Annotated in this window: 42 protein-coding genes (1 of these 42 running past the window's edge); 19 read left to right on the top strand and 23 right to left on the bottom strand. The window is 68.0% G+C overall.

The features are described from left to right. Positions 1–247: the start of a hypothetical protein gene (locus IPG50_23180; protein ID MBK6695086.1), read on the bottom strand. The gene continues 1,535 nt to the left of window position 1, outside the view; the window shows 247 of its 1,782 coding nt (coding positions 1–247); its start codon is at positions 245–247; its stop codon lies off the left edge, out of view. Between the two features lie 67 nt (positions 248–314). Between IPG50_23180 and IPG50_23175 the strand changes: the two genes are divergently transcribed. The 3 genes from IPG50_23175 to IPG50_23165 all read left to right on the top strand — a co-directional run bounded on the left by IPG50_23175 (position 315) and on the right by IPG50_23165 (position 4,303). After that, positions 315–1,505, top strand: coding sequence for a serine/threonine-protein phosphatase (locus IPG50_23175; protein ID MBK6695085.1), 1,191 nt, complete (start codon positions 315–317; stop codon positions 1,503–1,505). A 183-nt stretch (positions 1,506–1,688) separates the two neighbouring features. Then, a complete protein-coding gene (locus IPG50_23170; protein MBK6695084.1) occupies positions 1,689–2,831 on the top strand; it encodes a hypothetical protein in 1,143 nt (380 codons plus the stop codon). Beyond that, a complete protein-coding gene (locus tag IPG50_23165; protein ID MBK6695083.1) occupies positions 2,819–4,303 on the top strand; it encodes a serine/threonine protein kinase in 1,485 nt (494 codons plus the stop codon). The genes IPG50_23170 and IPG50_23165 overlap by 13 nt, the downstream gene beginning before the upstream one ends. Positions 4,304–4,358: 55 nt before the next feature. On the opposite strand, the gene IPG50_23160 is transcribed toward IPG50_23165, so the two are convergent. Then, entirely contained in the window at positions 4,359–5,570 is a 1,212-nt protein-coding gene (locus IPG50_23160; protein ID MBK6695082.1) for a hypothetical protein, read from the bottom strand. Between the two features lie 194 nt (positions 5,571–5,764). Between IPG50_23160 and IPG50_23155 the strand changes: the two genes are divergently transcribed. Continuing rightward, a complete protein-coding gene (locus tag IPG50_23155; GenBank protein MBK6695081.1) occupies positions 5,765–6,736 on the top strand; it encodes a hypothetical protein in 972 nt (323 codons plus the stop codon). 4 nt (positions 6,737–6,740) lie between these two features. Here IPG50_23155 and IPG50_23150 read toward each other — a convergent pair whose 3' ends face one another. The 3 genes from IPG50_23150 to IPG50_23140 form a co-directional block, all read right to left on the bottom strand. Continuing rightward, on the bottom strand, positions 6,741–8,162 hold the full coding sequence (locus tag IPG50_23150) for a hypothetical protein (GenBank protein MBK6695080.1): 1,422 nt from the start codon (positions 8,160–8,162) through the stop codon (positions 6,741–6,743). 85 nt (positions 8,163–8,247) lie between these two features. Continuing rightward, complete coding sequence (locus IPG50_23145; GenBank protein MBK6695079.1) at positions 8,248–10,050, bottom strand: fibronectin type III domain-containing protein; 1,803 nt, start codon at positions 10,048–10,050, stop codon at positions 8,248–8,250. Positions 10,051–10,092: 42 nt separating this feature from the next. Further along, the gene (locus tag IPG50_23140; GenBank protein ID MBK6695078.1) at positions 10,093–15,708 is read right to left on the bottom strand and encodes a fibronectin type III domain-containing protein; all 5,616 of its coding nucleotides are present in this window, start codon (positions 15,706–15,708) and stop codon (positions 10,093–10,095) included. Positions 15,709–16,025: 317 nt separating this feature from the next. Here IPG50_23140 and IPG50_23135 point away from each other — a divergent pair, with 317 nt between their 5' ends. After that, positions 16,026–16,298 carry a TMEM165/GDT1 family protein gene (locus tag IPG50_23135; protein MBK6695077.1) on the top strand — a complete coding sequence of 91 codons (273 nt, stop codon included), beginning with the start codon at positions 16,026–16,028 and terminating at the stop codon, positions 16,296–16,298. Positions 16,299–16,339: 41 nt separating this feature from the next. On the opposite strand, the gene IPG50_23130 is transcribed toward IPG50_23135, so the two are convergent. The 3 genes from IPG50_23130 to IPG50_23120 are packed head-to-tail and all read right to left on the bottom strand — an operon-like array spanning position 16,340 to position 20,336. Beyond that, entirely contained in the window at positions 16,340–17,071 is a 732-nt protein-coding gene (locus tag IPG50_23130) for a nitroreductase family protein (GenBank protein ID MBK6695076.1), read from the bottom strand. Continuing rightward, positions 17,068–18,666 carry a thiamine pyrophosphate-binding protein gene (locus IPG50_23125; protein MBK6695075.1) on the bottom strand — a complete coding sequence of 533 codons (1,599 nt, stop codon included), beginning with the start codon at positions 18,664–18,666 and terminating at the stop codon, positions 17,068–17,070. Before IPG50_23125 ends, IPG50_23130 begins: the two co-directional genes overlap by 4 nt. A gap of 8 nt (positions 18,667–18,674) precedes the next feature. Then, a complete protein-coding gene (locus IPG50_23120) occupies positions 18,675–20,336 on the bottom strand; it encodes a hypothetical protein (protein MBK6695074.1) in 1,662 nt (553 codons plus the stop codon). Positions 20,337–20,627: 291 nt separating this feature from the next. Here IPG50_23120 and IPG50_23115 point away from each other — a divergent pair, with 291 nt between their 5' ends. The 5 genes from IPG50_23115 to IPG50_23095 all read left to right on the top strand — a co-directional run bounded on the left by IPG50_23115 (position 20,628) and on the right by IPG50_23095 (position 25,253). Beyond that, positions 20,628–22,370 (top strand): hypothetical protein, encoded by a 1,743-nt coding sequence (locus IPG50_23115; GenBank protein MBK6695073.1) that lies wholly within the window; start codon positions 20,628–20,630, stop codon positions 22,368–22,370. 26 nt (positions 22,371–22,396) lie between these two features. Then, entirely contained in the window at positions 22,397–22,915 is a 519-nt protein-coding gene (locus tag IPG50_23110) for a hypothetical protein (GenBank protein ID MBK6695072.1), read from the top strand. A gap of 141 nt (positions 22,916–23,056) precedes the next feature. Continuing rightward, positions 23,057–24,010: a hypothetical protein gene (locus IPG50_23105; protein ID MBK6695071.1), complete on the top strand. Its 954-nt coding sequence runs from the start codon at positions 23,057–23,059 to the stop codon at positions 24,008–24,010. 36 nt (positions 24,011–24,046) lie between these two features. Continuing rightward, positions 24,047–24,406 (top strand): hypothetical protein, encoded by a 360-nt coding sequence (locus IPG50_23100; protein ID MBK6695070.1) that lies wholly within the window; start codon positions 24,047–24,049, stop codon positions 24,404–24,406. A gap of 4 nt (positions 24,407–24,410) precedes the next feature. Beyond that, positions 24,411–25,253: an HAD family hydrolase gene (locus IPG50_23095; GenBank protein ID MBK6695069.1), complete on the top strand. Its 843-nt coding sequence runs from the start codon at positions 24,411–24,413 to the stop codon at positions 25,251–25,253. Positions 25,254–25,292: 39 nt separating this feature from the next. Here the strand turns inward: IPG50_23095 and IPG50_23090 are convergent, their stop codons facing one another. Genes IPG50_23090 through IPG50_23080 form a run of 3 tightly spaced genes read right to left on the bottom strand, consistent with a single transcriptional unit; the run spans position 25,293 to position 27,807 of the window. Beyond that, a complete protein-coding gene (locus tag IPG50_23090; GenBank protein MBK6695068.1) occupies positions 25,293–26,309 on the bottom strand; it encodes a Gfo/Idh/MocA family oxidoreductase in 1,017 nt (338 codons plus the stop codon). Positions 26,310–26,344: 35 nt separating this feature from the next. Continuing rightward, positions 26,345–26,929: a TIGR00730 family Rossman fold protein gene (locus tag IPG50_23085; protein MBK6695067.1), complete on the bottom strand. Its 585-nt coding sequence runs from the start codon at positions 26,927–26,929 to the stop codon at positions 26,345–26,347. Next, the gene (locus IPG50_23080; GenBank protein MBK6695066.1) at positions 26,926–27,807 is read right to left on the bottom strand and encodes a MaoC family dehydratase N-terminal domain-containing protein; all 882 of its coding nucleotides are present in this window, start codon (positions 27,805–27,807) and stop codon (positions 26,926–26,928) included. The genes IPG50_23085 and IPG50_23080 overlap by 4 nt, the downstream gene beginning before the upstream one ends. Before the next feature lie 114 nt (positions 27,808–27,921). Between IPG50_23080 and IPG50_23075 the strand changes: the two genes are divergently transcribed. From IPG50_23075 to IPG50_23065, 3 genes are all read left to right on the top strand, one after another. Beyond that, positions 27,922–29,211: a M18 family aminopeptidase gene (locus tag IPG50_23075; GenBank protein MBK6695065.1), complete on the top strand. Its 1,290-nt coding sequence runs from the start codon at positions 27,922–27,924 to the stop codon at positions 29,209–29,211. A gap of 96 nt (positions 29,212–29,307) precedes the next feature. After that, complete coding sequence (locus tag IPG50_23070; protein ID MBK6695064.1) at positions 29,308–29,742, top strand: hypothetical protein; 435 nt, start codon at positions 29,308–29,310, stop codon at positions 29,740–29,742. 75 nt (positions 29,743–29,817) lie between these two features. Next, a complete protein-coding gene (locus IPG50_23065; GenBank protein ID MBK6695063.1) occupies positions 29,818–30,411 on the top strand; it encodes an AAA family ATPase in 594 nt (197 codons plus the stop codon). A 3-nt stretch (positions 30,412–30,414) separates the two neighbouring features. Here IPG50_23065 and IPG50_23060 read toward each other — a convergent pair whose 3' ends face one another. The 7 genes from IPG50_23060 to IPG50_23030 all read right to left on the bottom strand — a co-directional run bounded on the left by IPG50_23060 (position 30,415) and on the right by IPG50_23030 (position 39,318). After that, positions 30,415–32,424 carry a hypothetical protein gene (locus IPG50_23060; protein ID MBK6695062.1) on the bottom strand — a complete coding sequence of 670 codons (2,010 nt, stop codon included), beginning with the start codon at positions 32,422–32,424 and terminating at the stop codon, positions 30,415–30,417. Then, entirely contained in the window at positions 32,421–33,665 is a 1,245-nt protein-coding gene (gene argH / locus IPG50_23055) for an argininosuccinate lyase (protein ID MBK6695061.1), read from the bottom strand. Before argH ends, IPG50_23060 begins: the two co-directional genes overlap by 4 nt. Positions 33,666–33,733: 68 nt before the next feature. Further along, on the bottom strand, positions 33,734–34,696 hold the full coding sequence (locus tag IPG50_23050; protein ID MBK6695060.1) for an N-acetyl-gamma-glutamyl-phosphate reductase: 963 nt from the start codon (positions 34,694–34,696) through the stop codon (positions 33,734–33,736). Continuing rightward, the gene (locus IPG50_23045; GenBank protein ID MBK6695059.1) at positions 34,693–36,033 is read right to left on the bottom strand and encodes an acetylglutamate kinase; all 1,341 of its coding nucleotides are present in this window, start codon (positions 36,031–36,033) and stop codon (positions 34,693–34,695) included. The genes IPG50_23050 and IPG50_23045 overlap by 4 nt, the downstream gene beginning before the upstream one ends. Continuing rightward, positions 36,030–37,082, bottom strand: a complete 1,053-nt coding sequence (locus IPG50_23040; GenBank protein ID MBK6695058.1) for a M20/M25/M40 family metallo-hydrolase — start codon at positions 37,080–37,082, stop codon at positions 36,030–36,032. Before IPG50_23040 ends, IPG50_23045 begins: the two co-directional genes overlap by 4 nt. Further along, complete coding sequence (locus IPG50_23035; GenBank protein MBK6695057.1) at positions 37,079–38,296, bottom strand: argininosuccinate synthase; 1,218 nt, start codon at positions 38,294–38,296, stop codon at positions 37,079–37,081. The genes IPG50_23040 and IPG50_23035 overlap by 4 nt, the downstream gene beginning before the upstream one ends. Beyond that, the gene (locus IPG50_23030) at positions 38,293–39,318 is read right to left on the bottom strand and encodes an N-acetylornithine carbamoyltransferase (protein ID MBK6695056.1); all 1,026 of its coding nucleotides are present in this window, start codon (positions 39,316–39,318) and stop codon (positions 38,293–38,295) included. The genes IPG50_23035 and IPG50_23030 overlap by 4 nt, the downstream gene beginning before the upstream one ends. 341 nt (positions 39,319–39,659) lie before the next feature. Here IPG50_23030 and IPG50_23025 point away from each other — a divergent pair, with 341 nt between their 5' ends. Both IPG50_23025 and IPG50_23020 read left to right on the top strand, forming a co-directional pair. After that, the gene (locus tag IPG50_23025; GenBank protein MBK6695055.1) at positions 39,660–41,813 is read left to right on the top strand and encodes a hypothetical protein; all 2,154 of its coding nucleotides are present in this window, start codon (positions 39,660–39,662) and stop codon (positions 41,811–41,813) included. A gap of 63 nt (positions 41,814–41,876) precedes the next feature. Next, positions 41,877–43,361: a hypothetical protein gene (locus IPG50_23020; GenBank protein MBK6695054.1), complete on the top strand. Its 1,485-nt coding sequence runs from the start codon at positions 41,877–41,879 to the stop codon at positions 43,359–43,361. A gap of 39 nt (positions 43,362–43,400) precedes the next feature. Here the strand turns inward: IPG50_23020 and IPG50_23015 are convergent, their stop codons facing one another. Beyond that, positions 43,401–46,985, bottom strand: a complete 3,585-nt coding sequence (locus IPG50_23015; protein ID MBK6695053.1) for a hypothetical protein — start codon at positions 46,983–46,985, stop codon at positions 43,401–43,403. After that, positions 46,895–50,038 (bottom strand): hypothetical protein, encoded by a 3,144-nt coding sequence (locus IPG50_23010; protein MBK6695052.1) that lies wholly within the window; start codon positions 50,036–50,038, stop codon positions 46,895–46,897. Before IPG50_23010 ends, IPG50_23015 begins: the two co-directional genes overlap by 91 nt. A 412-nt stretch (positions 50,039–50,450) precedes the next feature. On the opposite strand from IPG50_23010, the gene IPG50_23005 reads away from it, so the two are divergent. After that, positions 50,451–51,266 (top strand): hypothetical protein, encoded by an 816-nt coding sequence (locus IPG50_23005; GenBank protein MBK6695051.1) that lies wholly within the window; start codon positions 50,451–50,453, stop codon positions 51,264–51,266. Positions 51,267–51,363: 97 nt separating this feature from the next. Here IPG50_23005 and IPG50_23000 read toward each other — a convergent pair whose 3' ends face one another. Then, complete coding sequence (locus IPG50_23000) at positions 51,364–52,251, bottom strand: enoyl-[acyl-carrier-protein] reductase (GenBank protein ID MBK6695050.1); 888 nt, start codon at positions 52,249–52,251, stop codon at positions 51,364–51,366. 9 nt (positions 52,252–52,260) lie between these two features. Further along, entirely contained in the window at positions 52,261–53,124 is an 864-nt protein-coding gene (locus IPG50_22995) for a Crp/Fnr family transcriptional regulator (GenBank protein MBK6695049.1), read from the bottom strand. Positions 53,125–53,307: 183 nt separating this feature from the next. On the opposite strand from IPG50_22995, the gene IPG50_22990 reads away from it, so the two are divergent. After that, positions 53,308–53,997, top strand: coding sequence for a suppressor of fused domain protein (locus IPG50_22990; GenBank protein MBK6695048.1), 690 nt, complete (start codon positions 53,308–53,310; stop codon positions 53,995–53,997). A 1-nt stretch (position 53,998) separates the two neighbouring features. Here the strand turns inward: IPG50_22990 and IPG50_22985 are convergent, their stop codons facing one another. Then, positions 53,999–54,646: a hypothetical protein gene (locus IPG50_22985; protein MBK6695047.1), complete on the bottom strand. Its 648-nt coding sequence runs from the start codon at positions 54,644–54,646 to the stop codon at positions 53,999–54,001. A gap of 198 nt (positions 54,647–54,844) precedes the next feature. Here IPG50_22985 and IPG50_22980 point away from each other — a divergent pair, with 198 nt between their 5' ends. Then, positions 54,845–55,723 carry a hypothetical protein gene (locus tag IPG50_22980; GenBank protein ID MBK6695046.1) on the top strand — a complete coding sequence of 293 codons (879 nt, stop codon included), beginning with the start codon at positions 54,845–54,847 and terminating at the stop codon, positions 55,721–55,723. Between the two features lie 77 nt (positions 55,724–55,800). Continuing rightward, positions 55,801–57,671 (top strand): serine/threonine protein kinase (locus IPG50_22975; GenBank protein ID MBK6695045.1); only part of this gene is annotated, 1,871 nt, incomplete at its 3' end.

Here is a 57,671-nt window from a genome sequence, read left to right as displayed (position 1 = left end):
AGTAGTCGCCCTGCGTGAAGGTCTTGAGGAGGCCAGGCAAAAAGTCGCGCGGAGCGACGCCGTCGTTGTCCCAGCTGTCGCTCGACGGAAGCCCCCAGCCGAGGCCCACGCCGTGGAGCAACGCCACGACCACGAGTACAAGCCGCTCCTCGCGCGTCAGGCCCGCGAACAAGCTGCGTAAGTGTTGGAAGGTCGCCCGAAGCAAGTTCTGCCTGCGAAAGTCGTCGTCGAGAGTGCGAATTGCCAAAGTAGCGGAGGGGCGAGCCCGGGTCGATTCCGGCACGAGGCCGGGACGTGTAGGCTTACCGATCTCGATGGTCGACGAGGCGTCCGCGAATCCGTTCTTCGACTTTCGCGTGACCTCGGGCGCCGTCTCGCACCGCGGCCTCGTGCGCGACGACAACGAAGACGCCTTCCACGCAGACTCGGCGGCGGGTCTCTTCATCGTGGCCGATGGCATGGGAGGTCACGCCGCCGGCGAGCTCGCCTCCCGACTGACCGTCGACACAATTCGCGCGACCCTCTCCGAGCAACAGGACGAGCTCTTGGCCTATGTGGCCGAGCCTTCCATCGACACGCGCAGCGCCGTCTTCGATGCCATGCAGCGCGCCATCGACGCTGCGCATCAAAAGGTCCGCGCCGAGGGCGATCGACACCCCGAGTGGCGCGGCATGGGCGCCACCGTCGACGTGCTCTTGTTCGCGCGCGAGCGCGCCTTCTTGCTGCACGTCGGCGACTCGCGCGTGTACCTCGTCCGGCCATCGGCCACGATTCAGGTGACCGACGACCACGATGTCCGAATGAGCCTCGGCGTGAAGGGCTCGATCCCGCCCCGCGCCAAGACCAGCGTCCCCAACCGCCTGCTCAACGCCGTGGGCGTCGGCGCTACGGTCGCGTCGGATCGCGTCTCGTTCGCCGTCGCCAGCGGCGATCGCCTCGTCCTTTGCACCGACGGCGTTCATCAGATGGTTCAGAGCGAGCCAAAGATGGGCCCGCGCGGAGGAACGGCCGCCCACGCTGCGCAGCGACTCATCGACGCCGCCATCACCGCAGGCGGCCGCGACAACGCCACCGCGGTGGTCGTCGACATTGGTCCGCCCATCGGCCCCCGCGACGACGGCGAAGCGGCGGCGCGAGACTTGGACGTCGCGCTTTCGGCGCCACTCCTCGCCATGCTCAGCCGTCCCCACGCCCTTCGCATCCTGTCGGCGGTCGTCGAGGTCGAGCTCTCGGAGCGGCGGATCCCGCGCATCGTCGCCCAAGATCGCGTCGCCTACATCGTGCTCGACGGTGAGGTCTCCAGGTCCGACGGCGTAGCACTTGGGGCCGGCGCCGTGCTCTACCCTGAGTCGCTCGTGGAGGCGCGGCGCCCCGCGACCTACGCCGCCCAGGGAAAGGTGCGCGCGTTTCGGCTCCGTTCCGACGATTTTCGCGAGGTGTGTGATGCCGACGCACGTCTGGCGGCGGCCGCCTATCGGGCCCTCGCCCGGTGCCTTGCCAGCTAGCCTCACCAGCTAGCCTCACCAGCCAGCCTCACCAGCCAGCCTCACCAGCCAGCCTCACCGGCCAGGCGGGGGGCGCCCCCGTTGTCGGTGCATCGCCGGTCCTGTCCACCTCAAGAAAGGCAGTGAAAACCTTCGCCGCTCATTGTCGTCCGAGAGACGCGCTGTGATAGGCTTTTTGCCCGTATGCGCGCACTTCTTGGTCGGGCCCCTCGCCCCTTCGCCGCTTCGTTTTCACACCGCTTCGCACCGCTCGCCCTGGGAGCCGCAGCCGCCTTGTCGTGTTTCGCGCAGACGCGCGCCGTGCATGCGCAGGCGCCAGCCCCAACGTCCGCCGCGCCGGCGCCGGCAGCGGAGATCAGCGAAGAGGCCAAGGCGCGCTTTGCCGCTGGCGTGAACCTCCTCAAGGACCCCGGCGGCGCTCGTTACGAAGAGGCGTACCGCGAGTTCAAGGCTGCCTACGCCGCATCGCCCGTTTACAAGATCCTGAACAACCTCGGCCTCTGCGCCATGAAGCTCGAGCGCGACGAGGAGGCCATCTCCGCGTATGAGAAGTACCTGGCCGACGGCAAGGACCTCATCGATGCGGCCGTCGCGCAACAAGTGAAGACCGACTTGCAGACGCTGAAGGCGGGCCTCGTCTGGATCACCGTCAGCTCGAACCAACCGCGCTTCACCATCGTCGATGCTCGCGTGCCGGTGCGCGGCGAGCGCATCACCAACGCCTACGGTCCCTTCGACAAGCCGACCCGCGTGGGCATCCACTCGGGGGCCCACGTGCTCACAGCACGCAGCGAAGGGTTCCCCGATGTGACGTGGGAGTTCGACACCACGGGTCAGAAGGAGATGCCGGCCCACGCCTTCGAGTTCAAGCAAGCGCCGGTGGCCCAAGGCCCCTCGGGCGACACGGGTCCAAAGACGGTGCGCGTCCAGGAGCGACCGATCCCGACGTCGGTCATCGTCGGCGGCGTGGCCACGGGCCTCTTCGCCATCGGCACCGTCGTCACCGGCGTGGTGGGCCTCTCGAAGCAGAGCGACTACAAATCAGCCAACGACGGCCGGTCCCCCGACAAGGCTCAGTCGCTCAAGGAGTCCGGCGAGACGATGAACCTCGTCTCCGATGTCCTGCTGGCGGGAACGGTGGTCGGCGCGGCCGTCACGGCGGTCTTCTACTTGAGTCGGCCCACGGTTGAAGTGGAGCGCCTCGCCAGCGGCGAGACGCGCCGTGTGCGCGCCGCGAGCGCGCCGCTTCGCCTCGCACCGATGATCTCTCGTGACGGTACCGTTGGTGGAGTCCTGATGGGGGGAGCGCTTCCATGGCAGATGTAACGATTGGTCAGCTCCTCGACAAAAAGTACCGCATCGTGCGGCTGCTCGGCGAAGGCGGCATGGGCGCCGTCTACGAGGGCGAGAACGTTCGCATCCACCACCGCGTGGCCATCAAGCTCCTCCACGCGGGCATCGCCGACAACGCGTCCGTCGTCGAGCGTTTCGAGCGAGAAGCGCAGGCCGCCGGAAAGATCGGCTCCGATCACATCGTCGAAGTCTACGACCTCGGCGAGTTGCCCTCGGGCTCTCGCTACATGGTCATGGAGTACCTCGACGGCGAGAACCTGACGGCGCGCGTCACCAAGGCCGGGCGCCTCACGCCCCAGGTCGCCGCGCCGCTCATGGTCCAGCTCCTCGAAGGCCTCGAGGCGGCGCACAAGGCCGGCATCGTTCACCGCGATCTCAAGCCCGACAACATCTTCCTCACCAAGGACAAGCGCGGCGAAGACTTTGTGAAGATCGTCGACTTCGGCGTCTCCAAGTTCAACCAACTCTCCGGCGATTCGGGCATGAGCATGACGCGCACCGGCGCGGTCATCGGCACGCCGTATTACATGTCGCCGGAGCAGGCCAAAGGGTCCAAGCAATCGGACCATCGGTCGGACATCTATTCGGCGGGCGTCGTGCTCTTCGAGTGCATCACCGGGCAGGTGCCGTACCTCGCCGACACCTTCAACGAACTGATGTTCAAGATCGTGCTCGAGCCGCCGCCGGCGCCCGAGTCGCTCGTGCCGGGCCTCGACCCGAACTTCGCCGCGATCATCAAGAAGGGCATGGCCCGCGAGCCCAGCGATCGCTTCCAGACCTCGACTGAATTCGCGGAGGCCATCTCGCAGTGGATGGCCGGTACGCCCCAGGCGTTCCGCCCCCCGATGCAGTCGTCACCCATGTCTTCGCCATCCCCGATGGCGAGCACCGGCGCTGGCGGGCCCGTGATGGCGGACATCATGCAGCCGGCCGTCGGCCAGACGAACCCGGGTCAATTGCCGCTCGCCGGAACGACAGGCGCCGGAAGCATGACGTCGTCGGTGAAAGACACCGGCGCCAAGAAGTCGAGCGCCGTGGTCGCCATCGCAGCGGTGGCGGCGGTCCTGTTGTTGGGGGGCATCGGTGCCGTGGTTCTGTTGAAGGGTGGCGGCGACAAGACCGCCGCCGGGCCGGCACCAACGACGACGGCCACCACGGTGACCGCGCCCACGACCCCGGCCGTCACGACGCCAACGGCGACGCCGACCGCGCAAGCCGCACCGACCGCGCAGACGGAGCCAGCCGTCGTCGACGCCGGCGCCGGCGCCGTCACCACCGTGGCCCAACCTGCCGACACGGGCCGTAGCGGCCGCTCCGGCTCACGTACCACGCGAACCACGGCGCCAACGGCAGGCGAGAAGCCGCCGACGGCAGCGACGCCCGCGCCGGTCACCACGGGCAAGTCGACTCAGGTTCAAGGCCGCGCCATCGAAGACAAGCTCTAAGAGCTCCGCCGACTCTTCGGCGCGATGCGCCAACGTCGAGGCGCTGAGCGTCCCGCTACTTCGGGTCGATGCGAACGACGCGGCTGCCGATCTTGTCGACGAAGTAGATCTTGCCCTCGGGCCCAAAGGAGAACCCAGAGAGCGAGCCCGGTGGGAGGCCCGTGGCGAGGCTCCTCACCTTCTTCCCGTCCTTCTGGAAGACATGGAACGTGCTCGTGGCGGCGTCGGTCACGTAGAGCGCGCCGCCTCGCAGCTCGAGGCCGCTGGGCTTGTCGAGCTGGCCCCGCGGGATCACCTCCTCGACGTCGGCGTCCGTCATGACACCGCTCTTGGCGAGCGGCTCCAACCGCCGGGGCAGATTGCCCTTGCGACGCCCGCGCGCCGTGTCGAGGCGCACGATGCGCTGGTTCCCAGTGTCGGCGACGTAGAGGAATCCGTCGGTGTCGAAGACCATGTGGCTCGAGGTCTCGTCGCTTGCGGGCTTCACTTGGCCCACGGCGTATTGAAAAATTTCGCCGTCGGAGTGGTCGTCGTTGCCGGGCCCGTGGTCCTTCGCGAAGTCGATGCGGTCGAGCGAGAGGTCGTAGCCATTGAAAACCCAATACACGTTGGCTTCGACGTGGGCGATGCCTCGGCACAGAGGTGAGTGATGCAACATATCGAGGTGCGAGCCGAGGTCGGTCGCGGGCTTCGGAAAAATCGTGAGGTCCGACGAGAACAGCGCCGGTCCCATGAAGAGCTCCCCCTGCCCATCGGAGCCGGCGACATTCTGCGAATTGTCGTTGTTGCCACAGGTGCCCCAGGTGTCGCCGGGGCCCATGGCGAGCGCCGGGGGCCGATGCATGAAGTGGCCCGCCGCAAGGTCGTAGTAGCGCGTCCACGCCGGTTCGCCCGTGATGCCCGTCCCCACCTGCACCGAGTCGTCTCCGTAGCCTACGACCCAAAGCTCGGCGTCTCGCGTCGGATGAAACGCCAAGTCTACCGGCTTCATGTTCTTGCTGAACTTCCCGACCTCGGTGAAGTCGACGGAGCTCGCCGTGCCGTCGCCACTGCCGAGCTCGTAGCCGACCGGCGGCGCGACGCAGGCTCCCTTGGCAACATCGCACCGGGTCGTGCCGGCCTTGGCTGCGCAGTCCGCGTCGACCTTGCACTGGGGGGCCGCTGCGGCCGGGCCTTCGCTCGGCGCGGAGCTACACGAAACGGGCAGGAGGGCGAGGAGCAGGGCGGCGCCGAGACGATGAGGAAGACGGTGAACGAAAGACTTCATGGTGCGATGTCCGAGGTGAATGGCGAGGCGATGGCGACGCCGAGCAGGGAGCGCCGCGAACGTTAGCGCATCGACTTCGGCCTGACCGCCGTTTCAGGCGCGGCAAGCGGCACGGTTGAGTCTCAACGCGTCGCAAGAGTTCTCTCGAGAGCTCTTCCCTAGCGCCCGCGAGCGCCCTACGCACCTGGGCTAACATGGCGTCCGTGGTCGATCTCGTCGTTCTTCACGAACATCCCGAGTGGCAAAAGCCGCTCTTTTCCGCCCTCGACCGAAGGGGCATCTCCTTCGCACCGTTGGACCTCAAGCGTGCCGCCTTCGACGTCGATCAGGTCCCATCGGCGAAGCTCTACTTCAACCAGGCGAGCCCGAGCGCGTACGTGCGCAGCAACACGCGCGCCGTACCGCTGGCGCTGGCGCTGATGCGCAGCCTCGAGCTCGCGGGCGCGCGCGTGCTCAACGGCTCCGGCGCCTTTGCGCTTGAGCTGAGCAAGAGCGCGCAAGGATCGCTCATGAAGAAGCTCGGCATCGCTCATCCGCGCTCGCTGGCCTTCAACGACGTCGACGCCGCCTGCGACGCTTGGTCCGAATGGCCCGCGCTTCTCAAGCCGGAGCAAGGCGGCAGCGGCGCCAGGATGTACCTCCTCCAATCCAAGCATGAGCTGCGGCGGCTCCTCCGGGACCAGCCCGAGCTGTGGACGCCCGACAACCTCCTGCTCCTGCAAGAGCACTTCGACGTCGACGCCGAGCGCGGCATCGTGCGCATGGAATTTCTGGGCGACGAGCTGCTCTACGCGATGCGCGTCGTGTCCCATGGCGCCTTCAACCTGTGCCCGTCCGAGATGTGCAACCCGGAAGGCGGCGGCGACTCCCACTGCGAGGTGCCCGAGAGGAAGCCAACCAAGCCCGTCGAGTTCTTTCCGTACAAAGAGGTACCGCCCGAAGCCGTGGCTTCTGGCCTCAGCATCGTCCGCGCCGGTGGCCTTGACGTCGCCGGCATCGAATACCTTGAAGCAAAAGACGGCCGCCTCGTCTTCTACGACGTCAACGCGAACTCGAACCTGCGGCCTGCCGTCGCCCAGGCCTTCGGGTTCGACCCCTTCGAGCGCGTCGTCGACTACTTGGTGAGCGAACTCAACCGCGGCGCGGCGCGCGGGTCGTCAACCTGACGAGCTACTTCGGGCACTTGGCCGGCGGAAATGAGAGGCTCTGCCGCGTAGCCACCTGATAGGCCTTGAGATCACTGGGCATCTTGAACGCCGGCCGCGCCGTCTGCGAGAAGCCGTTTCCCGAGGCCGCAATGGTGAAGGCCGACACGCTGCCGCTGCTCTCGACGAGTAGCGCGCTCGTGTACGGCTCGAAGGTCACCGTCCCCGACGCGACGATCTGCAGCGGCGTCCCTCCTGCCTTCAGCGGGACCGCGATGATGGAGTTGCCGATCCGCTCGGCGACGAACGCCGCCTCCAAACACGTGGAGACCGCAAGACTGCGAAACTGCCCAGGCGTTGCCGACGTAGTCGTAAAGGGAACCGAGCTCAGGGCAAAGGTGTCGACGGCCGAGTAGGACGTGAGCAGGGCGCCCGCGTCGGTGGCCGAGCCGGGGACCGCGAACAACTCGGTGGGCGACGTGTAGGCCGCCGCACCAATGGCCTGATTCGGCGTCGTGCCCGAGTTGTAAGGCTTGCCCACGGGCACAGGCCCTCCCGCCCGCGGCGCGATGCTCAGCGAAGCGTGCGGCAGCTTCATGGGAAAGAGCTCGAACTGACAGTTCGTGCCGACACACTTGTTCTGCACCAACGTGACGTTGTCGCTGTTGCCATTGAGGCGCGAGCCGGTGATGCCAAGGGGCGCCACGCTCAGCAGCTCGCTCGCGAGCCATGAGCTCGCGTCTACCGACGCGTCACCGAAAGCGCCGGCGTCGGTTGTGTCGAGCACCACGAGGGAGGCCGGCGTGGCCGCATCGGGCGCGAAGGCCAGGTACGCGAGGCGGTTGTCCAAGGCGGCGGCTTGCGCTGCGAAGTTGCCGCCCGTCGTGGTTGGCACGGGAACGCGCACGCGCGACAGCTCCGTCCATTTGCCGTCGGAGGCGAGCTTCCGGAGACGCACGAAGACCGAGTCGCCGGCGTAAGGATCGGGTGAAGGTCCGCTGGAGCCAGGTGCGTCGGTGACCTTGGCCTCGAAGAGATACCAAAGGTCGGCCCCCTCGTCGTAGATGCTCCCCATGATCGGGAGCACTTCACGAGAAAGCTCCTTCCCGTCGGCGGCGTTGAGCACCGACGTGACGTAGCGAGCGGGCACGCTCGCGTCGCCGACAATGCCGGCCGCCTGGAACGCCGCAACGACAACGAGGCCCTCGGGCCCGGCGTCGACGCCCGTGTCCACCACCGGCGCATCCGTCGACACGTTGCCGTCGCCGCTGGCGTCGCCACCGCCAGCCTCGGTGTCGCCGCCGTCGCCGCCCGACGTCGACGCGTCGCCCACGGCGGGCTTCACGTCGTCGAAGGCGTTGATGAGCGAGCACGCCTGCACCGCGATGGGCGGCATGAGCACGAGTCCGAGGCGGAAGAAGAGCGAAGACGAAGCGGCGCGAGTCATGGGCGCCGATGGTACCGCAACGGCCCCAGCCGATGAACCTTTCGGAAGAGCCGCGGGCTCGAATTTCCAGCGGTTTGCCGGGGCGTCAGTTGCTGAGCGCGCCCTGGTCGATCCAGCTCTTGATCGTATTCCGCTCGTTGGCCGTCAGGACATCGTTGGCGACGGCCGGCGGCATCAGTTCGCCCACAGGCGGCGCCGGCGGCGCGGGCGGCGGGCCGTTCAGCTTCTTGAACAAGTAGCTGTTCGCGGAGTCCCCTGCGAGGACACGCTTCGACGCGGGCACCTCTCCGGAGTTGAGCAGCAGGTTGCCGTAGGCGATGGAACGAGGCGTCAGGACGAGGCCAAAGGGCGGGTTGCCAGCCACGTGACACCCGGCGGTGGCGCAGTGTTGCGAAAGAATGGGGAAGACGTTGAGCTGAAAGCTGACCTTCGTGGTCCCGGTCTTTTCGACGGTGTTTTGGTCGCGGTTGCCGGCCTTGTCGCGCGCACGGACGACCCAGTAGTACTGCTTGGCGGGCGTCAGGTCGGGGATGGTGACGCTCGTCGCCCCGGGCAGCGAACTGAGCGTCGGTGTCGGCCCGAAGGTCTCGCCGCCGGCGGCCTCCGCTTGGTAGACGTCGTAGACGATGTCGCCAGCGATGGTCTGGTCGTCGGTCGCCGCGGCCCAGTTGAGGTCGACCGTGGTGGAGGTCACGTTGCTCACGGTGGTGATCCCGAGGAACGTGGGCGGCGTGCCGTCGGAGAGCGTCGTCGCGGTGCGCTCGAGCTTGTTCGTGTCCGCGTTGCCGCTCAAGTCGCGCGCGCGACAGACGAGGAAATACTGACTCGAGGGCAAGAGACCGCCGACGTCGCCGAGGGTCCCGGATGAGAACGTCGCCGTCGGCGTCGTGAAGTCCTGCACGCCGGCGGTCTTGGAGGCAAAGACGTCGTAGACGATGGCCCCTGCGGGCGTCGTGTCGTCGGTCGCGGCCTTCCAACTGACGGTGATGGTGCTGGCGTCCTTGACCGTGGCGGAGGTGCACCCGGCAAAGACCGGCGCCTTCGTGTCCTTTCCGTTCTTCGCCGAGACCTCCACCTTGTTCGTGTCGAGGTTGCCTGCTGCGTCCCGGGCGCGAACGATCGCGTAGTAGGTGCCCTCGGCGACAGGGAGGTTCTTGATGACGATGCTCGACGCGCCGACATCGCTCACGTAGCTCGGGCCGCTCAGGTCTTCGCCGCCGGCGGAGGTCGCCAGGTAGACGAGGTACGTCATGCCAGCCGCTGCCGTGCGATCATCGGTCGCGGGGGTCCACGAGATCTTGAGTGAGCCGTCCGCGGCGGGCTCGGCGAGCGTGGCTCCAGCGAAGGCTGGCACGACGGAGTCCGCCTCGGTCTTGCCGCTCTTCTCCGCGGTGTTCTTGTCTTCAACCTTGGCTTCGTTGACGGCGCGAACCACCACGAAGTAGGTCGTGTTGTTGGTGAACGTGCTCAGCACGACCGACGTGGCGCCGGGCGGCGTGGTGAACGTTGGCGCGGAGAAGTTCTGCGCGCCGGCGCTCGTGGCGACGTAGACGTTGTAGACGAGCTTCTCCGCGGGGGTCGTGGTGTCCTTGGCGGCGTCCCATGTAATCTGCAGGCTTGTCGTGGTGGCGGGAGCGACGGAGGTGACGCCGGTGAATTGCGGCGCCGCGGCGCCCGCGGTCGTTGCGTCCGTGGCTGACGCAGGGCCCCCGTCGGGCAGCGTGCCGCCGGGGCCCGCGCCATCGGAGAGGCATACGGTTCCCTCGAGACGCGTGCCGGTGCCACACGTAACGTTGTTGCCCGCAGGCGTTTCATCGCTCCCGCAAGCGCCGGCCAAGAGACCGAGCAACGGAAGCGCGAAGGGACCGACGATTCTGCGAGTTTTCATAGCAAGAGCTCCGACATCATTCGTGAATAGCGGGTCGCCAGTTCAGTTTTCGTAGCGACCCTGAGAGAGCCAACGCGAGAGCAAGGTTGAGAAGGAGAACGAGCCGACCGTCGGGTTGGGCATGGCGGCGCCGCAGATGCCCTGCGAGCCAGCGACCTTGCGATAGAGGAGAGAATTCCCCCAGCTCCCGCCGGCCACCGTGTAGTTCGGGTAGGCGGCGCAAGCCGCCGCGGTGTTGTCGGTGAACGCGAAGTAGTCGTGCGTCCACGGGCCGTATCCGTTGTTGCCGTGGCAGCCCGCGTAGTTGCAGCTCCCCGTGAACGTCGGCAAGACGTTCTGCGTGTAGGAAATCGGCGTGGTGCACACCGTTGCGCTCGAAACGTCCACGTTGCCGTTGGCGTCACGAACGCGGCCCACGACGTAGTAGTCCGTGTTCGGAAGGAGTGCCGTTCCGTTGGTCGTGTTGCCCTTCCCCGCCGGAGGGTTCCAAGGCGCTGGCGCACCGATGTACGTGTTGCCAACGTTGAGGTAGCCCTCGTCGACGAACGAGAACGAGCAGCCGAGCGCGCTCGTGGAGGCGCAGTAGTCGTACCCGGCGATAGCGAAGCTGCCCGGCGTCGCCGCGCTGATGCCGACGAACAGGTAGCTGGGGTACAGCGTGTTGGCTTGACACGTCACCGCGCCATTCCACGTGGGCGGGATCGGGGCCGTCAGCGCAGAGACCTGGTTCGAGTAAGTTGTGCCCGTTGAGTTCACGGCCTTGACGCGCATGTAGTAGGTCGTGTTGGCGGTAAGCCCCGCGAAGTTGTGCGTCGTGGTCGTCGCCGCCGCGGTGCCGCCCACGAAGTTGTCGCAACCTCCGTTCGCCGCGGAGATGCAGACCGTGTAGGTGATCGCACTGACCGGCGTCGACGACGCGACCCACGAGATCGGGATCGTGGTCTGGCCCACGCTGCCCACGGTCGGCTGGCTCGTGAAGCCTGGAAGCGTCGGACGAGTGGTCGCGCAGAAGCCCACCGTGTTGGTGTCGCGGTTTCCTGCGAGGTCGCGGGCGCGCGCCACGAAGCAATACTGCGTGCCGGGGCTGAGTCCCGTCACCGTGTAGGTGTTCGCTCCAGCAATGCCCGGCACCGAGACGAGCGGCGCCGCCGCGTACGTCGGCGCCGAGAGCGGAAGCGACGCTCCCGTGTAGATGTCGTAGACGAGGCTCGTCACCGGCGTGTACGTGTCGGAGCCGGCGTTCCACGCGAGTTGCAGGCCGCTCGCACCGGGGCTTCCCGCCGGAACGGTCACGCCCGTAAGGCCCGCGAACGTTGGTGGCGTCGTCTCTTGGTTGGTCGTCGCCGTCACCTGCACGTTCTCGTTCGTCGTATTCACGTTCCCCGCTTGGTCCTCGGCACGGACGACCCAGTAGTATTGGGTGTTCGGCGTGAGGCTCGAGAACGTGTAGTTGGTGACGTTCGTCACCGTCTGCGCCGTGACGAAGGCGCCGGCATTGCAGCCCCCCGCCACCTGCGTGATGCAGAGGCGGTACTTCATGTTGGCCGCCACCGTGTAGTCATCGGTCGCGACAGCCCAGTTCACTCGCGCCGAGCTGAACGTGACGCTATCGACGGTGGTCGCCCCGGCGAAGACGGGCTTCGTCGTGTCGTTGAGCGTCGTCTGCCCGATCGTGTTCGTGTTCGTGTCGACATTCCCGTACGCGTCGACGGCTCTCACGACGAAGTAGTACGTGTGAGCGGCCCCGACGTTGTTCGGGATCAGGCCCGTGGCCGTGTAGGATGTCGCGTTGGCCGCCGTCGTGGCCAGCGCCACGAAGGTGTCATCGCAACCGCCCACAGCCGCCGGCGCGATCGTGCTCCAACAGACCTGGTACGTGATCAGGTTCGAGGGCGTCGTGTCATCCGTGGCCAAAAGCCAGGTGGCCTGAAGCGATGTGCTGCTGGTCTGATTGACTGCGTTTACGCCAGCGAAGGTCGGCTTGACCACATCCTTATCCGTCTTGGCGTTGAGCTGAACGGCGTTGGTGCTGCGGAGGCCGGCTTGGTCACGGGCGCGTACATGAAAGTAGTACGTGGTATCGGGCGTGAGTCCGGTGGCCGAGAAGCTCGTGGCTCCGGCGCCCGACGTGTATTGCGGTGCCGCGATCACCGGAGCCGAGAGCGGAAACACGAACGGCACCGTAGAGCGATAGATGTCGTAAACGAGCTGCCCGGGCGTCGAGACGTCATCGGTTCCCGCGGCCCATTGGACCAAGACGGCCGTGCTGCTTTGGACCGTGAGACCGGATACGCCCACGAAGGTCGGCGGCGTCGTGTCGTTGGCGGGCACGCCGGAGATCTGAGTGTTGTTGGCCTCGATGTTGTTCACCGGGTCACGCGGCCGCACCACGTAGTAGTAGGTCTGCCCGTTCACGAGCCCGGCGAACGTGTGAGACAGCTCGTTGGCCGCCGAGCTGTAGGTCGCGGTGAAGCCAGCGCCCTGGCATGCGGCGGCCGTGGTCCCCTGGCAGACCAAGTAGTTCAGCGCGGCAGCGGCGTGGAAGTTGTCCGTCGCCGCCGGCCAAGACACGGTAAGCGACGTCGAGGTGGAGCCGCTGATCTGGGGCGGTCCGCCAGACACCGGCGCCGTCGTGTCCGCGAGCGTCTTCTTGGCAAGGCTTACAACGTTGGTGTCGCGATTGTTGTACTGATCACGAGCGCGAACCACGACGTTGTAGGTCGTGTTGAGAAGCAGCCCCGCAATGTTGTAGCTCGTGGCGCCGGCCACCGAGGTGGCGCTCGGCGTGAAGCTCGCCGTACACGCAGCCCCCGTGGACCAGCAGATGTCGTAGAGGATGCTGGCCTGCGGCGTCACGTTGTCTGTTGCCGCGTTCCACAGTACCTGGAGCCCCGTGAAGCCGGCCGGGGCGGCGAGATTGTTCACGGCGGTGACGCCCGCGAAGGTCGGTGCAATGGAGTCGGCGATCACCGTCGCGGACTTCTCCTGCCCCGGGGTGACGTGCGTGTTGTTGCTGTCGTTGCCGTTCTGATCACGAGCGCGAACGACGAAGAAACGCTGTTGCCCCGGAAGCAGCCCCGTCACCTTGAAGGTCGTCGCGCCGGCAGCGGTCGAGTGTGTGGGGCTGGCGTAGTTCTCCGCGCCAGAGGCCGACGCTTGGTAGATGTCGTAGATAATCTGCCCAGCCGGCGTGACGTCGTCGGTGGCGGCGGCCCACGCGAGATCGATGGTCGTCGCCGAGTTCGACACGGCGCTCGTGAGACCGGCAAAGACCGGCTCAACAAGGTCATCGATGGTGCTGCCGCTTACCTGAACGTCGTTGGCGGCGGGCGTCGTGTTGTTGTAGGCGTCACGGGCGCGAACCACGAAGAAGTACTGCGTGCTTGGGACGAGGCCTGTGAAATTGAAGTTGAGTCCGCCATTCGGCACCGTGGCCGTGGTCGTGAAGTTGTTGCCGGTGCAGCCCCCGTTGGTGGTCGTGCGACAAACCAGGTAGGTGAGGTTGGCCTGCGGCGTCACGTTGTCGGTCGCGGCGAGCCAAGTGACGCGTAGTGACTGGTCGGTCGCCGAGCCAACCGATTGAGCGCCCGCGAACGTGGGCGGCGTCGTGTCCTTCTGCGTCGAAACGGTGAGCTCGGTCACGTTCGCATCCACCCGGCCAACAGCGTCGCGCGCACGAACGACGACGAAGTAGGGCGTGTCTTGCGTGAGACCGGACGTGAGCGTCGCGCTCGTGGCTCCCGCCGCGGTGGTGAACGTCGGCGCGCCCAGGAAGTTCTCGCCGCCCGCCGAGGTGGCCAAATACACGAGGTAGACGATCTGATTCTGCGGCGTGACGTTGTCGGTGGCCGGCGCCCAGCCGACCGTCAGGCTGGTCGGCGCGGTGGAGACGAAGGTGTTGGCGCCGGCGAAGGTCGGCGGCGTCACGTCGGCGTCGGTCTTCGCGTTCTTCTCGATGGAGTTTGCGTCTTCCGTCCCTGCTTCGTCGACGGCCCTGACGACGAAGTAGTACGTCGTGTTCTGCGAAAGCCCCGTGACGTCCACGGACGTTTGCCCAGCAGGAACATTGACGGTGGGAGTTCCAAAGGTCTGGCCGCCCGGGGTTGTCGAGCGATACACGCGATACTTGATGGCGTTGGATGGACTGATGTCGTCCGTCGCCGCCGGCCAGTTGAGCTGGATAGACATCAGTCCCGTCACAGCCGCCGTGGCGAGCCCCGCGAAGGTGGACGGCACCGTGTCGGGGAACGTCTTGGCTTGCTTCTCGATGGTGTTGACGTTCTGGTTGCCGGCCTGGTCGCGGGCTCGCACGACGAAGTAGTAGTCGGTGATCGGCGTGAGGCCCGTGACCGTGAAGCTGGTGGCGCCGGCCGCGCTCGTAAAGGAAGGCGATGCGTAGCTCTCGCCACCCGACACGTTGGCGAGAAAGATGTCGTAGACGAGCTGCGAGGGCGGCGAAAAGTCGTCCGTGGCGGCGCTCCAGGCCAGGTCGATGGTCTGATCGGTCGTGGGGGTGGCGGTCACGAGGCCCGCAAAAGTCGGCGGCGTCACATCGGGCGAAGCGGCCGTGGTGGCACTCTTCTCGATGACGTTGGCGTCGACGTTTCCCGACGTGTCACTGGCACGAACGACGAAGTAGTACTTGGTCGAGACGTTGAGGTTCGTCGCGGAGAACGTCGTAACGCCCGGTAGCGTCGTGCCGAGCGGGGTCGTGAAGACTTGCCCACCGGCGGCGTTGGCGCTGAAGACCTGGTAGGTCAACGCTGAGGCGTCGTCGACGTTGTCGGTGGCCGGGGCCCAAGTGAGCCCAATCGTCGTCCCCGACGCCACGGCCGTAGCCACGCCCGCGAAGGTGGGCGGCGTCTTGTCGAGCGTAACCCCCACGCCCTCCTTCTTGTTGATGTCTTTGTTGCCGAACGCATCCACGGCGCGCACGACCACGAACACGGGCTTTGCTTCGGCGAGGCCTGAGAGCGTCGCTTCCGTCGCGCCCGGCGCGGTCGTCAAGGTCGGCGTCGTGAAGTTCTCTCCGCCTTGCGTAGCCGACGCATAGACCTCGTACTTGATCGCGCTCGCGTCGGAGCCGTTGTCGGTCGCCGCGGCCCAGATGACCTTGGCCTCCGTCGCGCTCAGCGCCTCAACATCTTTCACGCCGGCAAACTCCGGCGCTTCCGTGTCGGTCGTCGTCGCGGTCTTCTCGACCGTGTTGGCGTCTTCGTTGCCAGCGCCATCGACGGCGCGCACGACGATGAAGTACGGCGTCCCTGCCTTGAGTGATGGGATCGTCGCGCCGGTTGCGCCAGCGGGTGCCGTGAGGATGGGCGCCGCGAAGCTCTCGCCGCCGGCCGACCCGCCGATGTAGACCCGGTACGCGATGGTGCCCTGCTGCGTGACGTCGTCGGTCGCCGGCTTCCAGGTGACCGCGATCTGACTTTGGTCGATGGCCGTGACCGACTCGACGCCGGCAAACTGCGGCGCGACCTTGTCGACGGGGCCGCCGGTGCCCGTTCCTGACTCGTCGCCGAGACCACCATCGGAGCCGGTTCCGGCTTCCGTCAGCGCGATGCCGCCGCCGCCGGTGTCGTCGCCGCCGGAGCTCTTGCAGCTCGCGCCAGAGACGAGGAGAACGAACGCACTCAACCAAAGCGCACGACGCATGGCAAGACCCCGTCGGCCGGAGGAACAGCAAACTCGCGCGCACGAAAATGCTGCGCGAAAAGACCGACCGTACTTATTGGCGTATCGGGAAGAGGCCTCGCTGTAAACGGCCCGCTGGCGAAAAGCTCGGGGAGAACATGTATGTGGGAGGCGCCTTCAGGGCGCCCAGCGGCCACCGGCCGGTCCGGACGACGCGGACTTAGGCGCTTTCGCGCGAGCTCATCGTCGCCTCAGATTCTGGGAGCGCGGCGCCGGCTCGGACCGGGCCGGCTCGGAGCCGGATCGACTGACTTTCGTGAGGGGGTACGCTAACCGGCATGGACTGGAAGCTGTTTCTCTCGACCTTCGGAACGATCTTTCTCGCGGAGCTCGGAGACAAGACGCAACTCGCCGGCCTGTCGCTCGCGTCGGGCGCCTCGTCGAAGTGGACGGTCTTCGCGGGGTCCGCGCTGGCGCTCGTGGCCACGAGCGCCATCGCCGTGGGTGCCGGTGAAGCGGTGAGCCGCGTGATCCCGCCGCAATGGATCAGGCGCATCGCCGGCGCCGCGTTCATCGCGATGGGCGTGCTGTTCTTGGTGCGGAAGGAGTGAGGGCGCGCTGACCACGCAGCTACCGCCCGGCTACTTTGCGCCTACTTGAACGACACGTCGACAGGTCGACGGGCCGCTCGTTCCGCAGCCCGGAGCAACGCGGCGCTCGACCCGTCGGATTCTCCCACGATCACGGCGCTCGCAAGGGTCCTTCCGGCGGGAAGCTCAAGTTCGGCCGCCAAGGAATCGCGCCATACGAGCCAGTGGTGCTGGATGCAGCTTCCCAAGCCGCGCGCGTGCGCCGCGAGCGTCAGCGCGTAGGCAAATCCCGCGATCGACGCTGCAACGACGCCCGCATGCACGGGCCCGCACATGGCGGTGAGCTCCTCGTGGCTCGGAAGCTCAGCGGCCGGAACGCGCGAGGCGAGTGCTCGATGAAAGGTCCGAAGGCGCGCCGCCTCGTCTTCGACCCGCGACGGCCCATGCACGAAAAGAAGCCACGGGGCTCCGGTGGAGCGTGCTTCCGACACGAGCTTGGCGAGGACGCGTTCGACAAGAACGTCGGCCGGTTGACCCGCGCCGAGCTGCCGCTCAACAACGCTCGCCATCTTTGGCGCGAGCGCGTGCCAGGCCCGCGCCTCGTACCGCTCGCGAAGCTCACGGGCCTTGGGCGGCGCAACGGCAACGACGCCCCACGGCTGGTCATCGCCGCCCGACGGCGCCCACGCCGCGTCCGCAATGACGTCGGCGATGAGCTCCCGCGCCACGTGGTTGGCCGTGTAGTGCCTTACCGATCGACGCGCACGAAGCGCACGGGAAACAGGAGCGCTCAAGGTGAGCCTACTTCTCGATGAATCCGGCCAGCGACTTGGCGCGCTCCCCGAGGGGCGGACACACCGAACCGTCGACGAGGACTTCGATGAGCGCTGGCTGGCGTCGGCGCAACGCCTCTTCGACAAAGGCCGTTCATCGTGAAGCAACCATCGCCGACGATGGCGATGACAGGCCGCGCCGGACACGCAAGCGCGGCGCCGATGGGCGCCACGGTCCCGTGCCCCATCGATCCAAACCCCATGTTGAGCACGAATTTCTGTCCCGCTCCGATCACGAGGTTGTGAATGTTGAAGAGCATGTGCCCACCAATGTCGGAGAAGATGACGGCGTCGGCGGGCAGGACTTTCTGAAGCTCCACACGCCACCGCTCTGGCGTGATGGGGACCGCCAACGAGCGTCGCGAATCGGGCGCGTCATAGCGCGCGTCGCCACGCACGGGCGGCGGTGCATCGTTCCAGGTCGACGAAGGGAACGAGCCCTCTCGGATGCGCCGATGAATGTGGTAGACGAGTTCGACGAGGATGCTCTGGGCATCGCCTACCAACGGAATATCGACCGGGTAGTTGCGCCCCACGCGGTCGGCCTCGATGTCGAGCTGAATGAGCGTTTCGGCAGGCTGAAGCAGCGGCGTCCAATTGAAGGTGCTCGTCTCGCCGAGCGATGCCCCAACGGTAAATAGGACGTCAACGGCGCTACCGAGAATGGTCTCCCGGGCCTCGCGATGCCCGGCCGAGCCCAACACGCCGAGCGACTGAGCCGCATCTTCGGGGTAGACCCCCTTCGCCTTCGGCGTCGTCGCCACCCGCGCCGGCAAGAGATCCGCGAGCGCGCGGAGGTGTTGCTCGGCGCCCGACAGCCCGACGCCGCTTCCGGCCAGAATGACGGGTCGCCTCGCGGCGAGGAGGGCATCGCCCGCGCGCTGAACGGCAAGGCGATCGAAGGCGTGCGTCTCGGGCCGGTAAGTCTTCGGGTCGAACCAGTCTTCCGCCGCGGCCTTTTCCCAAATGTCGACGGGGACGTTCAAGTGAACGGGGCCCTGACGCCCCGTCAACGCCATGCGAAGGGCGCGACGAAGGTGCTGCGCGAGCGACGATGCGGAGGTCACCATGGCGGAGTACTTCGTCACCGGGCGGAACATGTCGACGATGTCGATACCCTCGCGTGGTGTCTCCTGAGCGGCCCCCTTTCCGAGCGCATGCGACGCCGCCTGTCCGGTGACCACGAGCATCGGAATGCCGTCGGCAAAGGCGCAGGCGACTCCCGTGAGGAGGTTGGTAGCCCCCGGGCCTGATGTGCCGGCGCAAACGGCGATGCGGCGACTCACACGCGCGTAGCCGTCGGCCATGAACGCCGCGCCTTCCTCGTGGCGACTCGTCACGAGGCAGATCTCCGCGTCGGCCTCGACGGCCGCGAAGAACGGGTAGAGAAGCCCCCCAACGATGCCGAAGACGTGGTCGACACCTTCCGCCTTCAGATAGCGCAGGAACACGTCAACGGCGCGGGTTGGCCGCGCCTGGATCACCCCAGAGGGATGTTGCCCCTCTTCGGGGGCGGTGACGGCTGGCGGGGGCGCGGACTGAAGCGACTTCGGCATCCAGGAATTCAAGCGGTCCTCCGTACTCGAACGATCTCACTCAGCGCCACGACCTCACCGGACGTCACGCCGGGCTCCCCGGCTTCGGTCTCAGCTCCCACCGGGAGGTACACCCAGAACGTGCTGCCCTTGCCGACCTTGCTCATCACCTCGATGCGACCACCGAGGCGGGCGAGGAGGCCCACGACAACCGAGAGCCCGAGGCCAAAGCTCTTAGGGGCGCGTTCGCTCTCGCTGGAGCCACCGGGAGAGAAAGCGCGTCCTAGCTCATCGTCGGACATGCCGCGGCCCGTATCGCTGATCTTGAGCACGAGGAAGCCCGGATGTCCGTCGATCTCGATGAGTATGCTACCGCGATCGGTGTACTTCGCAGCGTTCGTGAGCAAGTTGTCAACGATGCGGTCGAGCACGACAAGGTCGATGTGGATCGCGTCGGGAGCTTCGCGCGTCGAAAAGACGCTCGTCCGGATATCCCGCCCGTGCACGAGCGCACGGACACGCCGGAGCAGGCGCTCGCCCAGCGGGCCAACGTCGAGGCGCTTTGGGGCAAACGCCATGAACTCGCGCCGTGAGGTCACGACGCGCATGAGTTGATCGAGCAGGCTGCACATGCGGGCGTAGACGTCCTCGAGGTCGTCGACCGTCGACTTCGTCTCGGCCGCCGACGGCGGGGGCCCTTCGCGCAACGCGTCGATGGTCCCGCGCAGCAGCTGGAGCGGGTTTCGAAGATCGTGGCTGAAGCCACGCACTGTCGCTGCGCGTTCCGCCTGAAGACGCTTGAGATCGTTGGACATCGCCTCGATGGTTTCCGCGCGCTGGGCCGCCTCCCCTTCGATGAGCTGGCTCCACTCCCGTTGGCGCTCGTGCAGAGCCAAGAGCTCACGCCGCACCTCGGCTGCGTCGTCGACCATCAAACGCAACGCTTCCGTGCTCTCCGCTTGCGTTGCGCGGTTCGCCCGCTCGGTGCGCGCCAGTTCGCGCGCTTGCGCCACGACGGCCCCGAGGAGAGGCAGGGACACCGCGGCGACGGCTGAGCCCATTCCTGCTCGCGTCGCTGCCCAACTGCCAAGGGCGCCCATGGCGAAGCCGAGCATCGCGGGGAGCCAACGCGGTCGAGAGAACCAATGAAACTCGTACTCACAGCACTCATCGCCATGGGCCATGCACTTGCGCTCTCGGACCGACGCGCGCGGCATCCCCCAAAGGGTCGGGCCCATCGCGGACTGAGCCTGGCGACTCAGGCAAACGAGGCGACTCTCCGGCCGTTCGCTGCTGTATCGAAGGCGAACGAAGTTCGGCCCGCTGTTCACGATGGAGAAGGTGCCGACGGACGTGAAGAAGCGATTGCCTCGCTCGATCGCCTTGAAGAGGAGGAGCGGCGTGGTGGCCCAGAAGAAGAATCGGAGCGGACCGTAGCTCACCGCCATGTGGTGCGCGCAGACCTCGGTGAATTCTTCGTCGCTGGCCACGCGCGCACGAGCCGCGACATGAAACGCTTCGAACTGCGAGAAGCTAACCCATCGGATCGACGACTCGAAGTCAGCGGGCGCGATGCGTGCCGCCCTGCAAATCGCCTCAAGGTCGTCGAGCCGGCCCGCTTCCTTGAAGAAGCGTGCGAGCGGCGCCAAAATCTTCAGGTTGTAGTCGGCAGCGGTCTCAACAATCCCCACCGTGGGGCGGGCGATTGAAGGTCGGTCACTCGGCATATCCCTCCCGTCCCCAACCCAATCGCTTTACCGAGCCGACCGGCCGGAAAGGCAGCGGCAAGCCAACAGAAGCGCGACTTTTAGCCTAGCACCGCTTTTCGTATTGCTGAGTGCCGCGCGCTTCGGCGGAAGAAATATCCGAGAGCACCGTAGGAGGATGCGACCCATCTCGGGTCAGAGGCTCCAACGTGGGTCGGGGTGAATCTTTGTCCCCTTTCCTTCGTCGATGCTCGCGCTAGTTGAGGCACGCCCTTCATGCAATTCACGCCATCCAAGCTCCGCCGCGCGACTTTGTCCCTCTTGTTCCTCGGCGCCGTGGCCTACGCGGCCCCCGCCTGCTCCTCCACGCCCCATTCCTTCGGCCTCTTGGACGGCGGTCTCGAAGGCGAGGACCCGCGCACGTCGATCGTCACCGACGCCGCCACCGGCGACGCAAAGGCGAAAGACGCGGGCAAGGACGCGGGAAAGAAAGACGGCGGCACCGCGAAAGACGGCGGCAAAGCCGACAGCGGGCCCCAGTTCGAGCCCGAAGGTAGCCCGTGCAACACGAACAAGTTGCAGCCAGCGCCCTGCGGCAAGTGCGGGACGCAGACGCGCGCGTGCCTCGACGACGAGAACGGAACCGGAAAGGTGTGGGGCGCCTGGGGCGCGTGCCTCGGCGAATTGACGGCCGTCGACGCCTGCGATCCGAGCGCCACCTACCCCGACGAAGACTGCGGCAACTGCGGCAAGCGCGCGCGCATCTGCAAGCTCGACTGTCATTACGTCGCGGGCCTCTCGTGCGTCGAGCCCACGCCCGGCGGAGAGCCGGCGTGCGCGCCCGGCAGCAAAGAGTTCTTGCTCGGCGCCTCGTGCGGCGGCCAGAACGAAGGTCGGTACCGCACCTGCGACAGCCAATGCGGCTGGACCACGCCCGGCAACTGCGAGGTCTTCCAGGTCTCCGGCTCGGCGTCACTCACGGCCGTTGCTTCGAGCCATTCATGCAGCCTCACCCCGAGCGGCACCATCAAGTGTTGGGGCGAGAACGGCTACGGGCAACTCGGCAACGGCGGCACCACCGACTCGAGCACACCGGCCCTAGTCACGGGCATCTCGTCAGCGCTCGCGCTCGACGCCGGCGGCAGCTTCACGTGCGCCATCGTCGCCGGCGGCACGGTCCAGTGTTGGGGCTACAACTACTACGGCGGCATGGGCAACGGCTCGAGCACCTCCACGGCCAAGACGCCCGTCGCCGTAAGCGGCCTCACCGGCGCGCAGGCCATCGCCGTCGGCTCGAGTCACGCCTGCGCGATCGTCGCCGGCGGCGCGGTCAAGTGCTGGGGGTACAACTCCTACGGTCAGCTCGGAAACAACTCGTCCACGACGGCCTACGCGCCCGTCGACGTCCAGGGGCTTACGGGCGCGATGGCCATCGCGGCCGGCGGGAGCCATACGTGCGCCATCGTCGCCGGCGGGTCCGTAAAATGTTGGGGCTCAAACAGCTACGGGGCCCTGGGCACCGGTGGCACGACGCCTTCGAGCGTCCCCGTCGCCGTGCAGGGCCTGACGGGAGCCCAGGCCATCAGCGCGGGTGCGAACCATACCTGCGCGATCGTCGCCGGCGGCGCGGTCAAGTGCTGGGGCTACAACTCCTACGGACAGCTCGGCAACAACTCCACGACGACGGCCTATGCACCCGTCGACGTGCAAGGCCTCTCGGGCGCGACGTCGATCTCGGCGAGCGACTATCACAGCTGCGCCGTCGTCGGCGGCGCCGCCAAATGTTGGGGCTACAACTACTACGGCCAGCTCGGCAACGGCCTCACGACGTCGTCGAACGTTCCGGTGGCCGTCGGCTCCGTTTCGTCGGTGCTTCAGGTCTCTGCCGGGAGCAACCACACCTGCGTCCGGACGACGGGAGCGGGCGCGAAGTGTTGGGGCTACGGACTCTCCGGGCAGCTAGGCGCAGGGACCCTGACGAGCTCGTCGTCGCCCGTTACGGTCACCGCGCTTCCCTGAAACGCAGAAGACGCTAACCTCTCGGGATGCTTCCGCGGCTCGTTCGAATCGGTTGCGTCGGTGTCGTGATCTACGCCGGCGGGGCGGCAGCCGGCGCTTGCGGCGGCACTACGGCCAACGACGTGTTCGGCACGAGCGGCGCGAGCGCAGACGCAGCGACGGGGTCCGATGCAGCCACGAGCGGCGACGCCACCGGCGCCCGGGACGGCGCGACGGGTCAAAGAGACGCGGCGCTCGACGCCCGCATCGACGCGCCGGGCACGAGCTGCGAGGTCCTCCTGGCGCAAGTGGAGGCCACGAGACCTCAAGCCATCGAGTGCATCGCGAGCAGCGTCGAACAGTGCGACCAGCTCGTGGACGACGTGTGCTGCAAGGCGACGTTGAGCAAGGTTCAGAAAGGCACGCCGGCGGTGAAGGCCTTTCAGAGCGCTGTCGCCGCCTTCAAGAGCGCCAAGTGCGCGGCCAACTGCCCAGCAGCGCCCTGCTCCACGGAGCCATCGTTCTCGTGCGTGGAAGACGGCATCGGCGCATCCTGCGAGCAGTAGGGGCGCGTCTGCGGGGCGGTTACCGGGCGTGGGCGCGAACGCGCGACGGTTTGTGACTCCGCCATGAGACACGGGGCGCCGGCGCGTGAGACGTTCGAAAGGCGTCGACGCCACCGCAAAAGCTTCTACCCCAACGGGGCCATGCGCCCCTCGCACCTCGGTCACGTCCTCGGTCACGTCCTCGCCCACGCCCGCAGCCGCGGTCTCGCGCCGTACGGCGCTCTCCTCTTCGTCGCGTCCGGACTCTTGGCGTGCGGCGCCGGCGGCGGTCCCACGACGTCCGCCGACGGAGGCTCCGCCGCGAGCGGCGGCAACGGGAGCAGCGCGAACGGCCCCGGCTCACCCACCGGCGGAAACGGCTCCGGCGGCGCGAAGGTCATCGGCCACGTGACGCTGCTTCAGTCGACCTCGAGCGCGAACGGCTCGCCGACCTACAAGGGCCAAGTCTCCGCTGGCTTCGGCGAGGGCTTCGCTTCCGAGCCGGGTTCGGACTGCTCGACCCAGACGCAAGGCACCTGCGAGGTGAAGGTCTGCAACAAGGTCGCCGGCGACGTCGCGCCGACGGGAACACCAAAGAGCGCTGGCACCATCTCCGTCCTGGCAAAAGGGCAATCGGGACAGCCGGTCACCTTGAGCCCCAACGCGGAGAAGCGCTACATCACCGCCGAAGCCAGCTCGACGGCCGGTCCGCTGATGCCACCGGGCGCGGCGTTCACCATCAAGGCATCGGGCGGCGACGTCCCCGCGTTCGAAGGCACCGTAGACGTGGGCCAAGCCATCCAGATCGTCGCCCCGCAGTTCAGCGCGCTGATGATGACGACGTTGCCCAAGGGCCCGCTTGAGATCAAGTGGACCGGCACCACCGACCACGTCTGGGCCTACCTCTCGGCGGAGAGCGGACAGAAGATCGTCGCAGTCACGTGCACCTTCGATGGTGGCACCTCGGGCACGGTCCCGGCCGCGGTCATGAACCTTATGGGAAATACGGGCGCGATCACGCTCGCGACGGAGGGCGCCGCGCAGGCGAAGGCCGGCGCCGACATCGTGGACCTCAAGGCCTTGGTGGTGGTGCAAGCGGGCGTCTTCACCAAGTAGCTCCGAGAGCGGAGGAAACCGCTAAGCTGGTGCTCTGTGTCTTCGCCGTCGTCGGAACTCATCCCCACGATCCTCTTCGTCGCGATGGATCGAGCGTTTCTCGACGCCTTCCGCAAAGACTTCCCTGGCGTCTTGGCTCTCTCCGTGGCCCACGCGGCGGCGGCCCGTGAACGCATCGCGGTGACGAAGCCGTTCGTCGTCGTCGCGGCCAGCGTCATCCCCAAGGAAGACCTTGCGGACCTCGTGGAGGTGTCCGCTGGCGTCGGCGCCGACGTCATCCGCATGGCCGGTGAGAGCACGAGCCCCATCGCCTACTTCCGCATCAAGAAGGCCCTCATCGAACGCCTCGAGCGGCGCCGCGCTGCGGAGCGCGCACAAGGCACGGAGAACCAGTAAGACCATGCCCGCTGTGCGCTGCGTCGTCGTTGACTTCGACGGAACCTTCACCGACATCGAAACCGAGGCTCGCCCCTTCGAACCGGCCTTCATCGACAGCGTGTCGGACTTGCTCGGCCGCGACGTGTCCACCGAGTGGTCAGTCGCGAGGCGCCTCATCGAGGAGTCTCCAGAGAAATTCGGCTGGGTCTACGACGGCAAGATCGTGGCCCCGGCAACGGCCGATCCGTACCTCGTCTGCACGGCGACCGTGCAAGCTGTGCTCGACCACGCGGGCATCCTCAAGAGCCCCGCGCACCGGACCGAGATCACGCAAGCGCTCTACGGCCTCGCTTACACCAAGACGCAGACGGCCTTCAAACACGACGCGCGGACGGTGCTCGCTTCGCTGCTCGAGGGCGGGGTCCCCACCTTCGTGGTCACCAACTCGAAGACCGACGCCGTCGCCAAGAAGCTCGACGGCCTCGCCCTGCCACACCGCGAGCGGCTCGGAACCCGTGGTGAGGCGAAGAAATTCTGGGTCGTAGCGCCGGAGCCCAGTGACGCGCGCTTTGACGCGTTGCCGGAGACGCTCTCCGTCGCGAGCCTGCCGCGGGCCATCTACGTACGACGCGGCAAGTACTACGAGGCGCTGCGGCGCATCTGGCAAGAGTCGGAGACGACCCCTGAGTCGACGCTCGTCGTGGGTGACATCTTCGAGCTCGACCTCGCGCTGCCGGCCGCGCTGGGCGCCAAGGTGGTGCTCGTGGAGCGACCGAACACGCTCGCCTACGAGCGCGCCGCCACCCTCGCCGCGGGCGGCCACATCGTCCGAGAGCTCTCGGAGGTCCTGCCCTTGCTCGACTGATCGCCGTCGGAGGAGCGCCTACGCGTCCCCGGCGGGGCCTCAGGTTGACGGAGTGCGGTGTTCGTCCGCCGCGTAGGCCTCGAACATCACTCGATGTGCGAGCTGTGCTGACGACAGTGTCGGCGCCTCGAGGCTCGCCGACGGCTTTAGAATGGCCGCATAGAGCGGAACGAGCAGGGGCGCGCTTCGCCCGCCGGGTGCGACGCGCTCGAGCTCGGCGAGCTTTTGCGCCAAGGCGGCGTCGGTGGACTCGATGCTTAGATCGGCGCCGGTCGGGTCCTGCTCGCTGCCCGCCAAGGTGAGTGTCACGCCGCCACCGGCGAAGGCGAAGCGGACCTCGTCGCGCGCCGCCTCTACCGTGAAGCGAAGCGACACGATGGCTCCTCGGTCGGTCTCCACCGCGAGAGCCACTGCGCGCTCGAGGTGCGAGCCCGGCCGCCGCGCCATGGTCGCCACAACCCGGCGTGCCGCCACGGCGCCGAGCGCGTGGAGCGCGGCGTCAACAGCATGAATGCCGATCGACAAGAGCGGTCCTGCGCCCCAGCGCGAGAGTGAGTCACGCCCCTCCTTGGCGAAGTAGAGCGCATCCCGCTGGAGCGCACAGTCGACGGCGACGGAGGGCACGGGCCCCAGGAGCCCCGCGGCGACGGCGCGGCGAACGGCGACGAGGCCGCGGCCGACGCGCCACTGCAGGACGGCGAAGGCGTTCGGGAGTACGGCGAGGCCGTCGAGCTCCGCGACGGTCGTCGCGATAGGCTTCTCGACGACGAGAATGCGATCCGGCCGCGACAGCTCGGCGCACTGGGCCGCATGCACACGCGGCGGGCTTCCGATCACGACGATCGACGCGACCTCGGCGTCCTTCGCCGTGGGCGCATCGACAGCCATGCCGCCGACCAGCCCGGCGAGCGACCGGGCCTTGTCGCCGTCGGGGTCGAAGATCACCGCGATGCGCACGCCGTGCGCCTTGAGCGTGAGGGCGTGGAGAAGTCCAGCCGTCCCGGCTCCCACGATGAGCGCAGCGCGCGATTCTCGTGCGTTCGGGCCGACCGTCACGGGATCCATGGTAGCGCCTAGACCGCCTGCGAGACCTACACCTCCGACGGCTTCATCCAGCGCGCCTGCGGCTCCGACCAAGTCGCGAGGCGCTCCAAGAGCGTCTTCGCGTCGCTGGAGACCACGGCGATGTCGCGGTGGGCCGGCTGAATGAAGCCCTCGGTGACGGCGTGGTTCACGGCCGCGAGGAGCGGACCGTAGAAGCCGTCGACGTCGAGGAGGCCCACCGGCTTCGCCTGCGCGCCGAGCAGCGTCCACGTCCAGACCTCGAAGAGCTCTTCGAGCGTCCCCACGCCGCCGGGCAACGCGACGAACGCATCCGAGAGCTCGGCCATCTTCGCCTTCCGCTCGTGCATCGTGGAGACGACGTGCAGCTCCGTCAGGCCCTGATGATCCACCTCGCGCTGCTTAAGGAAGTCGGGGATGACGCCGATGGCTTCGCCGCCCGCCGCCATCGCGCCGTCGGCCACGGCGCCCATGAGGCCAACGCGACCGCCGCCGTACACGAGTCCGATGCCGCGCTCGCCCAAGAGGGCGCCGAAGGCGCGCGCCGCCTCTCGATAGGCAGGCCGCACGCCGGGGCTCGAGCCGCAATACACGCACACACGACGAAGCATCATTCTTCGAACCTCACATCACCGTGGGACAAGACGACCCGATTTCGCTCCTTGGCGCGTACGCGAAAGGCCACGCGTCGGTCTTCGATGCGCGCGATCTGCGTGACGAGGGTTTCACCGGGAAACACGACGTCCGCAAAGCGCACCGCGGCGCTCGCCAGGCGCGCCCCCGCGGACACCGCATCGGCCACGTGACGGAGCGCGAAGCCGAGCGTGCACATCCCGTGCAAGATCGGGCGCGGCAATCCGAAGGCGCGCACGGCGGCGCGATCGATGTGGATCGGATTGGCATCGCCGAGGAGGCGAAAGAGAGCCGCCTGATTCTTGTGGGTCGCTTGCTCGACGATCACCTCGGGTTCGCGATCCTCCGGGAACGGGTCGAGGAGCTCGTCGCCGCGCGGGCCCCCAAAACCGCCACCGCCGCGCACGAGCGAAGCGATCTCGTGCCGTGCCACGAGCACGCCTCGTTCGTCGCGCGACTCGACCGTCATCACGACGATGGCGTGACGCCCCTTGTCGAAGATCGCCGACACGGAGCCGCCGTGCGAGAGCACGCCGCGGGGAGCGACCGGGGCGAGGTGCTCGGTGCGCTGCTCGGCGTGGAGGACGCGCGCGAGCGGATAGTCGAGCCCGGGGGCGCTTCCCTCGCGGACGAGGCGGTCGAGGAGAGCGTTGAGGGCGTGAACAGCCACAAATCCTGGGAGCACCTCTTGGCCGTGCTCGTGCGCCTCGTAGACGCGACGAAGGGCGCCTTCCTCCGACGGATCTTCGGCGGCGCCCGTCGCCAGGGCGTAGAGCGCGACGTCTCGCTCCGAATAGGGCACGGCGACGGGAAGAAAGCGGTGCCCCAAGGCGCGGTCGGGGTCGATGAGCTTGGCCATGGGTCCGGGCCGCGTGCGCGGCGGAGACAGTATAGCGAGCGCTCGCGCGCCCCATCGCGTTATGCGCCAAGACGCGCTGTCCGCACGCGGGCGAGATCGGTAGACTCGGGGCCCATGACCGACGCCGTCCTCTCGGACCTCCTCGCGTTTCTGGGCGAGTCACCGACGCCCTACCACGCCACCTTCGCGGTCGCGAAGCGCCTCCTGGCGGCGGGCTTTCAGCCGCTCCACGAAGCCGACGATTGGGGCGCGTTGCCGGCGGGTCGCTACCACGTGGTCCACGGCGGCAGCACGATCCTGGCGTTTGTGGTGCCCGCGACGCGCAAGCTCGCGGCCTTTCGAATGGTGGGCGCCCACACCGACAGCCCGAACCTTCGTCTGAAGCCGAAGCCCGAATACACGAAGGAAGGTTACGCGCAGCTCGGTGTCGAAGTTTACGGCGGCGTCCTGCTCTCGACTTGGCTCGACCGCGACCTCTCGCTCGCCGGCCGTGTCTTCCTCAAGAGCGGCGACGCCGATCGCGTCGAGCCCCGCCTCTTCCGCATCGACCGACCGCTGCTCCGCGTTCCACAGCTCGCCATCCACCTCGATCGCGACGTCAACGACAAGGGCCTCGCGCTCAACCGTCAAGAACACTTGGCGCCGGTGCTCGGCCTCGCGGAGGGCGCCGAAGGCCTGACGGCGCTCGTGGCGCGAGAGCTCTCGGTCGATGCCGATCGCGTGGCACAGCTCGACCTCATGCTCTACGACGTGACGCCCCCGGTCTTGGCGGGCGCGCGAAGCGAGTTCATCTTCTCGGCGCGCCTCGACAACCTCGCCATGTGTCACGCGGCGACGACGGCGCTGGTAGCCGCGGCGCCACGCGCCGAGGGCGGCGACGTTGTCCCGATTGTGGCGCTCTTCGACCACGAGGAGGTCGGCAGCGAGAGCGCGACCGGTGCGCACTCGGGATTCCTCCCGCGCTTGCTCGAACGCATCGCCCTCGCCATGGGGCTCGATCGCGCGGCGACGCTGCGCGCGCTATCCGCGTCGACCTGCGTCTCGGCCGACATGGCCCACGCGGTGCACCCCAACTACCCGGACCGCCACGAGGCGCGCCACAAGCCGGTGCTCAACGGCGGCCCCGTCATCAAGGTGAACGCGCAGCAGCGCTACGCCACCTCTGCGGAGACCGCGGCGATGTTCGCGGACCTGTGCAAGAAGGAGGACGTGCCGGTGCAGCACTACGCCCACCGCACCGATCTACCCTGCGGCAGCACCATCGGCCCCATCACCTCAGCACTGCTCGGGATGAAGACCGTTGACGTCGGCAACCCGATGCTGAGCATGCATTCCATTCGCGAAATGGCGGGCGCGCGAGACGCCGAACGAATGGGCCGCGTCATGGCGCGATTTTTCGCGTAGCGATGTGTGTCGACGCGGCAACGGCGTGGCAACAAGGACGAAAAAGGCGCGCTTGAGACGCGACGCGCCGGGCCTCTCAGACGACCATCCGCCGCGTTGAAGTCGAACAGCGTCACAGTCCGCCCGCTCCTCCTGACAGCCACGCTCCTCCTGTCCGCAGCGTGTGCCGTCGGCACCGCGCCCGCTGGCGGCGACGAGGGAGCTGGGCCGCGTAGCGTCGACGACGCAGGCGGACCGCAGGCGGACACGATCACAGCCACAGCTTCAGCGACCCGCGAAGCGGATCCCATCGACGCGGGCGCTGCCGACGCAAAGGCCAAGGGCGCGCCGACAGCGGCGCCCGACGCGAGCCCAGCTAGCCCCGCGAGCCCGAGTCAGGCCGCCTGCCCGGGTTACGCGCTTCCGAATCAGACGGCCCCCTGCCACGCGTGTCAGTCCACGTCCGCGACGTGCCAGCCCAACGGCTGCTTCGGCGGCTACTACTGCGATCTGTCGGGCCCCAAGTGCCACCCGAAGCCTAGCGGCTGCTAAGGGCGCGCACGGCAACGTCGGGCCATGACGTTTCCGCTTTCGGCGGCCCGTGTTTTGGGTTGATCTCCTCAAGCCTTGACCCCGAAGAACGCCGACTGCTTTCGCATCGCCCTCACCGGTGGGCCCGGAGGCGGCAAGACCACGGCGGCGGACTTGTTTCGGCGCGAGGTCGGCGAGCGCGTAGTCATCGTACCTGAGGCCGCGACGATCCTCTTCGGGGGTGGCTTCCCGCGCGCGCGGGAGCCGGCCGCGGTGCGCGCCACCCAGGAGGCCATCTTTCATCTCCAGCGAAAGCTCGAGGACGTCATGGCCTCGATCTACCCGGGGCGCGTCCTCTTGTGCGATCGCGGGACCGTCGACGGCGCAGCCTATTGGCCGGCCGGGGGCCCCTCGTTCTTCGCGACGTTGGGCACGTCGCTCCACGCGGAGCTCGAGCGGTACGACGCGGTTCTCTTCTTCGAGAGCGCCGCCGTAGGCGGCATCGCGATCGAGGGCGGAAATCCCGTTCGCGACGAGTCCCTTGAGCGCGCGCGAGAACTTGATCGAGCCCTGCACTCGCTCTGGTCGCAACACGAGCGCTTCACCTTGGTGCCCCACGCGTCGTCTTTCCTGGCGAAGATTCAAGGCGCCTTCGGTCACCTGACGCGCCTCTTGGGCGAACTCTCCTAAGGCCTAGGCGACGGCCTCGCATCGGCGCGGAGCTAGCGCGACCGGTTCGGGCACGCGCCCCTCGACCACCGTCGCGCAGGCCGCCTCGAAGAGCAGCTCGCTCGTGAAACACGGGACGCGCCCCGCCGACGCGGCGCGACGAAGCTCGGCCGCGCCCGGTGCGGTACCGATGCCCGTGATGAAGGCGAAGGCCACCGCGCCACCGGCCAGCAGCGCCTCGGCGGAGGGCACGTCGAGCGCTTCGAACGGCGCGCGCATGGCCGAAATTCGTTGCGCCACGGGGCCGATGGCCACCAGGCGGTACCCCAGCGGATGAAGACGTCTCGCGCAGCGGGCCGCCGCGTCGGCGCTCTCTCTGTCGGGAGCGAACAGCACCGCGCGAGCCGACGGGTGCGGCAGGCGATACCCGACGCCCGCGAGGGCGCGACCGTAGGCGCCGGCGAGCGTTTCGCCGACGCCGAGCGCCTCGCCGATCGCACGCGGCGTACCGTCAAGCGGCTCCATGGTACGCGCCGCCGGCCCCGAAGGGAGCACGACCTCGCGGGCAACCACGATGGGTCTTGGCGTGAACGTCGCGACATCCACCAGCGAGCGCAGCGTCTCGCCGAGGGCGAGCTCGCACGAGAGCTCGCCGAGCCGTACCCCCAACGCGCGCGACACCATCGGTTCAGCGGTCTCCGGGCCCCAAGAGACGGAGGCCATACGGGTCGCTTCGCCGAGACGCCATCGAACGGTGGCGAGGCCCTTGGCTCCGCTAGCGGCGACGACCGCGCGGCTCTTCTCCTCGATGGCGAGGACCTCGTCGACGGGCAGCGTCTGCGGCGGAAAGAAGGCGGCCGAGTCCTCCTCGTTGACGGCGCCGCTCTCGACATACTCCACCGTGCCCACCACGAGCGCCTCGTGCCCGTCCGTGAGGACGAGGACGTCGGCCTTTCGCGTCGAAGCCGCCGCCGGCTTCCCCTTGCCGTAGCCTCCGGGCGCGACGTCCAGCACCGTGGCGCCGCGAGACGCGCATGCGTCCGCCACGGCCCGGCTCTCGGGGCACGCGGAGACGAACACCTGGGTTCCGACGGTGGCAAGACGAGCTGCGTCGCGCGGCGGTTCATGGATCCACCGGTCGGCGAGCGCCCCCGCCAACGACGCCTCGCTATCGTCGACGACCGTCACATGTTTGCCGCGGGCGCGGCACGCCAACACTTGCTCGGCGGCCCAAGCGGCCGCACCGCCAACGTGGGAGGAAGCACCGGGGCCGAGCACGAGCACGTCGGTCATGGGCAGCGGCGCCTCACCCGCAAGGTCTCGCGGCCGTTCGTCACCCGCAAGATCGAGCCAATCGAGCGGAGCTCCGAGAAGCAACTCGGAGACGACCTCGCCGAGGGGAAAGGAAGCGCGGCGCGCGGCTTCAAGGGTCGATGAGCGTGCACCGAAATAGACTTCATCGATCGACGGCGCGCCTTCGCGGTTGATCCGGTACGACGCGGACAGAAGACCAAAGACCCCGCGCGCGTGCGCGGCCGCCGCAACGACGCGCGCGACCTCGTGGCCTGCGCGGGTGAGCGCCGACGAAGCGCTCGGCGACCGCGACGCCGGCGCTACGGCCAAGAGATGCGACGCGCCAGTCTTGTCGACAAGCAACTCGATCGACGCTCGCAGCGACGCCGAGCCTTGCGGCGACGGCGTCATAACGTCCGCCGACAACCGAGCAAGCGAGGTGGATCCGTCGGGGAGCCCCAAAGCGGCGGGGACCGCGAGGACGGATGCGTCACCGGCGAAGGCCGAGAGGATTCCGTCGGCGCCCTCGCGGGCCGCGATGCGCTCGAGGCGCTCTTTCACCAAGGGCTCGGCGTAGACGACGTCGGCGAAGCGCCCCGCGACGCTGCACCCATTGGGCGACACGACGACTACGCGACGTGAGCGCGCCTTCAAGTGCCGCGCCGCGAGCGCCGCGAGGACGTCGACGGCCGCGGCACCGGGGCCGCCGGGCGCCGGCGCCAGGACGACGACGCACTTCACGAGGGCTCCGTGAGGGCGGCGAGCCGAGCGCCGATGGCGTCCAGTCGAAGCTCGGCGCACGCGCCCGGCGAGACGCGCGAGCGCACGCTCTCCTCCGCCATGTGCGACGTAGCGATGGTCGGCGGTGCCGCGGCCACGGTCCGATAGACGTCGCGAAAGGGCACGCCTTGACGGGCCAGCTCGATGGCACGATCCGTCGCGAACATCGGCGCGTCAATCGCCTGCCTCATGGCGGCCGCGTCAATCTCGAAGTCCGCCGCGAGGCGCGCCATGACTGACATCGCTCCGAGCGCGTCCTCGACGGCGCTCACGAAAACGCCCTTCGTGCGCTGCACGTCACGCTGATATCCGCTCGGCAGCGCGAGCGTCGTCGCCATGTCGACGCGCGCGCCGGCGCAGGCGCCGTAGGCCGCACGCAAGAGCTCGACGACGTCGGGGTTCCGCTTGTTGGGCATAAGCGAGGAGCCCGTGGTGTACCGGTCGGGCAAGCGGACGAAGGCGATCTCTTGCATCGAGAACAGCGACAGATCCCAGGCGAAGCGGCGCGCGTCGAGGAGCGCACCTTCGAAGGCCCCGAGCGCGAACAGCTCGAGCTTCCCGCGCGAGTTCTGCGCCGCGAGCGGATTCCACTGCACGCGCGAGAAGCCGAGCTCGCGTGCGACGCCTTCGCGATCGAGCGCGAGGTTGACGCCGTATCCCGCACCCGTACCCAGCGGGCACCCGTCGACGACACGGAGCGCGCCGTTGACCATCTCGATGTCGTCGACGAGCCCCTCGGCGAGGCCCGCGAACCACAGGCCGACGGTCGACGGAACGGCCCGCTGGAGATGCGTGTAGCCCGGCATCACAGCGGAGCCTTCATGGGCGGCCCGCCGCAGGAACGTCGTCGCCGCGCGAGCGAGGATCGTCCGCAAGGCAAGCAGTCGGTCCTTTGCGTAGAGCCGCAGAGCCACGAGCACCTGATCGTTGCGACTTCGGCCCAGGTGCACGCGCCTCCCCAGCTCGCCTAGCTCCTGTGACAACCACGCCTCGATGGCCGAATGGCCGTCCTCGAAGCGAGCGTCGAGCACGAAACGTCCCCCACGGACCTCCTCGACGAGGCGCGTCAACGCCGTCACGAGCTCGCGGCAGTCGGTCTCCGAAAGAACACCGATTCGCGCCAAGCCGCGCACGTGCGCCGTAGTGGCGACGAGATCGAACGGCAACAAGGTCTCGTCGGCGACGAGATCGCGGCCGCACATGAAGGCGTGCAGCTCTTCGTCGGCGAGCGTCGCGTCGCCGTTCGCATTGCCTTTTTGCCAAAGCCGAGTCACGAGGCGATGCCCTCCAACTCAGCGCGACCGGTGGCGAGGTTGATGTTGCGAAGGGCCGTCGTCGCTGCACCGCCCAAGAGGTTGTCGACCGTCGCCACGAGCGAGAAGGAGCGACCGTCGCGCCCTACCTCAACGCCGCCGACGTGAACGTCGTGCCGACCGCGAATGTCTCGCACCTGCGGCGCTTCGTCCTTCACGGACACGAGAGGCTCGTAGGCCCAGCGAAGGCCCATTCGGTCGACGACGTCGCGACGCGTGACCACGCGATCGAAGCTCCCCGTCAACGTGACAGAAATGCCGCGAAAGAACGGCGCTACGTGGGGCAAGAGCCGCACCGGATGCTCGAGCTCGTGGGCCACCTCGCGCTCGTGAACGTGGTCCACCAGGCAATAGGGCGAAACGTTGTCGCGCAGGCGCTCCGGATCGTTGCGCGGCGATGGCGTGGTGCCGGCGCCGGAGTAGCCGCTGACACCGAAGGCGTAGGCTGTGCCTTCGAGCCATGGGACAAGCGGGTCGAGCGCGATTTCAATGGCCGTGGCGTAGCAGCCCGGATTCGCGATGCGCCGCGCGTTCCTAATCTCGTCGCGGCGGCGCGCCGGAAGACCGTAGACGAAGTCGACGGCGCCACGATGATCAGCGCCGAGATCGAGGACGAGGATGCGTGAGGCGCCTTCGCTCTCTGCGAGCGCCTTGAGCCACGGGCCGGTTTCACCATTGGGCAATGCCAAGACGAGCACGTCGATGGGCTCTCGGAGGCGCTCCGCCGGATTCGGCGACGAGAACACGAGGCCCGGCGGCGCGTGAGCGATGCGCTCGGCGACAGGTCGTCCTGCCGCCGTGGTGGACGTAAGCCACGAAACGGAGATGTCTTTGCGCGCGCCGAAGAGCCCCAAGAGCTCGGCCCCCACGAAGCCGCGACCGCCGACGAGCCCCACCCGTAGCGTGTCTCGCGACGTCATTGCGCCTGGCTCCTCGGCGCCGCGGCCTCAGGGCTCTCCTCCTTGAGCGTCGCCGGCATTTGCAGCGCGCGCTTTACGCAACTCTCGATCTCGCGAAAGTCTGTCATGCCGCAAAAGAAGACCCACCAGCGATCGCCTTTGAAGAGGCCGTCGGCGCTCTGCGCGTACCAGTCGTTGACGGGGTTGTTCGCGCGCGATCGCCAGAAGAGCTTCTTGTGATCGGCGCGCAGCCGATGCCATAGAGACCCGCCGATGCCCTCACCCTGCGCTTCTGGGGTGACGGCAAACTTGTCGAGGTAAGGAACTCCGTCTTCGAGCGTGAGGATGGCCGTGGCCCGATAGGACTCGGCCAGGTACACCGCGAGCGGCTTCTTCGAATCGAAATATCCCGCGTGCAGGCGTTTGCCGAAACACTCCTCCAAGAGGGCGCGCAGCCGCGGCTTGTCCAACTCCGCAAAGCTCGTGTGGCGCCCCACGCGCTCGCCGAGCCGGACCAGCGTGCCGGCGCCGCGATGCGTGAAGAGCTCCTTCGCCAGGTGGTCCGGCGAAGTTATCGACACGGAGGCGGTCTTCGGCAGCTCGGCCAGCATTTCGGCGATGCGCTCGAGGCGTTGCCGATCCGGCGTGGAGAGCGACGCGAACACCTCGTCACGATCCTCGGCGAGGTTGATGGCGGACCGAAGACCGCCGCCGGGCTCGCGAATGCCGCCGCTCTCGGTGAGGTACACGACCTTGTGGGGCCGCAAGTCGACGGCGAGCGCCGACGCGGCGCCGTCGGCGTGCACCACGAGGAGGCGGCCGCCCTCCGTCTCTGCCAACGGTGTGATCACCGGCAGGTGGCCGCTGCGCGCCGCCGAGAGCAACGCCGCCGAGTGCACGCGCACGACGCGCGCAACAGCACCGAGCTTGGCATCCGACTCCTCGATCGCGTCGAAGACGCCCGAGGTAAACGGCCTCGTCCGGGTACCTTGCGACTCAAGCGCGTCGACGAGACGCGCGCTCACGTCGTAGAGCACGCGTCGCGCGATGTCGCGAACCTCGGGCCACATGGGCCTGAGGCCATCAACGCGAGGCGCGACCACGCCCGCCGCCACGAGCGCGCGATCCAGCTGAGGGCTCGCGCCGTGGACAACCACGGGCAAGAGCCCCACGCGCTGGAGGAACGCGAGCGTCGTCGCGAGGCTGTCGATGTTCTCGTCGAGGATCTGCCCGCTCACGCGCACGACGGCGAACTTCGGCGAGCTCGGGCTCGCGTAGTGGCGGAGGTATTGCTCGACCTCCTTCTTGCTGCCGATGTTCGTGAGCAGGGTCACGATCACGTCTTGCGTGGTGCTCACGACGCGAGCTCCGCGAAGGTCGCGAGCGCTCGCCGATAGTCGGCCACCGCCTTGCCGAGGCTCGCCACGTCCACGAACTCATCGGCGCTATGAGCCTGCGCGATGGAGCCCGGTCCGTAGACGAGCGCCGGCACGGCCTCTGCGAAGATGGGTGCCTCGGTCCAGAAGTCTACGGGGCCTCCCTCGTCGACCCGCCAGCGAGCCGCGAGGTCCGCCGACTCCGGTCTTCGTACCAGCGGCTCGCCCACGAAGCTGAGCGCCTGAGTCGCCCCCTCCGGCGCCAAGGCGAGCAGCGACGCCATCACCTCGCGCGGGCTCTCACCAGGCGGGGGCCGAACGCCAAAGCGTACCTCGGCGCGCGCGGCCACCACGTTGGGCTTCTCGCCGCCCTCGATGCGACCGAGGTTAAGCCGCAGGTCTCGGCCACGACCCGCCGCGTCTTCCGCGAAAGCGAGCGCGCGCCCGGCCCAGGCCACGAGTGCATGATTCGCGCTCGCGCGACGCTCCGATGAATGCCCCGCGCTTCCCTCGAAGGTGACGCGCGCCGTCGCCACGCCGCGATGCGACGAGACGACGCGGTTACCTGTCGGCTCGCCGACGATCACAGCCGAGAACCCTCGGGGCTCGGACGCGAACCACCGCGCGCAACGCGCTTGCCCGGCCTCTTCGTCGGTCGTGAACAAGAGCGCCGCCGGCCCATCCCACGAGGCCAACGCCGCGAGGAGCGACGCGGCAGCGCCCTTCGCGTCGCAGGCGCCGAGGCCGTAGGCCTTGTCGCCGACGACGGTGAGCTGAAACGGCTCGTGGGTCCAACCGGGCACGACGGGCACCGTGTCGACATGAACGTTGAAGACGACCGATGGCCGGCCCCTAACGGCGAGGAGCGCGACGCATCCGTCACCGAGGTCGGTGACGCGCGCGTCGAAGCCCGACGGCAGCGTTTCCCGCAAGAGCGCCACGATGCGGTCAACGCGGCGCGGTGGGTTCGTCGAGGGCACGGCGACGAGGGCAGCCAGGTGCCGGAGCGCGAGGGTCTCGTCCTCTGTCACGAGGCGCCTTCCGCGTGGAGCCGTGAGTAGAGCTCCGAGCTCTGGCCGAGCAGGCGCACGAACCCCTCCGCCTCGCGCGCGCCCCAATCGGCTGACTGCGCGTACGTCGCGTCTTTGGCGCGGAGCAGGTGCGGACTCGCGACGGCGACGGCGTGCACGACGCCGCCCTCCGTCTCAAGGACGACGTCGCCGCTCACGAACCGCTGCGAGCTACGAAGGAGCGCCTCGAGATCGGCCTTGAGCGGATCAAAGAAGAACCCGCGGTACACGAGGTCGACCCACTTTTTCGCGGCGAGCGGCTTGAAGCCGTTCTGCTCGCGCGTCATGACGGCCTCTTCGAGGGCGCGATGCGCGACGAGGAGCCCCGTGAGACCGGGTGACTCGAAGACGATGCGGCCCTTCAGGCCGATGGTCGTGTCGCCCGTGTAGATGCCCCTGCCGACGCCGTAGGCGCCGAGGAGACCGTGGAGCGCGCGAAGAAGCGCGGGGCCAGCGAGCCTCTCTCCGTCGAGGGCAACGGCGACGCCTTCTTCAAAGGTCACCTTCACGCGGAGCGGAGCGTGAGGCCACGCGCTGCGAGGTAGCGAGAGCCGGTAGGTGTCGAGCGACGGAGCGCACCACTCGTCGATCTCCGAACCCGAGAGCGTGACGCCGAGGAGGTTCTCGTTGATCGTGTAGCGGCGCTGCGCCTCCGGGACGGAGAAGCCGCGCTTCTCGAGGAACGCTCGCTCGTAGGCGCGGACGCTCTTGTGCTCGCTCTGAATGTCGCGAATGGGCGCGAGGATGCTGAAGTCACCCAGCGAGCGGACCGATACGTCAAAGCGGACCTGATCGTTGCCCATGCCGGTGCAGCCGTGGGCGAAGAGGCGAGTCTTCTCGCTTTTGGCCAAGGCGAGGGCCCGCTCGACGATGACGTACCGATCGGACACGAGCAGCGGGTACTGATCTTGGTAGAGCTGTCCGCCCATCACGAGAGGCACCACCACGTCGCGCCACACGTCGGCCGACGCGTCGACGGTCACGTGCCGCGCGGCGCCGAGCTCGAGGGCGCGGGCCTCGATGGCGCGACGTTCGGCCTCCGCGGCGCCGCCGGTGTCGACGTAGAGGGTCACGACGTCGTGGCCGCGCTCTTTGAGGTACGGAACACAGAAGCTCGTATCGAGCCCACCAGAGAAGGCCAAGACGACCGTGTTGTTTCCGAGGCTCGCGTTCATGACGTGGCTCCCAAGAGGCGCGCCATCAGCGCCTTCTGTACGTGCAGCCGGTTCTCCGCCTCGTCGATGACCAAGGAGCGCGGCGAGCGCACGACCTCGTCAGTCGCCTTCACGTTGCGGCGAAGCGGCAAGCAGTGACTGAAATAGGCGTCGTTGGTCTTCGCCATCTTTGCCGCGTCGACGATGAAATGCCGATGGGCCTCGCGGAGCGGACGCTCATCGTCCCAGCGGCCGAAAAACGGCAGCGCGCCCCAACTCTTGGCGTAGACGACGTCGGCGCCGCGGTATGCGCTGTCGATGTCGTGCGTGACTTCGAGGCTGCGGCCCTGTTCGCGGGCGTAGCCGCGCGCCGCGGTCATGTAGCGCTCGTCGAGGATGAAGTCCTTCGTGGGACACAGGAGCGTCACGTCGAAGCCGAACTTTGCCGCGATGAGGAGCGCCGAGTTTGCCACCGCGGTGTTGAGCGGCCGCGGGTGGTACGTCCACGTGAGCGTGAGCTTCTTCTTGTCGGTCGTTCCGAGCCGCTCCTTGAGCGTCATCATCAGCGCCAGCTCCTGGCAGGGATGCGTGATGGTCTCCATGTTCACGACGGGCACGGTGGCGTGGCGAGCGAAGGCCTCGATGACGCGATCGCGGCGATCCTCCGCCCAGTCCTGGAAGCGCGGGAACGCACGCACGCCAATGAGGTCGACGTAACGCGACAAGACGCGCGCGACCTCTTCGACGTGCTCTTCGGCGTCGCCGTTCATGGTGACGCCGTCGTCGAACTCGATGGGCCACGCGCCCTTCCCGGGCTCGAGGATGACGGCGTGGCCGCCGAGCTCGTGCACGCCGACCTCGAAGGACGTCCGCGTTCGGAGCGAGGGCGCGAAGAAGACGAGCGCGACGCTCTTGCCGCTGAGCGGGCCGGGCCCCGCGGCGCGGGCTCTGGTCTTGCGATGCTCCTTTAGCGTCGCCGCATCGCTGAGGAGCTGCTCGAGTTCGGCGCGCGGCCAGTCGAGGGTCGAGAGGAAGTGGCGCATGCTGCGGCGCGTCAATTACCTCATTTGCTGCGACGCACAATACTTTAAATGAATCATTTCAGAATAGAGCCCGCTACAGGCAGTGCGTCGCATCATTTTCCGGACGAAAGACCAGGAGGCGAGCGTCGCGCCCCGCCGGAGCGCGTGGCAGGGCGTGGCCTGCACCATGGACCATCGAGGCGATCCACCTCTGGCGTGCGACAGCGGCTGAGCGCCTCCCCCGGACTTCCCGCCTGCCGCCCGGTACCGGATCGCTCGCGGATCGCCTCGCCGCTCGTGCGACAAGGCTTCCGTCGGCGAGCGCCTCTGTTGTGGCACGGCGCGTGGATTGACGACCTCCGATGCGTCACCTCACCTTCCGGGCGGTCTCCGCGCGCAGCGCGCTCGTCGCCGTTCTATCGACCGCGCTCTCGGCATGCCAAGGAGACGCACCGCCGACGCAGGCGAGCGTCGGTCCGCTGCAGGCGAGTTGGACCACGGACAAGGCAACCGACCCTGAGGCGGGCGCGTCGCAGGCCGCCCCCGACGAGTACCGCGAGCGCTTCGACGCCTTCGACGCGACCTTTCGCGAAGGCAGGGGCTACGCAGCGCATCCCGACTCGGCGACGCTCGCGTGGGCCGAAGCCTACTTTCTCCAGGGGTACCTCAACATGTATCGCTCGTACCGAGACGCGCGGTACCTCGACAAGCTTGTCGAACACGCGAACTTGATGTTCGCCAACTTGAGCGATCCCGATGGGGACGGTTACCGGGGATGGCAGACGACGGACTACACGGCGCAGCGGCTTGTCAATCGCGGCTTCGAACAAGTGTCCGACGACGATCCGTCGCTGCCGGCGGGTTGGACGGGCTGGAACGGCTCGCGAGTCGCGTTGCGGCCGGAAGCGGTGACCTTCTCGGACGGCAAGCGCGTGCTCGACGTCTTCACCGACCAAAGTCGCGGCTGGCGCGCCGCCGAGCAATTCTTCCCCTACGTGCCGGGCCAGCTCTACGAGGTCTCGTTCTATGGGAAGACCAACGGCGTGGTCGACGGCCGCGTGGACGCGCAAGACGCGACCACGGGGGACTTGCTCGGCACCCGAACGTTCAGCGGAACGACTTGGGGCCGACGCACCTTCCGCTTCCGCTCACCGAATGAAGCGGGGCACAAGCTTCGCCTGCAGCTCTATCACTCGGATTGGAACGTGAGCGACGGCGTGACCACGTTCGACGAGGTGAGCGTGAGGCTCGTCAGTGAATACCTCGTTCACGACGGCCACATCACAGATCCGCTCGCTGCCTTCGTCCTTGAGGTCTACAGCGATCCGTCGCTCGCCCGATACCGGGCGGCGGCCGAACGCATCCGTGTCCTTCTTACCGACGAGTTCATCCCGAAATGGGAGAAGCACTGGAGCGAGGAGGGGCAGACTTACCTTACGCCCACCGACGAGACCTTTGAGGACGGCGCCAGCTACGGCGGAGGGACGAGCCTGCCGCACAACCAGTACCTTCCCTTCGCGAACGTGCTCTTGTCGCTGGGGACGGCGACGTCCAACGCGCGGTGGCTCGCCCGCGCCAACGCGCTCGCTACGACGTTTCGCAAGACCTGGTCGCCCAGCGCGCAATACCCCGGTGCCGCCACCTGGAACTACGCAGACCGCCTCGTCGCACGGGACGCATCGCGTCCGCTGGGCGCCGAGGACACGTCACACGGCAGCATGGACGCGAAGTCGGTGCTTCGATTCTCGCACGCCGGAGTGGTCTTCTCGGCCAGAGACCGCACCGCGGTGACGAGCACGCTCCTCGATGTCATGTGGAACCCGGCGGAGCGGTACTTCGGAAAGACGGTCGCGTCGAACAACGACCCGAAGCTCTCGGACAACCTGTGGGGCTGGTCGATGCTCGCCGAGGTCGACGGGCGCGTGTGGGATCGAACCGCTGAGATCTACCGAACCCTGACCGTCGATGACACGCACCTTTATCGCCTCGAGACGCTCTCGGTCCTCGCCGATTGGAACCCGGAGCGGCTCGTCAACCGCGGCTTCGCCATTGAGGCCGCCTCCGACAAGACGCTCCCGGCGAGGTGGTCCCGCAGCGTTGGCACATCCCCGGAGAACGTCTTTCGTTCGACAGCCGCCGCCGATCGCGCGAGCGGTACAGCGAGCCTCGTCGTCAAGACGACGACCGACAACGTCCGCCAAGGCCTCGAGCAGCCTCTTGGGTATGTGCCCGGGAGAGCCTACCTGCTGGAGCTGACGGCCAAGACCGATGGCCGCGCGCTGGGCCTCGTTGAGGTCGCCGACGCGGCAACGGGTCGCGTCCTCGCCCAGCTGGAGTTTGGCAACACCGAGTGGGCCCAGCATGCGATCCCATGGTTCGCGCCGGACACCGGCGGGCCCATCGTCGTCCGATGCTCCCACGGTCCGGCGACCGGGCCCGCCGGCGGCACAGTGCATTTCGACTCGGTGGAAATGAAGCGCCTTCGCCCGTGGAAGGCGTGGATGACGCTGCCATAAGCCATCACGCGCAGCGGCGCCCGGGACTTCTTTTGTCGATGAAGCGCTGTTAGTTTCCTGACCATGCATCTTCGTCGGCTTTGGGGCCTCGTGTGCCTTCCGGGTCTCCTACCGCTCGCGCAGGCCTGCGTGAGCGATGAGCCTTCGCCTCCGGGCCTCGCGTCGCCAGAGGCCGGCCTGCCGGACACCGCCGCGAGCCCCGGAACCGACGCCGCAGCGAAGGCGCCCGACGGCGGTCCCGTGGTTCCGGACGCCGCCGCGGCGCCCGTAACGGTGTTCGCGCTCGGGCCCAACGGTGAACCGATTGCCGGTGCCAAGGTCGTCGTCGGCGGCACGTCGACGGTCTTGACCGCGGACGCAACCGGCAAGGTCGTCTCCCCGTTTCAGGCGCCAGGGACCGTCACCGTCCAGATGGTCTTCGACGGCTCCGGCTCCGTCGGCACAGACACCGTCGAGTACTTTCACTACGTCGACGTAGAGCCCGGGGACGTGCTCCGGGCGCAGACGTCCTACGCCGCGAAGCCCACGCCACCGCGCCCCGTGTTGGCCAAGATCGACGTCACGCTTCCGGCGCGCGCGGCGGGCAACACCTACTTCGTGAGCATCGGCTGCGACACGGCCATTCCCAAGGTCGGCGCCAACCCGGGCCTCCTCCTCGTGACCGAAAATTGCATCGACGCGGCGGGGAACGTGTCGCTCGTGGCCACCGCCGCCGAGAGCGGAACGGCCGTCGCCGCATGGCAGACGGTCACCATCCCCATCGCGAACGCCGATGCCGGCGCTGGGGACGCCGCGCCCGCTGTGTCGGTCACGCTCCCGCAAGCCTCGTGGGTGGCCGCGACGCCGGCCACCTTGGCGGCGGTCGGTACGCCGATCGCGCAGGCTCTGTCGTTCACCGTCACCGTGGATCAGATGAAGAACGGGCTCTCGTTCCACCACAACGGGCCCGACGAAATCATCGCCAGCACCATGACCGTCGAGCCCATTCCGGGCCCCTTCGCGGACCTCGTGCAAACGATCATGCACGTCGACCTCGATGACATCGACGCGGGAGCGATCACGGGCCTCGGCCCCTTTGTCGCGTACGTCCGTCAGGCACCCCCGCCCATTCCCACGACCGCTGACTACGCCGCGTTCCCACCGCCGCTCTTTGTAACCGCCGTCGGCGCCAACAAGTCGCAACCGCGACTCGAGTGGACCGGCGGAAACAAGGCTGCGGCGGGGGCCGTCGCGGTCTTGGAGGGTGGCGGCTATGCCGACGCCGGCCTCTACGTCGCCGTCCGTTGGAACTTCGTCTTTCCGGCGTCGGCCACCTTCGTCGAGGCGCCTGTGTTGCCCGCCTCGATGACCGTCGCGCCCATCGAAGAGGGCTGGTTCCCGAACGCGCTGGGGATCGTGGAGTCTCCGCAGCTTCCTTCCTACAAAGCTTTCAAGAGCGACGCCGTCCGGTTCATCCCCTACGTGCGGAGCCGAGCCACCAGCGCGTTCCCGAAGGGAGCTTTCGAGGGCAAGATCAGCGGCGTGGGTGCTTTGCCTCCCGGCGGCTGACGCGTCCGGCCCCGGCCCGCCTCGGCCAAGCGCTTGAACTCAGCCGCGCACGCCGCCAACTGTGTGCGCTGGCGTTCGAACCGGTGGCCCCGGCGGCCCACTGGGGGGTGCACCATTGATGCCGGGAAACCTCGGGTTGCCATACGGACCATTTGAACCACTTGGATCGCTTGGACCGTCGCCGGACCCGCCGGACCCGCCGGACCCGCCCGAGCCAGTCGGGCACGGGCGCGGGAGCTCGCCGGCTTTCGCGACCTGAAAGGCCTCCGTGCCCCCGGCGATGGTGAAGCCGATGGCAGCACCGGCCCCAGCGGAGCCGGCGGGAGCGAGGCCCGCGGTCATGATGGTGGTGCCCACCACGACGGCGCTCACGCCGATGTTGTACGCCGTTGAGCCCTTGTCGCTGGCGATCTGGAGAGCCAACCCACCGACCGCAATGGCCCCGCCCCACGCGACGTTCCCGAGCGTTCCCTCGCGATCGAGGCCGCTCACCGGGTTCGAATTGACGTAGACGTAGAGGTTGGTCTGCGCGCCGGCGAAGAGGACCGGGTCCCGCGCCGTGAAGCGCCCCGTGCCGGGCTCGTAGTCGCGCGCGCCGAGGCGCACGAGACCGGTAACCGCATCGGGAATGCCGCCGCCGAAACCGACGGGGAGCTCGAACGCCGTCGGGTCGCCCGCAAGCACGTTTCCGAAGGCGTCGTACTCGACGGACATTTGCACCGTGCCGCCCGCGTCGACGACGATGCGCGGTGTGCCCACGGCATCGCACGCGACGTAGTACCGCGCACCGCTTCGCACGACCGCGTAGAGGCGACCTGCGTCGTCGTAGAAGTACTCGCTGAGCGCCCCCAGTCCGTCGCGGCTGTGCGAGATGCGGAGGCCGCTCGATGCGTAAAGGTACTGCGTCGTCTTGCCGCCCTCGGTGCGGCTCACGCGCCGTCCGAAGCCGTCGTAAGCGTACGTCACGGTCTTGGCCCCGACCGTCGCGCTGATCAGCGTGCCGTCGACGGCGTAGCTGAAGGTGTCGCTGCCGCGGCCGATCATGAACCCGTCGACGTCGAACACGTAGCTGACGCCACCGTTCGTCACGAGTTGGTCCTGCGCGTTGAACGTCGCGCCGACGGTCGGCGCCGAGCCGAGCTGTGCCTGCGTCCGGTTACCATCGACGTCGTAGGCGTACGACTCGACGGTCGCTCCGTCGCGCTTCACGCTGACGAGCTCGCCGTCGAGATCGTAGGTGTACGCGTAGGCGTGCGACACGCCGCCGATGACCTCGGTCTTCGAGGCCAAGCGCCCGTTGTCGTCGTAGGCGCTCGTGACCGAATACTTCACGGTTCCGCCGACGGTCATCGTGCGATCTTGCTCGCGCCCTCGAACGTCGTAGCCGAAGCTCACGGCCAGGGGGCCGGCGCTGTCGGTGATCGCGCTCTCCGCTCGGCCCGGGCCGCCGCGAGCGACGGTGAAAGAACCGCGCGACGTCTCGTTTCCGTCGGCGTCGTAGCCGACCGCTGTCGCGGCGTTGGCGTCGAGTTGCACACTCGTGGGCCAATAGTTCGCGTCGTACGCGATTTGGTACTGGCCGCTCGCGGGTCCGACGAAGGTGCGGGTCGTCACGAGCGGACCGTCGTAGGCCAGCGTGAGCTGCTGCGACGTACCCGTCTTGGGAGCGCGCGTGAGCGTCGCCGTACGCGTCGTCGAGCCCACGTAGCTCCGGAGCGTCGTGAAGTCCGGTGTCGTCACCGACTGCAGGCGGCCCGAGACGTCGCGGCTGACACTCATCGCGCGACCGCTCGCGAGGGTGATGGAGGCCAGCGCCGCGTCCGCGTCATAGGCCCAGGTCGTCGTCGCTCCGCCGGGCGCGACATACTTGGTGCGTCGGCCATCGACGTACTCGAGAGCATGCGCCGCGCCGGCCGGGGTCGTCACCGACGCGAGGTTGCCGGGCCCGTCGTACGCGAGGGCCACCGAGCGACCGCCGGGCGTGACGTAGGATTTGATTCCATCGCGTGCGTCGTAGCTGAACGTGGTCGTCGCGCCGGTGGGCGAGATCACCGTGGCGACCTGTCCGTTGGAGCCATAGGTGAGCTGGGTGGTCTCACCTCCCGTGACGAGCGACGTCGGTCTCCCCGCCGAATTTCGCTGGATTGACGTCGGCGCGAGCGCCGCGTCCAGCTGCACCTGGACGACGAGGCCTTGCGTGTCGTAGCCCATGGTGGTCGTCTGGCCGGAGGGAAGAACGATGGTCCCCGTGCGCGACGACACGTTGTAGGTGCGCGTCGTGGTTCGGCCGTTCACTGTGGACGACGAGGTCTGCGACGTCAGGGTGAGCGGGTCCTTCGGGTCCGCGAGCGTCGAGGTGCGCGCGGACGATTCGGTGCGCTTGAGACCCGAGGGCGTCGTCGTCGTGAAGCTTGTCACGACCGGTGTCTGCAACCCGAAGCGAGTGTCACCGTCGACGGTCCACGTCTGGACGGTGCCGTCGTCCAGCGTGCGGCGCATCACGCCGTTCTGGAAGGACTCCATGGTCCACGTGGCGCCGGCCGGCGTCGTCATCGTGCGCCGCGTGTCTCCCGCGCCGAGCGCCTCGTCCGAGTAGGTCGTCGTCCGACCAAGCGTCGTCGTCGTTGTGACCGTCGTCTTGGTCCCGCTGACGGTCTTGCCGAGCGTCGTCGTGACAGCGCCGGGGCTAGCGTCCCGCACCAAGAGGCCAGCGGCGTCGTAGTCGAAGACGTGCTTCTCACCGTTTCGCTCGGTCAGCGCCGTGAGGAGGCCGTCGGCGTTCATCGTGAGCCCGATGGTCTGCGCCGCGGCGTCGGTGATGGACTTCAAGTGGCCGAACCCATCGACCGCAAGGGTCGTGGTTTGACCGTCCGGCGCGACGATCGCCGTCGGCTGCCCGGCGGCGTCGCGTGGGATGCTGGTCGCGCGATTGTGCGCGTCGGTCACCGTCGTGAGGCGGCCCGCGGCGTCGTAGCCGAAGCGCAGCGTCTTGACGCCGGTCCGTGCGTCGCGCGTCTCCAGGTGGCGGCCCTCGTAGTCGAAGACGTAGAGCTCGTTTCCGCTCTTCGAGGGGAAGACGTATTGGTTCGCGCCGAGGCTCGGGAGCGGCGGAGCGATGCGGCGGATGCGGCTGTTGTAGAGGTCCGCGAAGACGACGCTTCCGTCGGGGAAGAGCTTCACCGAGTTGGGACCATAGATCTGCGCGCGGCGCGCCGGGCCGCTGTCGCCGCTGAAGCCGCCGACGCCTTGCGTGCCTGCGATGGTTCGCACAATCCCGTCGGGCGTGATCTTCCGGATGATGTGATCGTTCGTGTACTCGCCGAAGTAGACCGTCCCATCGCGCGCGACGCTGAAGCCGTGCACCGGCGAGAGCCCTGCGTTGACCGCGAGCCCGCCGTCACCGCTGACGGTGCACGTACCGGTACCGGCGATGAGCCGCACGATGCCGTCGGAGCCAAGTTGCCGAATGCGGCACGTGTGGTCCCCGAAGTAGAGCGTGCCGTCGGGCGCCGCGGCGACGCCGACGGGGTACGTCACGAGGTGCTGCGGTCCCGGTTGACCGACTCCGTTGTTGCCTGCCGTGCCGTTGCCGATCGCGGTCGAGATGAAGCCGTCGGCCGACACCTTGCGGTAGCGATGGTTGTACGTGTCGCCGATGTACAGCGAGCCGTCGGGCGCGAGGTCGATGAAGTAGGGATGATCGAGCTGGGCTGCCTTGGCTGGGCCGCCGTCCCCCGAGAAGCCCGCGCTGCCCGTGCCGGCGTAAGCGTGGATGATCCCGTCGGGCGTGATCTTGCGGATGGGCTGTGGAGCTGCGCGTTGATGGCGAGCCCCTCGTCGCCGTTGTGACCGGAGACGCCCGTTCCCGCGAACGTAGAGATGACCCCGGTGGGACTGACCTTGCGGAGTCGGTGGTTCTGGTAGTCGACGATGAGCATCGACCCGTCGCGCATGGGTTGCGCGATGTGCGGGTTCGCGAGCTGCGCCGCCGTCGCGAGGATGCCGTCGCCGTTGTATCCGAGCGTACCGTTGCCGGCGACGGTGGTGATGGTCTCTCCGAGGCTGTCCGCGCGTTGGCGCGAGCCATCGCCGAAGTACAGCACTCCGTCCCCCAGCGAGTACGTGTGATGGGCCGACAGCAGCCAGCCGCCGAGGCTCGGTGTCGCGGGCACACCGACCGGTCGGGTGAACGTTTGCTGCAGCATGATCTCGCCGCGCGTGCGGTCGGTCGCGATCTGATCACCGGAGAGCTCGGCGAAGGAGCGGATCAGATCCGCGCGCGCCGCCATGTAGACGACCTTGTAGACGTACGCGATCGTGCCGTCGGCGCGTTGCCGGCCCGGCAGCCGGCGACCGAACGCGTCGAGACCGTCCCACGTGAACTTGAAGGTTTGGTTCGGCGAAGCCGCGAATGTCTGCTTGAACGAGCGGCCTGCCACGTTCACCTGCACGTCGATGCGGAGCACGTTCGGCGGGAGCGTGGCGCCCGCGATGGGAACCTCGAAGGAGAAGTCTTCCTTGCGACCGGGCGCGTGCGCCGAGTCGTAGCGGAGCGAGTACGGCGTTCCGGGGATCGGGATGTCTTCCCCGAGCGTCTGATCGTTGCAGCCGATGATGGAGCCGCGCCGTTCGCACGGGTCGTCCTTCTTCGGGGGCGGCGGCGGGCCGGGCGGCGGACCGGCTCCGGGGGGCGGACCGCCACCCCAGTTGAGGTCGTAGCCCGTGAAGTGCGTCAGCGACGCGCGCCAGAACGACGAGCCCGCCGCGTAAGTCTCGGCGATCTTCTGCTGCTCGTGGATCGTGATGCCGAGGCCAGCGAGCGCGCTAGCGTTCGCCGCGATGCCGGAGCCATCGACGTCCAAGTCTGCCGCACCGCTCGTGATCGACAGCACCTTGAGGACGCGGCCGTTCGGCTCCGCCGCCCAGCGACCGAGCTTGCGGTCGTAGTAGCCCACCGGGACGAGCGCACCGACGGGCATGCCGAGGAAGTTGTCGACGTAGGTGGGGACCGGCTGAGAGAAGACGACGGAAGACGCGCCCGCGGCGATGGCTTCGTCGACGCTCAGCTCGACGGCGTACGTGTACTTGCTCGAGGGCGGCAGCGACCCCGGCATGGCCTTGAGCCCTTTGGGGCCGACGGTGTACTCGGTCGCGCGGACGTGGAGCTGCGTCAGCGGCACGAGCGTGGCGCCGATCTTCATGTTCGCCTGCGTGCCAGGCATGAACACCATCGTCGCCTTGCGCGTACCGTCGTCGTCCGTCATGGGCGTCCCCTGCGCCACGACGGGCGTCGTCATGGCGGGCAGGTCCACGGTCGTCACCTTCGCGTCGAGCGCGGTGACGACGATGTCGTCGAGCGCGCGGTACTCTCCCCACGCCGGGTCGACGGTTCGTTGCACGCCGAGGACGCCCGTCTTCGTGAAGTCGAGGACCATGGCCACGCCCCCATTGACCGCCATGTCGAAGGTGCCGTCGGCGTGGGTCGACGTGTGACCAAACTCCGGTCGGCCGACGACGGTGACGCGGACGTCGCTCACGGGGGCGTCGTTGCGATCAATGACGCGACCGCGGAGCGCCGCTGCGTGCTCGGCGACAATCGCCCCCGCCCCAACGCCGACCTGAACAGGGTTCGCGCCCGAGTAGAGAAAGCGGGTCGCCGATGCAGTCGTGGCACCGACGCTCGCCGTCAGCGGAGGTGCCGTCACGTAGTCGTTGCACTTTCCGGTCGTGCAGACGCCGCTCACGCAATCGCTCGGTCCCGCGCATCCCTCGCCGGCCCCGCATGCCGGGCACGTGCCACCGCCGCAGTCGCGACCCGTCTCGGAGCCGTTCTTGACGTGATCGCCGCACGAGGCGGGCTGACACGAACCCGCGGCGCAGACGCCGGTCGCGCAATCCGATGGGACCTTGCAGACGACCCCCACGGCGCAGCCCTCGCAGGTGCCGCCGCAGTCTTTGGCGAGCTCGTCACCGTTCTTGATGCCGTCGGTGCAGGTCGGCGCCGCGCACGAGCTGGTCGTGCACACCAAAGACGCGCAGTCGTTCGGGCCGACGCACGCTTTGTTCGTCGGGCACACGGGGCACGTGGCGCCGCCGCAGTCGGCGTCAGTCTCGGCACCGTTCTTCACGCCGTCGGCGCACGTGGGGGCGGCGCAGACGTTGCCTTTGCACGAGCCCGAGGCGCAGTCGCCGCCCGCGACACATGCCTTGCCGTCCACGCACGCGGCGCACGCGCCGCCGCAATCGGTGTCCGTCTCGGTGCCGTTCTTCGCGCCGTCGGAGCACGTCGGGGCGGGCCCGCTGTCGGGCGTCGGCCCGCTGTCGGCCGGTGGAACCACGACGGCGGGGCATGGCGCGCAGCCGCCGCCGCAGTCGACCGCCGATTCGTCTCCGTTGCGAACACCGTCGCTGCACGACGGCGCGACGCACGTCTTGTTCGTGCACACGCCCGACGCGCAATCGGTCGCGGCGAAACATCCCTTGTTCACCGCGCACGGTGCGCAGGCGCTGCCGCCGCAGTCTACGTCGGTCTCGGCGCCGTTCTGCGCGGAGTCGCCGCACGTGGCCGTCGCTCCTTGCGCGGGAGCCCCCCCCACGCTTGGCGCCTCCTTCGAAGTGCAGGCGACCGCGACGAGGGCGGCCAAAGCGAGGACAACGTCACGGGACGAGAAGCGCATCGGCGCGAGGGCTGCAACGAACATGCCCCGGTCGAGTCGGACCTGGGGCACCAAACGGCCGAGGAATCGGGCCGCTGTGATCGCGCGGATCGCGTGACATGTCGTGGTCGACCCGTGACAGCGGGACAGCGGTGGCCAAGTCGCCGCCCCGAAGCCAGGACGCTAGATTGTCATTCGAGGATTCGGCAGTGACCGGCCGCCGCAACCGATCGCTTCCGCTCTTCGGGCGGCGAGCTGAGTCCCCACCGATCCGTGTAGGACGAAGGAGCGGAGCCGCCGGCGCACCGGCCGGTGAGCGCCCGATTCCTCGGGGCGTGTGTGGGCACGGCGAACGCCCACGCGAGAAATGCGGGATTTCGCAGACCACCGGGTTGGCGAGACCTTTGCAGTTCCCGTCTCTCGGAGGCCGGACATGCGAAAGCTTGCGATGGATCAACTGGACCGCGTCGATGGTGGAATCTCGCTCAACTCGGCGTTGGCCCACTCGACGACCACGAGCGTGAGCGCGCCCGACCCGACCGGCTTTGGCGGGAACGGCGGCGGCTTTCCCTTCGGTGGCGGAGGCTTCCCCTTCCCCGGCGGCGGCTTTGGCGGCATCGGACACCTCTTGCACGATCCCGCCATCGGCGGCGCCGTCAATCAGCTCCTCAACGATCCAACCTTCACGGCGGCCATCGATCAGTTCACCGCCGCGCACCCCGAGCTCTCCGCTCCGCTCGGCACCATCGTGAACGCGCTCGAGCAGCGCACCGATCCGGCCCACGCTACTCAGCCCGGGGCGTTTCACCCCGGCGCGTTCGGTCCCCCGCCCGGCCTCTTCGGGCCGCACGGCTTCGTTCCGCCGCCCGGCGTCCTCGGTTCGCAGGGCTTCGTGCCGCCGCCTGGCATTCTCGGTCCGCAAGGTCTCGTTCCCCCTCCGGCGCCCTTCGCTCCCTTCGCGCCGCACGGCCCGGTGCCGTTCAACCTTGGCGCGATTCCCGGTGGCGCCGTTGCCGCCGGCACGTTGCCAGACGCCACGCAGGCGCCGCTCGGGCCGCTCGCCGGTCTGCCCGGCACGAGCAGCATCACGCTGCCTGATGGCGGCAATGCAACCTACAACCTTTCTGTCACGGGCCCTGGGAGCTACAGCTACTCGTACAGCTACAGCGGGCCTGGCCCGGCGCCCGCCGTCGCGCCAGTGGTTGACCCCGCGGCGACCACGACGGCTGGAGCAACGCCGACGGTGTAAATGCGGACGGTCTGATGCAGACGGCGTGATGCGACGCCGTTGGGAGCGTCCACGGGCAGGGGCACGTTCACGTGTACGAGGGACAGCGGGAGGATGGCTACGGGAGGGCTTTGCCCATCACGTGGTAGCCCTTGTCCACGTAGAGCGTCGTGCCCGTGACGCCGCGGCCGAGGGGCGAGAGCAAGAAGAGCGCGGCGTGCGCGACCTCCTCTGCCGAGAGCGCTTCCGGCAAGGGCGAGTTGTGCTTCACGTAGCTCACCATGTCTTCGATGATGCCGATGGCGCTGGCGGCGCGGCTCGCGTAGGGCCCCGCCGAGATCGTGTTGACGCGGAAGCCGTGCTTTCGACCGGCTTCGAAGGCGAGCGTTCGCGTGTCGCTCTCGAGCGCGGCCTTCGCCGACGACATGCCGCCGCCGTAGCCGGGGATCACGCGCTCGCTCGCCATGTACGTGAGCGACACGAAGGAGCCGCCTTCGCGCATGAGCGGCGCGAAGGCCCGCACCATCGAGACCATCGAGTAGGCGCTGATGCCGACGGCGTCGAGGTAGCCCTTGCGGCTCGTGTCGAGCAGCGCGTTCTTGACCTCCGGCGCGTTGCCGAGTGAGTGCACCACGTAGTCGAAGGGACGCTCGCCCAACTCCGACGCCAAGAGCGCCGCGGCGCCTTGGATGGAGAAGTCGCCCTTGTCCTTGTAGCGTGGCGACTCGCGAAGCTCGGCCGGCGCGTCGTCGAGCGCGTCGAAGGCGGCGTCGAAGGCGACGATCTTCTCGAACTCGAGGAGCGTTCCGCGGGAGAGCTTGCGCGACTCGTCGAGCTTTCCGCGGCGAAGCAGCGTGAGGAAGATGTTCATGGCGGGGGGCCATGTGCCCACGCACACGCTGGCGCCGGCCTCGGCGAGCGTCTTGGCGATGGCGAAGCCGAAGCCGCCGTCGTCAGCGACGCCGGCGACGAAGGCGCGTTTGCCCGACAGGTCGATGGGAAACACGGCGCTACCTCAGACGACGAAGTCGAGGAGCTGAAGCCGCGTCATGTAGTCCTCGAGCATCTTCCGATACTCGTCGATGAAGCCGTCCATGCGGACGACCACGCCGTCTTTGCCGGTGCGTTGAATGACACCGCTCACGGCCATCTCGCCGGCGGGGAGGATCAAGACGGCGCTCCACTCGCCGCCGTCCTTCGGCATCTCGGCGCCGGGCGCGACCTTGAGGAAGCCGTCGGAGACCTCGGCGACGTCGTGCAGCGCACCGTTGTCGAGGCGCACCTTGGCGGGGAACTTGGGGTGCGGCACCACGCGGTAGTGGGCGCGTCGGTTGTGCTCGATGAGGTCGTCCAGGGCCTCGAAGATCGGCTTGGAGATCTCCGTCTCGACGCTCTGCAGCACGAGGTCGCGGAGCTTCTTCATCGCCTTCTGCGTGCGGATGATGTTCCACCGCATCTGCTCGATGCGCATGTCGTCACGGCGGATCTTGTCGGACACGAGGCCCAATAGGTTTTGATAGAACGACAGACCCAAGGGGCCGTGGCTCTCGAAGAACGAGAGGAGCTGCGCAACGGGAACGCTGTAGAGCTCGACCTCGGTGGCCGTGACGGCGGTCACGTTGCGCGGGTGGCTCGTGATGGCGCCGAGCTCACCGACGGGCGCCAGCGGCCGCAGGCGGAACCGCTCCTCCTCGCCCTCGAGGAGGCTGATCTCTCCCTTGAAGAGGAGCACGAGCCGCGTCGGAACTTCGCCCACTTGGAAGAGCGTCTTGCCCGCCGGGAGCGTCTCCTTCGCGAAGGTGCCGATGAGCTCGGTGAGCTGAGCGTCCTTGATGTCGCGAAACAGCGGGAGGGTGCGAAGGTCAGACGGCTGAATCATGGGAACGTCCTGTCTGGCAGAGCGGCGTGGAGAGCGCGGGTACCGGCCAAAGAGCCGGGCAGAACCCGCGTTTTGCCGCCCGCGTTTGCCGCCCACGTTTTGGGGCCGCAGCAGCTTACTTACGGGGCGGGGCCGGCGGAAGCGTATTCGGCCATGGGCGCGACCGGGCTAGGATCCGAGACCATGACCGACTCCGTCGACCCCGAAGAGCTCGGCGAGCCCAACCAAGAGACGCAGAGAGCCGTGAATGAGCACATGGCAAGGCACGGCTTCAAAGCCACCGGCTCGGTTCTGCAGCCTGCCCACGAGCAGCGCTTCGTCTACACGACGGTGCACCTCTGCGCGCCCACGGAACAGCGTCCGATGGTCACGATGTACACGACGGGCATGAGCGACCGAGAGATGGTCGTCGATGCGGGAAGCGACGGTCGACGCCACGCCGAGCTCGTGATGTTCCTGCCCCCCGACTGGCCCATCGACGGCGCCGGCGGCGTTTCCGACGACGCGCGCCTCGCGTGGTCCGTGCAATGGCTCGAGGGCCTCACGCGGTACCCGCATCTCTCGAAGCGCGGCGTGGGCCCCGGGCACTTGATTCCAACGGGTCAGGACGAGCCGCTGGCCGGCACCAAGTTCACGGCCTTCGTGCTCCTCGAACCGACCACCCTGCCCTTCGCGATTCCGACGCAGGACGGACGCGAGATCAAGCTCCTCACGCTGTTTCCGCTCTACCCCGAGGAGGTGACGCTCAAGCGCAAGGCTGGCATGAGCGCGCTGCTCACACGACTCCGCGAGGCAGGCATCGGCGACCTCGCTGAGCCGGCTCGACGGAACGTCGGAGCCGTCACCAGCAAGCCGTTCTGGAAGTTCTGGTGACTCAGCGTGCTGCGGTCGGGGGCTCGAGGGACGCCTCGGCAAGGGCCTTGGCCGTGTCCGTGTTGGGCGTGTAGGCGCTGACGATCGTGCCGAACGGCTCGGCCGTGGTGCAGTTCGCGCCCTTCGGCGTCTTCTTGCATGCCAAGGGGCCAATCTTCCCGTCCTGGGAGACTTCCAAGAGCAGCTCCGCGACGCGGCCGTTCACGCCAAACGTCACCGGCTTGGGCGAAGACGAATACGGCACGAGTGCCCCCGACGCGTCCTTCACCAAGCTCGCCTCGACGAGCAGGCTGAACGAGCAGGAGCCGGGCTTTGCGCCGCTCTTGTCACACGTGATGCCCTGCCCGTCGGCGGTACTCGTCTTGATCTCGGCTCCGACCGCCGCCGGGTTCAGCGGCAGCGGCGTCATCTTGGGATGATTCAAGACCGCGGCGGGTACGTCGAAGTGATCGCTGTACACCCTCACCATCGCGGGAATGGGCCACCCTTGGGGCTTCGTCTTCTCCCCTGTGTCGCGGCACGTGCCGAGGAAGCCGATGCTGATGCAGTTGCCTAGGGCGCCTTCATCGGTGTCGCTCTCTTCGCTGGAGGAGGAGCCGCAACCGGCAACGAGGGACAGCGCCAACAGGGAGGTGAGCCATCGGTTCATGGCGAGCGTGAAAGCGACGGGCGTGCTCAAGAGCCGCGGCCGCGGTTTCCGCGTGCCGCGGTGAGGTCCGGCGGCCCCTCGGGCTCCCGGTGAAGCTGAGATCGCCACTGTGTAAGCGCGCTCGCAAAGCGGCGCTCATCGGCCGCCAGCCGTCTGCGCGGCCTCGCGCGCCGGCTGCAACACCGCTATAGGGACCTCATGAGCGCGCGCCTCTCCGTGTTGACCCGACGTTGCCTGCTCCTCCTCGGCTGCCCGCTGGTGGTCGCCGTCGCGTGTGGCGATTCCGACGAGACGAGCGGCTCATCGCCGACGACCGACGGAGGTCTCGCGCTCGGCGATGCGGGAACGGCGACCGACGCCGCCACCGCGACCGACGGCGCCACGCCGACAGAAGCCGCGACGCCAGAGGCCGCGGTCGATGCGCCGACGAGCGGTTGCGCCGTGGCCAACGGAGGCTGCGGCGCCAACGCGACCTGCAGCGAGCCGGCAGGCAAGATCACCTGCACATGCAAAGACGGGTTCGTCGGCGACGGCGGGACTTGCGCCGACGTGGCGGCGACGCTCGTGGGCCTAAGGTGGGAGCTACCGTGCACGGCGCCCAACGCGAACGCTTCGCTGTGCGGAGCGGCGGCGGCACCGGTGGTGAAGACGGCCACGCTCTCCGGCGCGCCAGGCACCACCTACGCCGTCACGTTGCGCTTCCGCGGCATCATTGAACCGAACGCGTACTCGGGCGGGTCTGCGACGGGCTTCTTCTACACGGGCGGCGCCGCGTCGGATCCTTACGCCAACATCTACGAGCTCAAGGTCTCGGCGCCCGTGACGAAGTACTTCGTCAACGCAGGCACCGTTCGTCCTTCCAATGATCTGTACTGCGAGACCATCGACTACACAGCCACCGTCGACATGACGGCGGGAGCGACGGTCACGCTGACGGCGAACCCTCGCGACGCGTTGCAGATCAAGAATCGAAACCAAGCGGGCACGGCCCTCGTGGTGCCCAACGTTCCGCCGGCGCCGGCGGCCTTCGATGGCCAGTTCGTGCAGATGGACGTCGTGTCCATCGTCGGGAAGTAGCGTTCGTCCGCCGCCGCTCTCGGGTGGCAGCCGCTCTGCGCTTCGAAGGCCCGGCGAGGATCCGCTAGGCTGCGCCGATGGGGTCCCTTGAGGAAGCCGAACACCTCGCGCGGATACGGGTGACGGAGCTCGGCGAGGCGAAGACGGCGTTCCCTCCGACCGCAACGTTTCGGCCCTCCGCTCATCCCGAAGATCAGGCTGACGTGCGCGATGCGCTGCCGCGGATCGTGCTGGACCGCACCGGCACGGCCGACGGCGCACCCCTCGGGCCGGCCGAGTTCCAGGTTCGCTCCACCATCGGCGAGGGCGGCATGGGCCGCGTTCATCTCGTCCGCCAGCGCTCGCTCGATCGGGATGTGGCCGTCAAAACCCTGAAGGGCGATCTGCGCCCGTCCGCCGCAGCGGCGCTCTTGCGAGAGGCGCGCCTCACCGGATCGCTGGAGCATCCGGGGGTGATCCCCGTCCACGCCTTGGGCGTCGACGAAGCAGGCCTTCCGCTCTTGGTCATGAAGCGCGTTGAGGGCGTCGACTGGAGGGCGCTCTTGGAGCGCGAGAGCACGACGTCGTCGTCGGAGTATGAACGGCTGGAGAGGAACGTCGAGATCCTCATCGACGTGTGCGAGACGCTCGAGTTCGCGCACAGCCGCGGCATCGTTCATCGCGACATCAAGCCCGAGAACGTGATGGTCGGACGCTACGGCGAGGTCTACCTCGTCGACTGGGGCATCGCGACGCGCGCCGATCAGGACATCGCGCGAAGTGCCTTCGCGGGCACGCCTTCGACGATGGCGCCAGAGATGGTGACCGGCGAGCCCGTCGACGCGAGGACCGATGTCTATCTCCTCGGCGCGACGCTCCACGAAGTCCTGACGGGAACGCCGCGGCACGACGCGAGCGATCTGATGACGGCGCTCAAGTCCGCCGCGCTCTCGAAGCCCGTGAGCTACGACGACGCGGTGCCGACACGCCTCGCCGACTTATGCAATCGCGCCACTGCGCGCGACCGTGCGGCGCGACCCCAGACGGCGCGAGCCTTCGCCGACGAGCTCCGCGGATTTTTGCGTCATCGAACCGCCGTGTCGTTGGCGGACGCCGCCGCCGAGCGCCTCGACGACTTGGAGGCGATGCTCCGGGCGAGCGGGCCCGGGGCGCCCGCCGAGCTGGCAGTGGCCTATCGCCTCGGCTCGGAGGCGCGCTTCGGCTTCACGCAATGCCTCCGCGAGCATCCCGACTTCGCGGCGGCAGACGCAGGGCTCCAGCGTTGTTTGGCCGCGCTCGTCGAGCTGGAGCTACGTCAAGAGCACGCCGAGAGCGCGGCGGCGCTCGTGGACGAGATGCGCGCGCCGCCGCGGGAGCTAGCCGAGCGCGTCGCCAAGGCCGCGCAAGACAAGCGAGAGCGCGAACGCGAGACAGAGCGCCTCCGCGCGATGGCGAAGGCACTAGATCCGCAGGGCAGCCCCGCGCTTCGCCGCGCCTTCCTTGGGACGAGCGTCGCGCTGTTGGTGGTGATCGCCGTCGCCGTTGGGAGCGGCGCCCTGGGCGACCTCACGCCCCGCGTGCTCTTGATGGTAGGAGCGTTCGTGACCGCGGCGTTTTCTGCGTTCTACGTCGTGCTCGGCCGCGACGCGACCATCAACACGTTCAACCGACGTCTCGGCAGGGTCGCCGTCGTTGCCGCGGCGGGCCTCCTCCTAAACCGAGGCATGGGCGTGATGTTGGACACCCCCGTCGCGGAAACGCTCGCGCGCGACCTGTCGTTGTTCGTCGTGGCGAGCAGTGTCGTGGCCGCGACCGTCGACATCGAGTTCGCGTGGGTCGCGGCTCCGTGCCTCGCGGGCGCGTTTCTGATTCCGCGCTATGGCCCCTACAGCCAGCAAATCTTCTCCGTCGCCTTGATGCTCGCCGTCGCCGCCGCCGCGTTCATCCTGCGGACGCGTCGAGGCGAGCG

This window comes from Myxococcales bacterium (assembly GCA_016703425.1).
In the GTDB taxonomy this organism is placed as follows: Bacteria; Myxococcota_A; Polyangia; order Polyangiales; family Polyangiaceae; genus JADJCA01.
The sequence above is the reverse complement of the archived record's forward strand: the minus strand, read 5'-3'. Positions and strand labels throughout refer to the sequence as shown.

What these genes read in the sequence shown, in the direction of transcription:
- IPG50_23125 (MBK6695075.1), bottom strand. Translation starts at nt 18,666, where the DNA reads ATGCCGAAGTCGCTTCAGTCCGCGCCCCCGCCAGCCGTCACCGCCCCC.
- IPG50_23025 (MBK6695055.1), top strand. Translation starts at nt 39,660, where the DNA reads ATGCGTCACCTCACCTTCCGGGCGGTCTCCGCGCGCAGCGCGCTCGTC.
- argH (MBK6695061.1), bottom strand. Translation starts at nt 33,665, where the DNA reads ATGTGCGGCCGCGATCTCGTCGCCGACGAGACCTTGTTGCCGTTCGAT.
- IPG50_23145 (MBK6695079.1), bottom strand. Translation starts at nt 10,050, where the DNA reads ATGAAAACTCGCAGAATCGTCGGTCCCTTCGCGCTTCCGTTGCTCGGT.
- IPG50_23080 (MBK6695066.1), bottom strand. Translation starts at nt 27,807, where the DNA reads ATGGCCAAGCTCATCGACCCCGACCGCGCCTTGGGGCACCGCTTTCTT.
- IPG50_23075 (MBK6695065.1), top strand. Translation starts at nt 27,922, where the DNA reads ATGACCGACGCCGTCCTCTCGGACCTCCTCGCGTTTCTGGGCGAGTCA.
- IPG50_23010 (MBK6695052.1), bottom strand. Translation starts at nt 50,038, where the DNA reads ATGCGCTTCTCGTCCCGTGACGTTGTCCTCGCTTTGGCCGCCCTCGTC.
- IPG50_23150 (MBK6695080.1), bottom strand. Translation starts at nt 8,162, where the DNA reads ATGACTCGCGCCGCTTCGTCTTCGCTCTTCTTCCGCCTCGGACTCGTG.
- IPG50_23110 (MBK6695072.1), top strand. Translation starts at nt 22,397, where the DNA reads ATGCTTCCGCGGCTCGTTCGAATCGGTTGCGTCGGTGTCGTGATCTAC.
- IPG50_23155 (MBK6695081.1), top strand. Translation starts at nt 5,765, where the DNA reads ATGGCGTCCGTGGTCGATCTCGTCGTTCTTCACGAACATCCCGAGTGG.
- IPG50_23105 (MBK6695071.1), top strand. Translation starts at nt 23,057, where the DNA reads ATGCGCCCCTCGCACCTCGGTCACGTCCTCGGTCACGTCCTCGCCCAC.
- IPG50_23030 (MBK6695056.1), bottom strand. Translation starts at nt 39,318, where the DNA reads ATGCGCCACTTCCTCTCGACCCTCGACTGGCCGCGCGCCGAACTCGAG.
- IPG50_23135 (MBK6695077.1), top strand. Translation starts at nt 16,026, where the DNA reads ATGGACTGGAAGCTGTTTCTCTCGACCTTCGGAACGATCTTTCTCGCG.
- IPG50_23095 (MBK6695069.1), top strand. Translation starts at nt 24,411, where the DNA reads ATGCCCGCTGTGCGCTGCGTCGTCGTTGACTTCGACGGAACCTTCACC.
- IPG50_22990 (MBK6695048.1), top strand. Translation starts at nt 53,308, where the DNA reads ATGACCGACTCCGTCGACCCCGAAGAGCTCGGCGAGCCCAACCAAGAG.
- IPG50_22980 (MBK6695046.1), top strand. Translation starts at nt 54,845, where the DNA reads ATGAGCGCGCGCCTCTCCGTGTTGACCCGACGTTGCCTGCTCCTCCTC.
- IPG50_23160 (MBK6695082.1), bottom strand. Translation starts at nt 5,570, where the DNA reads ATGAAGTCTTTCGTTCACCGTCTTCCTCATCGTCTCGGCGCCGCCCTG.
- IPG50_23175 (MBK6695085.1), top strand. Translation starts at nt 315, where the DNA reads ATGGTCGACGAGGCGTCCGCGAATCCGTTCTTCGACTTTCGCGTGACC.
- IPG50_23170 (MBK6695084.1), top strand. Translation starts at nt 1,689, where the DNA reads ATGCGCGCACTTCTTGGTCGGGCCCCTCGCCCCTTCGCCGCTTCGTTT.
- IPG50_23050 (MBK6695060.1), bottom strand. Translation starts at nt 34,696, where the DNA reads ATGACGTCGCGAGACACGCTACGGGTGGGGCTCGTCGGCGGTCGCGGC.
- IPG50_23165 (MBK6695083.1), top strand. Translation starts at nt 2,819, where the DNA reads ATGGCAGATGTAACGATTGGTCAGCTCCTCGACAAAAAGTACCGCATC.
- IPG50_23140 (MBK6695078.1), bottom strand. Translation starts at nt 15,708, where the DNA reads ATGCGTCGTGCGCTTTGGTTGAGTGCGTTCGTTCTCCTCGTCTCTGGC.
- IPG50_23085 (MBK6695067.1), bottom strand. Translation starts at nt 26,929, where the DNA reads ATGATGCTTCGTCGTGTGTGCGTGTATTGCGGCTCGAGCCCCGGCGTG.
- IPG50_22985 (MBK6695047.1), bottom strand. Translation starts at nt 54,646, where the DNA reads ATGAACCGATGGCTCACCTCCCTGTTGGCGCTGTCCCTCGTTGCCGGT.
- IPG50_23005 (MBK6695051.1), top strand. Translation starts at nt 50,451, where the DNA reads ATGCGAAAGCTTGCGATGGATCAACTGGACCGCGTCGATGGTGGAATC.
- IPG50_23020 (MBK6695054.1), top strand. Translation starts at nt 41,877, where the DNA reads ATGCATCTTCGTCGGCTTTGGGGCCTCGTGTGCCTTCCGGGTCTCCTA.
- IPG50_23035 (MBK6695057.1), bottom strand. Translation starts at nt 38,296, where the DNA reads ATGAACGCGAGCCTCGGAAACAACACGGTCGTCTTGGCCTTCTCTGGT.
- IPG50_23115 (MBK6695073.1), top strand. Translation starts at nt 20,628, where the DNA reads ATGCAATTCACGCCATCCAAGCTCCGCCGCGCGACTTTGTCCCTCTTG.
- IPG50_22995 (MBK6695049.1), bottom strand. Translation starts at nt 53,124, where the DNA reads ATGATTCAGCCGTCTGACCTTCGCACCCTCCCGCTGTTTCGCGACATC.